The organism is Sphingorhabdus sp. Alg231-15, from assembly GCF_900149705.1.
In the GTDB taxonomy this organism is placed as follows: domain Bacteria; phylum Pseudomonadota; class Alphaproteobacteria; order Sphingomonadales; family Sphingomonadaceae; genus Parasphingorhabdus.
Genome location: NZ_LT703001.1, coordinates 2,299,593 through 2,353,315, shown reverse-complemented (window position 1 = coordinate 2,353,315; position 53,723 = coordinate 2,299,593). Strand labels below are relative to the sequence as shown.

Sequence of the window (53,723 nt, the reverse complement as noted above, 5' to 3'; positions counted from 1 at the left end):
GGTCTCGGTATCATGGCTGGCGCTATCACCATTGGGCATCAAGGCGATCATGGCGGCGGAGAAATCCTGTTCACCATGGTAGGTGTCGGAGTTTTGGCGCTAGGCCACGACCTGAACTACCGCGCAACGCATTGATTCATTAAACCTCAGGCGATTCATTAAACCTCAAGCGCCGGGCGCGGGGAGTTTTTATTGGACCTCAGGCGCCGGGCGGCGACATCCGTCGCCTTGGCTACGCGCCATAAGGCGCGGCGGCCGGTCGGCCTTGCCTTGCTGCGCTCGGACGATGGTCTCTAGGGTGTTTTGTAAGACTATGCTTTTGAAGTCGCGCTGAACCGACGCGAAGCGGAGGCAAGCGCGACTGCGCGCCCGAGCTTATGCGAGGAAAGCCAAGCGGGCGGACGCCCGCGCCCGGCGCTTGAGGTTGAAAAAAAGAAATCCCCGCGCACAATCTAAGTTCCAAATCAAGTGCAGCTCACACCCGCTCTTGCCCCCGAACCCAAAAATCCCTAAATCACAGCTATGGGAAAACATGATCATCACGAGCATCATGGCGAGTCTCTCGCCGACGCCGCGCGCCATAATCTGGAGGCGGCTGGCGAAAAATGGACCGAGACACGGGCAGCGATATTTGAAGCGCTTGCTGGTTTTTCGCGCCCAGCCTCAGCCTATGACATAGCCGAGCTGGTATCGGCTGCCCGCGGAAAACGCGTCGCTCCCAATAGCGTCTATCGGATTCTTGACCTTTTCGTGGCCAAAAACCTCGCCATGCGAGTGGAAAGCGCCAATGCCTATCTCGCCAACAGTCATCCGGGATGCGAGCATGACTGCATGTTTCTCGTCTGCGACACTTGCGGAGAAGCTACTCATATTGACGATGACGCCCTGTCGGCAAAAGTACGCGGTGTCGCACAGGAGCAGGGATTTAGCTCGATCCGTCCGGTGATCGAAGTGCGTGGCATTTGCCAGAAATGTAGCTAAAGGCGGTCTTTGACGACCGCAAATAGAGCCATCCACAAATTTATCGTCAGCAAATGTTCAGGGGCTTTCTGCTGAAAGTTCGACATTATCGGCCAAACTCGCTAACATTGGGTCGAAACAGGGAGTAAATATGCCAGGTCCAAAAACACCGCTTCTGGATATGATATCATTACCAGCGGATCTGAGGAAATTGAAACCCGAGCAGCTACGGCAATTCGCCGATGAACTGCGTGCTGAAGTCATTGACACAGTCTCGGTCACTGGCGGTCATCTGGGGGCCGGACTGGGTGTGGTCGAGCTAACCGCTGCCATCCATTATGTATTCAACACACCCGAAGATCGCCTGATCTGGGATGTCGGACATCAATGCTATCCACATAAAATCATCACCGGGCGCCGCGACCGCATCCGCACCTTGCGTCAAGGTGGCGGATTGTCCGGCTTCACCAAGCGCAGCGAAAGTGAATATGATCCGTTTGGCGCTGCGCATAGTTCGACCTCGATCAGCGCTGCTCTGGGTTTTGCAGTTGCCAATAAAATGACGGGCAAACCGGGCCGCGGCATTGCCGTGATTGGCGACGGCGCGATGAGCGCTGGCATGGCCTATGAAGCGATGAATAATGCGCAAGCGGCTGGCAACCGACTGGTGGTCATTCTCAACGATAATGACATGTCGATTGCGCCGCCTGTTGGGGGGCTCTCCGGTTATCTCGCGCGGCTGGTTTCCTCCAGCGAATATCTCGGCATCCGCAAATTTGCCAGCAAGCTAACCGCGAAACTGTCCCGCCGCCTGCATGGCGCAACAGAAAAAGCCGAAGAATATGCGCGCGGGATGGCGATGGGCGGCACGTTATTTGAAGAATTGGGCTTCTATTATGTCGGCCCAATTGATGGTCATGATATGGACCAGCTAATCCCCGTGCTGGAAAATGTGCGCGACAACGCAGAAGGACCGGTCCTGATCCATTGCGTTACGCAAAAAGGCAAAGGCTATGGTCCTGCCGAAGAAGCGGCAGACAAATATCACGGTGTTGCGAAATTTGATGTGGTCTCCGGCAAGCAGGACAAGGGCCCTGGTGGCGGACCGCCAGCCTATCAGAATGTCTTTGGCGAAACCCTGGCCAAGCTCGCAGATAAAGACCCACGCATCTGCGCCATTACTGCGGCGATGCCATCGGGCACTGGCGTGGACAAGTTTGCACAGGCTCATCCCGACCGCGCTTTTGACGTTGGCATTGCCGAACAGCATGGTGTGACTTTCGCAGCCGGTTTAGCCGCGCAAGGTATGCGGCCTTTTGCAGCTATCTATTCGACCTTCCTACAGCGCGCCTATGATCAGGTCGTGCATGACGTCGCAATCCAGAATCTGCCGGTTCGCTTTGCGATTGACCGCGCCGGCCTAGTTGGTGCGGATGGCAGCACCCACGCAGGCAGCTTTGACATTACCTATCTCGCGACCTTGCCCAATATGGTGGTGATGGCGGCATCGGATGAAGCCGAGCTCGCCCACATGACTTATACCGCTGTAGAATATGACGAGGGTCCGATTGCATTCCGTTATCCGCGCGGTAATGGCACTGGCGTCGAGATCCCGGAAAAGCTCGAAAAGCTTGAAATCGGCAAGGGCCGTATCGTACGCGAAGGCAGCAAGGTTGCCATCCTGTCCTTAGGCGCGCGCCTTGGCGAGGCTCTGAAAGCTGCCGATCGTCTTGACGCCAAGGGGCTCAGCACGACCGTGGCCGATCTGCGCTTTGCCAAACCGTTGGATGAAGACTTGATCCGCAAATTGCTGACCACCCATGAAGTTGCGGTAACTGTTGAAGAAGCCGCTGTTGGCGGCCTCGGCGCGCATGTCTTGACCCTGGCATCCGACACGGGCCTGACCGACGCGGGTCTCAAAATCCGCACCATGCGCTTGCCGGATGTGTTTCAGGATCAGGACAAGCCCGACGTTCAATATGCCGATGCCGGACTGGATGCCGATGGTATTGTCGATACAGTGCTAAAAGCACTGCGCCACAATAGCGCCAGCGTGGAACAGGAAACCGGCGCGCGGGCGTAATTTATTCAACCTCAAGCGCCGGGCGCGGGCATCCGCCCGCTTGGCTATCGCGCCATAAGGCGCCGCGGCCAGTCGCCCTTTCCTCGCTGCGCTCGGACGATGCTCACTAAAGTGCGTCGTAAGATGAAACTAGCAAGGTTGCGCTGATCCGACGCGAAGCGGCGGCAAGCGCGACCGCGCGCCCGAGCTTATGCGAGGAAAGCCAAGCGGGCGGATGCCCGCGCCCGGCGTCTGAGGTAGAAAAAGAATCCCCTCAAAACTTCAATTGAAACCGCACCGCAGCGCCGAAGTCATCGTTGAGCGCTTCAAAATGCCCTGGCTCTTGCCGCCAGAACAGGTTCGTATTTAAATAGCCGCCCCAAAGCGGTGTGGCATAGGCGAGCTCGCTCACCAGTTCTCTGCCTTGCGGGGCGAGATTGAGAGTCCTCTGGCCAAATTCGGTCTGCAGGGTTTCATAGCTGTAACCCACCGGAAGATTGAGGTTCAATCCACCTGATGAAACGCGGAGAGGTTGGGCAAAGCGGAAGGCAATCTGGTCGGACGTGGTGAACAGACCGGCCTTGCTCACATCAGCTGCAAAGCTCGAAGTCTTGAGCGTTCCACCGGTGACCAGGCTGGCGCTGTCAATTTGGGTCCAGCCCTGACGCCAGCTTGCACCAGCGCGCCAGCCATTGCCGATGTCATAAGCCGCGCGGCCATCAACAAACCAGCTTTGCGCACCTCGCGCGCCGATTGTATCAACAAATCGCGAGCCTAAAATTGTTCTGTCTTCGCCGAGCCAATTGGTCGCAATGCTGAGCGATGCGGCACCGATTTTGCGATCAATCGCCAAACCGAAGCCGCTAAACCGATAACGCTCGCGATCCGTTCCGGTCAGCTCATCCAATCGGTTTTCATCCGAATCCAGCCGAGCGCTTCCACTTTCCGCGCTTGCGGTCAGCCCGAATCCAGCAATTTCTCGGCGCAACACGAGAGCGCTTTTTGCCTGCCCGGTAAAGCCGCGCTCGCTGGTCGGTGTTGGTGCCACGAGAAAGGCAGGCGCATGGGCGCCCTGCATCTGTGCAACCAGACCGCTGGAACTGCGCCGGAATCCGAACGCTACTTTTGTGTTTGGCGACACCTGCGTCATCACGGACGCTGCCAGCATCCGCGCTTTACGGGCGTTACTGTCCGATAGCGTGAGATTATCGCGACCGACAATTCCGACAGGCGTGCTTGCAATATTCACGGCAATCTGAACACCAGCGCTGGATGCGGTCATATTGCGGCGATCACCGCGCAAAGCGCCAGTGAGCTTATATTCCGGTACAGCAACTTTCAAATCATGCGCCAGGTTCAACGCAAACGCCCGGTCAAAACCGTCCAATATCACCGCGCCGACATTCTGTCCCTGTAGCGCCGCGTCGCCCATGGCGGTTGATGTCTGACCACTGGAATCGGTGAGATCAACGGCAATCTTGCTGCCCGCCAATGCGGTCTGACCCTGGGGTTGAAAGGCAGCCGCAATATCGAGGACGCCGCGGCCATAAATTGCATCAGTCCCGGCAGCGCCGGCATCGCGCGCGCTGGTCAGCAACAGATCGACAATCTGCGCGCCGGTTAGATTGGGGAAAGCTTGCGCGAGCAAGGCAACGGCTCCGGAAACTTGCGGGGCAGAGAAGGATGTACCGCTCCACAGAAACGCGGTTCCGGCATTGTCGTCCGCCTGCACACGTTCGCCCAACGCGGTTAGGAAATTGGCGGACTGCGCACCGGCACGGTTGCTGAACGACGAGATATTCTCACTCGCGCCAACCGACCCTGCAATGATCACATGGCCGCTGCCACTATCGGCTATGCCAGCAGCAAATCCGTCTGGCGTCGCCGCGCCGTCATTGCCAGCGGAGACAACTACCACCACACCAGCGGCAGCCGCATTGGAAATGGCGTTGCGTACAGTGTTGGATATATCCGGACCGCCGAGCGAGATATTCACCACCCGCGCACCACTGGCCCTTGCCTGATTGAGCGCCGCGGCAATAGCACCACCGGCATGGCTGCACCCGTCATCATCAGGATCATCGGGGTCATCCATGGCACAGGTGCCGGGACTATCCGTGCGCAGGACCAGAATATCGCTGTCAAACGCAATTCCATGGACATCGACATCGTTTTTGCCCGCCGCCGCTACCGATGCGACAGCAGAACCATGACCGCCTTCATCGCCAATTCCGCGGCTGCCAGCAAAATCCTGGCTATCGGGATGGATACGACCGGTAAATTCCGCGCTGTTGGGATTAATCCCGCTGTCGATCACACCAATGATGATCCCGTCTCCCGTCGCGCCAGCATCATAGGCGTCAATCGCGCCATGCTGCGAAGGACCATCGGAGCGACGAAATTCCGCCGTATCAAAGGATGTCGGAGTTGGAGTTGGCGTTGGTGCAGGTGTGGGTGTCGGAGTAGGGGTCGGAGCGGCGGGCGGCGTCGGTGTTGAGGTCGTACGTGAGCCGCCGCCACCACAAGCTGAGAGCAGAACCAGCGGCAATAATGCTGTTCCCAAAAAATAGCCGCGACCCAACCGATATTTCGCCATGTTACGCACTTCCCCGATTACACGCCAATGTATAAGCACTCTGCCCTTACCGACAGCTTAACATCGATCAGTGCTTGCCCGAACGCGGCGGAGTGATTAGGCGCTTCGATCATGCCACCGGAATTTTCTCATGTCGATCACTGGATATTCGATCTGGATAATGTGCTTTATCCGGCCGAATGCGACCTCTTCTCCCTCATCGACATCAAGATGGGTGAATATATTGCCCGAGCTCTCGACTGCGATCCTGTCGAGGCGCGCAAAGTGCAGAAAAATTATTTCCATGATCATGGCACGACGCTGGCCGGACTGATGCATCATCATGGCACCGACCCACAGGACTTCCTCGACTATGTTCATGATATCGACATGAGCCGCCTGTCCCACGCTCCAAAATTGCACCGCGCCATTGCCGCCCTGCCCGGCGAGAAACTGGTCTTCACCAATGGCGACCGGCCTTATGCTGAGCGGGTGTTGGACAATCGTGGTCTTGGTGGCCTGTTTGACCAGATTCACGACGTTCTGGCTACCGACCTGGTACCGAAACCGGAAAGAGCCGCTTATGACAGCCTGATCAACAGCACCGGCGTTGATCCGAAACGCTCTTTATTTGTCGAAGATATGGCGCGCAATTTGCGTCCGGCGAAAGATTTGGGCATGACCACCATCTGGGTCAATACCGGTTCGGAATGGGGCGCGCGCGATCATGCTCCGGACTATATCGACCATGAAATTACAGACTTGGAAAGCTGGGTCACCGGCCTGCACTAGGACAAGGATAAAGCATTGCTATGACGACTGAACTGATGAACGCCATCGAAAATGCCTGGGAAAAGCGTGAATCGCTGAGCATTACCAGCCAGGGCCCCGAGCGCGATGCGGTCGATGCCGCGCTCGCCAGCCTCGACAATGGTACCGCCCGTGTAGCCGAGAAACAGGGCGATGCATGGGTCGTCAACCAATGGCTGAAAAAAGCGGTGTTGCTGTCCTTTCGCCTCAATGACAATCAGATCATCGAAGGCCCCGGCGGCGCAAACCACTGGGACAAGGTGCCCAGCAAATTTGCCGATTGGGGCGAGAATCGCTTCCGCGAAGCCGGATTTCGCGCCGTGCCAGGAGCGGTAGTCCGCCACGGTTCACATATCGGCCGAAACACTGTGCTGATGCCGAGCTTCGTCAACATTGGTGCCTTTGTCGATGAGGGCACGATGATCGACACATGGGCAACGGTGGGCAGCTGCGCGCAAATTGGCAAGAATGTCCATATCTCCGGCGGAGCTGGCATTGGCGGCGTGCTGGAACCTTTGCAAGCTGGCCCGGTGATCATCGAGGATGGCGCCTTTATCGGTGCGCGCAGCGAAGTGGCCGAAGGCGTGCATGTGGGTGAGGGCGCGGTGCTCTCCATGGGTGTTTATCTCGGTGCATCGACCAAGATAATTGACCGGGTAACAGGCAAGGTTCACATTGGTAAGGTGCCGCCTTATGCTGTGGTTGTACCTGGCGCGACACCGCCCAAGGCTAATATTGATGGCGTCCCCGGCCCATCGCTCTATTGCGCGGTCATCGTCAAGACGGTCGATGCCAAGACGCGTTCCAAGACCGGGATCAATGAACTCTTGAGGGACTGATGAACAAAGCGGTGAGCCAGATCAAAACCACATTGCGGGCAAATGACCATCCCTATCGCAATGGCGCTTGGACACCGGTATTTGAAGAGCTGGAAACCGACCAGCTTGAAATCATCGGGACAATCCCGGCAGATATAGACGGCATATATGTCCGCAACACCGAAAATCCGGTGCATGACAGCATTGGCCGCTATCATCCCTTTGACGGCGATGGCATGATCCACACCCTGCGGATCAGGGATGGCAAGGCCAGCTATCGCAACCGCTTTGTCCGCACCGAAGGTTTTGAGGCGGAGCAAGCCGAAGGCGGGCCGCTATGGGTTGGAATCATGGGCAGACCAAGCGATTCCAAACGACCGGGCTGGGGGGCGCATGGTAGCGTGAAAGATAGCAGCTCGACCGACGTCGTTGTTCATGCTGGAAAGATTCTCTCCACCTTCTATCAGTGCGGCGATGGCTATCAGCTCGACCCGGAAACACTCGAAACGCTGGGCACGGCAGACTGGGTTCCGGAAGATGGCGTCTCTGCTCACCCCAAAGTGGATGAGAATACCGGCGAGCTGCTATTCTTCAACTATAGTACCAAAGCGCCCTATCTCCATTATGGCGTGGTCGGGCCGGACGATCAGCTGAAGCATTTCATTCCTGTCGAGTTGCCGGGCGCGCGGCTGCCGCATGATATGGCATTCAGTGAAAATTATGCGATTTTCAACGACTGTCCGCTCTATTGGAAACCGGAGTTGATCGAGCAAAATCTCTATGTCCCTTCTTATCATCCCGACGAGCCGACCCGGTTCGGGGTGATCCCGCGCATGGGACAACCGGAAGATATAAAATGGTTCGAGGCCAAGCCAACTTATGTGCTGCACTGGGCCAATGCCTTTGAAGACGGCGACGAGCTGGTGCTCGACGGCTATTTCCAGAACCAGCCGGTGCCCAAGCCGTTAACTGATTTTCCGTCCGGCTATGAAAGCATGGGTGCGAGTATTGACCTGCATAGTTTTCAGCCCGAGCTGCACCGCTGGCGGTTCAATCTGAAAACCGGGGAGACACGGGAAGAGACGCTGTTTGACGACTATCCAGTCGAGTTCGGCATGTTCAATCAGCAAGTGGTAGGGCAGCCCTATCGCTATGTCTATAGCGTCACCGGTCATCCTGGCTGGTTCCTGTTCAACGGTGTGGTCAAACATGATCTGGAAACCGGTACGGCGGAACGCTACTATTTCGGCGATGACCGCTTTGGTTCGGAAGCGCCGTTTATTCCGCGCAAGAATGCGCAGTCTGAAGATGATGGCTATCTTATCAGCTTCATCACCGACATGGCGCAGGATCGCAGCGAGTGCATCATCGTCGATGCCAAAGACATCGCGGCTGGCCCGGTCTGTACGATCATCTTGCCACACCGCATCAGTAGCGGCACCCATGCAACATGGGCAGAGGCGGAACAGATCGCGAAAAAGTGATCAGCCTATTCGCCTTATTTCTTGTGGCCCCTGATGATAGCTCCATCAATCGCCAACAAGAGGTCTACTGGGAATGTAATCATTCGCTGTCAGATGCCAATGTAGGCCATTTCCGTGGGGCCATTTTTGCTATTGTTGAATTGGATGGTAAAATCCGATCAACCAACTTCCGTTTTATTGACCGCCCCACTCAGTTCCATTTCAAACCGGTGAAGGGTCTGCCGGCAGGCAATTATCAACTGAACTACATTTACGGCGGCAATATCAAACTCCCGTTTGCGCCAAATCAACCGCTTTGGCTGTTTCACTATGCCGACGAGAAACTGATCAAACAGGAGCTCAACTATAACAAAGATCATGTGAAGCGTAAGCAAACCCGAGCCGATGCCTATGTCGATGGCATCCGTGGCAACCAGGTACTGCATCTGGAAGAAAGCGAAAATTGGCTCGTAAAGGCTATCTTGCAGGATGGAACGGTTATCGCCGAGTTCGAAAGAAAAACTGTATCCTGGCAAAGCATTCGGGCCGATCAGAACAATCTGAAAAAATGGGTGCAAATGGCCGCTAGTGAACCCAAAAAATATTGTTGGTATTCCACGCCTGACACACGTTGGGAGCGCGAGCTAAGCGTGACTAACTGAGTTTCACTCAAACAGATCGCCGTCCACTTCCTTGCCAGCAGGCGGCTTCAACCCGAGATGTTGCCAGCCGCGATCATTGAGAGCGCGGCCTCTGGCAGTGCGCGCCACCAGACCCAGTTGGATCAGATAGGGCTCGATCACTTCCTCAATCGTATCGCGTGGTTCGCTCAAACCCGCCGCAAGCGTTTCGACACCGACCGGACCACCCTTGTAGATATCGGCAATCATGTGGAGATAACGGCGATCCATGGCGTCAAGGCCGATGCTGTCGACCTCCAGCCGAGTGAGTGAGGCGTCGGCGGTTTTCTGATCCACCTTGGCAGTACCAGATACATTGGCAAAATCCCGCACCCGGCGGAGCAGGCGGCCAGCGATACGCGGCGTTCCCCGCGCGCGGCGTGCAACCTCGGTAGCGCCATCAGGAGCGATATCGAGGTCGAGCAATTTGGCGGCGCGGTGGACGACTTTTTCCAGTTCCTCGGTGGTATAAAAGTTCAGCCGTACCGGAATACCAAACCGGTCGCGTAGCGGCGTGGTGAGCAAGCCTTGCCGCGTGGTTGCACCAATCAGGGTGAATTGCGGCAGGTCAATCCGCACGCTGCGTGCCGACGGGCCTTCGCCAATGATCAGGTCGAGCGCACGATCTTCCATCGCCGGGTAGAGCACTTCCTCGACCACTGGATTCAGCCGGTGAATCTCATCGATAAACAGGACATCGCCTTCTTCGAGATTGGTCAGCAGTGCCGCGAGGTCGCCAGACTTGGCAATGACCGGACCGGATGTGGCGCGAAAGCCCACGCCAAGCTCACGCGCGATAATCTGCGCCAATGTCGTCTTGCCAAGACCCGGCGGGCCAAAGAATAGCGTATGATCCAGCGCCTCACTGCGGCTTTTTGCCGCCTCGATAAAGACACGCAAGTTGGATCGCGCCGCCTCCTGCCCGATAAATTCATCAAGCGATTTCGGGCGCAGCGCAGCGTCGATATCTTCGACCTTGCGTTCGGGGGATGAGAGGCGATCAGGATCGGTCATTCGGCAGGAATCATTTCATCAAAAGGAACAGCTCTACTGCTCGACAGGTAATAAGGGTCTGCTCCTAGCAAATCGAAAATCCAGTCAATCCAACTTCTTTCAAACACCTCGCCCCAATAGGTCTCTTGAGTTTGCAAACTAACACTTTTCTTGATCGCCAAATATCCAACGTCGCGACCTATCGCGGTGCAGGATGAAAAATTATCGGGGCTTATCCAAATTTTCTTTTGCTTCAACTCGGTTGGGCCCTCCAGCACGCGGACGCGCACTCGATACGACTTGGCTGGCTTTTCTATCACTGTCACTTTGATTACCGTTGAGCCCGCCAGAATATCTGAAGGTTTTGTTTTGTAGATCATTGCTTGCGGCGAAGGGTTGGCAGCGCAGGCTTGTGCAGGAGTTGGGGTCAAACACGCAGCTAGAATGAAAGTGACTAGCCTCACTTCGCCGCCTTCTTCAACGCCAGCCGCACCAGCGCATCCAGTGTCACGCCATCCCCGGCTTCCGCATCAGCCGCCGCCACAGCCGCGCTCGCTTCAGCCGGCTTGAAGCCCAGATTTTGCAGCGCGCTCACCGCATCAGCACTGTTGCTTGAGGGCGCATGGACCGCACCGCCGGCCCCGCTAATCGGGTCGGTCGCAATGCCGCCGACCTTGTCTTTCAGCTCGTTTACAATCCGCAGTGCCAATTTCGGCCCCACGCCATTGGCCCGCGCAACCATCGCCTTATCTCCGGTTGCTACGGCGCGCGATATCTCTGCTGTTTCCAGCGCGGAAAGGATTGCCAAGGCGACCTTGCCGCCCACACCCTGCACCGAAATCAGCAGTCGGAACCAGTCGCGCTCCGATCCGCTGGCAAAGCCCATCAGGCGCATGTCGGTCTCGCTGACCTGCATTTCGGTGTAGATGGTCGCACCGTCGCCAACCCCGCCAATGGCGGTGATCGTACGCGAGGAGGCAAAGACCAGATAGCCGACGCCGTTTACGTCGAGCACGATATTATCCGTGCCGATTTCGTCGATAATGCCGGTGAGTTTTGCAATCATGAGAGTGTTTTAGCGTGGCAGGCGAATCTGTCGAGTTTTTGTTTTGTTCTTTTCCGTCTCAACGCCCGCGATGATGGGCATGAGTGATCGCCACCGCCAGCGCATCGGCGGCATCTTCGCCAGCCAGCTTCACGCCTGGCAGCAGGATTTTGATCATCGCCTGCACCTGATCCTTGTCCGCCTTGCCCACGCCGACCACCGATTTCTTGACCGCCCGTGCCGCATATTCGCCGACTTCGATGCCCGTGCGCGACGCGCCGAGCAGCACGACACCGCGCGCCTGCCCCAGCTTCAATGTGCTCTGCGGATTGCTATTGACGAACACTTCCTCAACCGCCGCCGCCTCCGGCTTATATTCCAGCATCAGGTCAGTCAGCTCAAGGTCGAGTTTCAGCAACCGGCTCGCCAGTTGCATTTTCGGATCCGTCTTTATCTGACCATTGGCGATATGCGACAGCCGGTTGCCGTCGGCGCTGATCACGCCCCAGCCGGTTGTACCAAGGCCGGGGTCGAGGCCTAAGATAATCATGGCTTCATGATCACTCGGCGTTCAGTTTTTCCATGATCTCATCGGACACGCTGTAGTTGCCGTGAACCGTCTGGACATCATCATCTTCTTCCAGCGCATCGATCAGGTTCAACAAGGTCTCCGCCTGTGCTTCATCTACTTCAACCTCGACAGAAGGCCTCCATGCGAGCTTGACGCTTTCCGCCTCACCGAGAGATTTTTCCAGCGCACCGGAAACTTCATGCAAATCTTCCATCGCAGTCCAGATTTCATGGCCATCTTCGGTGGATTGAATATCATCACCGCCAGCGTCCATCACCGCTTCCATGACCGTGTCTTCGTCGCCGGCACTCGCCGGATAGGCAATATAACCAACCCGTTCAAAACCATGACTGACAGAACCGGTTTCGCCAACATTACCGCCATTACGGGACATGATCGTGCGGACATTGGTAAAGGTACGGTTGGTGTTGTCGGTCAGTGTTTCGATAATCAGCGATACGCCGCCCGGACCAAAACCCTCATAGCGCACTTCGTTATAATCATCGCCTTCATTGGCCGAGGCTTTGTCGATTGCGCGCTGAATGCCATCCTTTGGCATGGACACTGCTTTGGCGTTGTTCACGGCCAGCCGCAGACGCGGGTTCATGTCGGGATCAGGCATACCCGATTTCGCCGCCACGGTTATCTCGCGGCTTAGTTTCGAAAACTGTGCCGAGCGTTTTTTGTCCTGCGCGCCCTTGCGGTGCTTGATGTTGTTAAATTTACTATGGCCTGCCATATGATTCGTCCGTACCTGAATTGTTGTTATTGAGGCTCTTTGCCGCATGTTCGAACCCAACTCAACCATTGGATGGGCCACCGGCCGTCTAACGGCGACAACCCGCGATCTTTTAACATTTTTGCGCGCGCCGAAACTCACGAATGACGGCTTGCAAATAGAAAGGAAAATGACGGGAAAGCCAAGTGACCTGATCTGGCTTTTCGCGCTCAACTGCATAATCGTAGCGGCAATCGCGATTGTCCTGTTCCCGGTCATGCTGGCCTTCGATGTCTCCATGTCAAACAGCATGTCCGATTTGTTCCAGCGACCGATCTGGCAGATTTTGCTGATCGTGGTGATCGCCGGGCCGATTGTCGAAGAACTTATGTTTAGGTCGTGGCTTAGTGGAACGCCGCGGCTCTTGGTTCCTGTTTCCGGCCTTATTCTTTGGATGGCACTGACATATAGCTACGAGCAATTGGGATGGCCTGGCCCCGCTTCCATAGGCACAACGGTTTTGTTGGCCGTTATTGCCGGTGCCGTTTTAATATGTGTGATCGCACTATGGAAACGGCCCGTACCTGGCTGGTATGTTCGAATTTTCCCGGCAGTCTTCTGGATCCAGGCCCTGCTCTTTGGCTCCGTGCATGTGTTTAACTATGCTGGTGACAATCCCGCCGCGCTATTGCCCTTTGTTTTGCCACAGACCGTCGGCGGCCTGATCTGGGGCTATGCCAGAATCCGCTATGGCTGGTGGGCCAATATTGCGATGCACATGGCTTATAATTTGCTGGCAACCAGCGGGCTGGTCTATGTCCTGCTGACCCGACCGGACATGCTTTAGTCGGTAACGACTGCAGTGCCTGAGGCGGAGACCATCAACATAGACCCCTTATCGCCGACAACCTCGTAATCGAGATCCACACCGACCACCGCATTGGCGCCAAGCTTGGCCGCTTCCGCCTGCATTTCCAGCAATGCCTCATCGCGCGCGCGCTTCAGGACATTTTCATATTTGCCGGAACGGCCGCCGACAATATCGGTGATGCTGGCAAAGAGGTCGCGAAACAGGTTCGCGCCGACGATTACTTCACCAATCACGATGCCGCGATAGTCGCGTATTGCCCGGCCTTCGATGCTGGGGGTTGTCGTGACGATCATGCTTGTTCTCCCGCTGTTAGAGGCAGGATGTTAGCCTATGGTTCAGGCGAGACCAAGGGCCGACTTATAGGTGTCGAGTATCGCTTCCATTTCCTGACGGTCATGGGTTTCCATTTTGCGCAGACGGACAATTTGGCGCATGATTTTAGCGTCATAGCCTTGTGATTTGGCTTCGGAATAGACATCACGAATATCGTCAGCGATGCCTTTTTTCTCTTCTTCCAGCCGCTCGATACGCTCAATAAACAGACGCAGCTGGTCTGCGGCAACATTGCCTTCGCTCATTCTCAAATTCCCCAGAAAATATGTTTTTGGATTCGTGCAGCCGCTTTAATCGGCTGCCGCATTCTTGGCTACGCTTTCCTTCATCCGTTGCAATTTTTCTGGCGTCGCTTCGGTCTGGTAACTTCTCTTCCATTCCGAAGACGGCATGCCGTGGATTGCCTGACGCGCTTCTTCCTTGGTCATATTGCCACCTGCATCGTTGGTAGCTTCAAGCACCCAGTCGGCGAGGCAATTGCGGCAGAAACCGGCAAGACCCATCAGATCGATATTTTCCGCATCATGGCGGTGCTGCAAATGCTTGACCAGGCGGCGAAAGGCTGTCGCTGCCGCTGCATCAGAAATTTGTTCTGTCATGTGAAATGCTTCCGTTGCTTTTTGTTTTTATCCTGTCATGATTTGGGGCTAACAGGCGTGAATTTAAAGCACCAGAACAGGAAATTTCGATGGCAGCGCATATGTTCTCCCGCGACCGCAAAGTAAAGGTGCTTGCCACCCTCGGTCCGGCCAGCGGCAGTCCGGCAATGATCGAAAAAATGTACAAGGCCGGCGTGGATGCGTTTCGCATGAATATGAGCCACGGCGAACACAAGGCCCATGCCAAGAATGTGGCATCAATCCGCGCGCTGGAGAAGAAAGCCGGCCGGCCGATAACGATTTTGGCCGACCTGCAGGGACCCAAATTGCGTATTGGCACGTTCGACAAGGCGCCGGTCGAGCTCAAAACTGGTGCAAAATTCACCCTCGACCTGAAAAAGACAAAGGGTGATGCCAAACGGGTCAATTTACCACACAGGGAAATTATCGAGACTCTGGAACCCGGTCACACCTTGCTCCTGGATGACGGTAAAATCCGACTTGAAGTGACCAAGGCTGATGGCAAAAGCGTCGAAACCGAGGTGATTGTCGGCGGACCAATATCCGATCGCAAGGGCGTCAATGTGCCTGAAGTGGTACTGCCGGTCAGTTCGTTGACCGACAAGGATCGCAAGGATCTGACCTTTGCGCTCGAACAGGATGTTGACTGGATCGCGCTGAGCTTTGTCCAGCGCCCCGAAGATGTTGCCGAAGCGCGGCGACTGATTGGCGGCAAGGCAGCCTTGCTGGCAAAGATTGAAAAACCGGCCGCCATAGACCGGCTCGACGAAATACTGGAGCTGTCAGATGCGGTGATGGTGGCGCGCGGCGATCTCGGCGTGGAATTGCTACCTGAGCAGGTGCCGCCCTTGCAGAAAAAGATCGTCGCGGCAGCGCGTGCACTGGGTCGTCCGGTTGTTGTCGCTACACAGATGCTCGAATCGATGATCAAATCGCCCACGCCCACGCGTGCAGAGGTATCAGACGTCGCCACCGCGATTTATGACGGCGCCGATGCGATCATGTTATCGGCGGAATCAGCCGTCGGTGACTGGCCAATAGAATCAGCAACCATGATGGACCGGATTGCAATGCAGGTGGAAAGCGATCCATCCTATGCTGAACGGGTCCATTTCACCGAAACTGTTCCGGATGAGACGACCGCCGATGCGCTGGCCGCTGCCAGCTATAATATCGCGCGAACCATCAAGACATCGGCGATTGTCTGTTTTACCAAATCGGGGTCGACGGCCCGGCGCATGGCCCGTGAGCGGCCATCAGTGCCGCTCCTAGTCCTTACACCAGATCGCCACACAGCAAGACGTGTCGGCCTGCTTTGGGGTGCACATGCGGTTGTCACCCGCGATGTCAGCGATTTTGAAGAAATGATCGCCAAGGCCAAACGGATGGCGCTCCGGCACAAGCTTGGCGAAACAGGATCGCGATTAATCGTCTGCGCCGGTGTTCCTTTCGGGACTCCGGGATCGACCAACTTGCTGCATGTTGTCCGCTTGAGCGGGGACGAGCTGAAGCGAAGCTAACCGTTCCACACGTTCCGTTTACTGATCTCTTTGCAGAAGGCCGTCGGCAATCTCGTAATAATCGCCTTTGTCTTCGGTAAAAATATGACCCCAGAGCGTGGTATCCGTTGGTCTGTCAAACAGACCCATTGCAACCGCGATTGTGTCTTGTGTACGGGCGTCCCAGAACAGGGTTGAACCGCAAGTGGCACAGAATCCTCTGCGAGCCTTTTCCGATGATCGATACCAGCGCACATTTTCTTCGCCGGTAACCGTGACTGCGCTCTCCAGTACATCTGTGCTGGCCAGGTAATGGCCCGTTTGCTTGCGGCATTGTGAGCAATGACAGGCGTCGGGTCTTGCCAGTTTACCGGTCACCGAAACTCTAACCGCGCCGCACAAACAAGAGCCACGATAAATCTTATCCTGCATGTTTCATCCTTTTTCTTGATGCCTGTGTAACCAGATACCGATTGTCGCCGAATTGCTGACGTCCCCCAACTTTAATGGTGCATCTCTCGCGCCAAAGAAAGAAATCAAAAAAATGCACAGAAGAAATATCCTGACCTCTATCGGTATTACCGCCATCGCGGCCGGCTTTGCACTGGCAGCACCCGCACAGGCCCAAGCGGAAAATGAACGGGAGGAAGGCTTTTATCTTTCCGCTACAGCCGGGGCCGACTTCCTGAACGACAGTGATTTTGTCGGCACACAAAATCCGGATGTCGGCGTACCAGGTGCTGCTGGCGCACCGGCCAATGTCAATGTCGGCTATGATACCGGCTTCGCGATCAGGGGCGCCGTGGGCTATAGACTCAAAAAAGGACTGATCAGTTTCCTGAAACCGCGGTTTGAGCTGGAAGTGGGTTACTCTGAATCAGATGTCAGCGGTGGCAACTTTAATGGTGGTAACCAGAATTTCAGTGGCGATTTGAGCAAACTCACCGTAACGGCGGCCGCCTATAATGACATTGTCTGGTCACCCAATCAGAAAATCATTCCCTATTTTGGAAGCGGCATTGGGATTGGTGTGGTCGATGCGAACATCAACTATTTCCCCAATAATGGCGTAGCGACCGCTCCCACATTCGGTGTGCGGGGCAACCCTACTGGACTGGTGACCTTCAACGCTATCGGCGCAACCGTAAAAGCGAGCGAGACGTTCGATATATTTGCGGAAGGCCGGTATACAAATGTCCGGCGCCGCAATTTTGACCGGCGGTTCATTGCTGGTGGTGCTGACGGATTTAACGCCCGCCTGCGGGATGACACTGAGTCCTTCGGTGTTGGCATTGGTGTGCGTGCCAAATTCTGAACGCCGATACCGGCAGGACAATCGACAAATAGGAAAGGCCGGGAGATCACTCCCGGCCTTTACTTCACTCTGACGTGATCAACCGGCTTACGCGCCTTCAATCTCGCTCAGATCAATTTTCAAACCAGGGCCCATGGTTGAGCTCAAGCCGATTTTCTTGACATATCTGCCCTTCGCACCGGTTGGCTTGGCCTTGACAACCGCGCCGACCAAGGCATCAAAATTCTTGCGCAGGTCTGCTTCCTTGAAGCTCGCTTTGCCGATGCCGTTGTGGATGATACCCGCTTTCTCAACGCGATACTCGATCTGGCCGCCCTTGGCGTCCTTGACCGCTTGCGCGACATTGGGGGTCACCGTGCCGAGTTTCGGGTTCGGCATTAGGCCTTTGGGGCCGAGAACCTTACCGAGACGGCCAACAACACCCATCATGTCCGGGGTTGCGATGACACGGTCGAAGTTGAGGTCGCCGCCTTGCATGGCTTCCATCAAATCTTCTGCGCCAACTACATCCGCGCCTGCTTCTTTCGCTTCGTCCGCTTTCGCGTCCTTGGCGAACACAGCAACGCGGCTGTCTTTGCCGGTGCCGGCAGGAAGAGAAATTACGCCGCGGACCATCTGGTCAGCATGACGTGGATCAACGCCGAGGTTGATAGCGATGTCGAACGTTTCATCAAATTTGGAGGAAGAAGCGAGTTCTTTCAGCGTCTTGATGGCTTCATCAATGCTGTACAGTTTCTCGCGGTCGACTTTCTCGTTGATCACTTTTGCTTTTTTGGAGAGTTTTGTCATGTTCTTATCCCTCCACCACTTCGATGCCCATCGAACGGGCGCTGCCGGCGATGATTTTCATAGCTTGGTCAATGTCATTAGCATTGAGATCAGCCATTTTTGCTTCGGCAATTTCTTTCAGCTGTGACGTTTTGATCGTACCAGCGACTTCCTTGCCAGGCTCCTGAGAACCTTTTTTCAGCTTGGTCAATTTCTTGATCATATAGCTGGCAGGTGGGGTCTTGGTTTCAAAGGTGAAGCTGCGATCCGCATAGACCGTAATCTTGGTCGGGATCGGTGCGCCTTTTTCCATCTTGTCTGTAGCCGCGTTAAACGCCTTACAGAATTCCATGATGTTAACGCCGCGCTGACCCAGTGCAGGGCCGATTGGCGGGGATGGATTTGCAATACCGGCAGGTACTTGCAAATTGATATAGCCATCAATTTTTTTAGCCATTTGGCTGTCCTTTCATTCTATTGGAACGAGACGAAATTGCCTTGTTCCGCAAATTAAGCGGTCAAACAGATGATCCGAAAATCATCCTCCCGCATTGGTGATCCAGCGGCTCAAAGCCGCTGGGGTCTATCCGGTGGCAAGCCACCAAATCTCTTATTTCGCGACTTCTACCTGTTCAAAGTCAAGCTCGACAGGAGTTGCGCGGCCAAATATCGATACCGATACCTTGACCCGGTTTTTCTCGAAATCCAGTTCTTCGACAATGCCGTTAAAGCTGGCAAACGGACCGTCCAGCACCTTGATCTGATCGCCAATTTCGTAGTTGACGGTGATCCGCTGTTTCGGCGCGTTGGCCGCTTCCTCTTTGGTGTTGAGGATGCGCGCTGCTTCGGCTTCGCTAATCGCTTGCGGCTTGGTCGTACCCAGGAAACCGGTAACTTTCGGCTGATCCTTGACCAAGTGATAAACGTCATCAGTCATCTGCAATTTGGCAAGCACATAGCCGGGGAAGAATTTCCGCTCCGACTGGACTTTCTTGCCGCGACGCACTTCAGTGACGGTTTCGGTCGGGACCTCGATCTCTTCGACCAGCCCTTCCAGACCTAGGCGCTTGGCATCCGCCTCAATGGCTTCTTTGACCTTATGCTCAAAGCCTGAATAAGCGTGAATAATATACCAGCGTGCCATCTATAATAACCTGTTCTAAATTGCGTTTCGGAGCGCTTATCCGCCCTTTGCCATCCCAAGCAGCCAACCGACCACCCCGTTGAAAACCGAATCGATGGCCAGGAAAAACAGTCCCAAGATCGTCGTCATGATCAGCACCATGATCGCGGTACGGACCGTATCGGGCCATGTCGGCCAGACAACCTTGCTGTTTTCGGCGCGGACTTGCCGCATAAATTCGCCGGGATTGACTTTCGCCATGGTTCGATTCCTAAAATTACTTTTCCCCAAACCCGGCATAAACTCCGGGTGTCAGTCTGTCGACTGGGATCGGATATATGCATGATTTCGGAAAGAACCAGCCCTTTAGCCGGTGATTCCCGATTCCGCAAGAAAAGAGTGGGATTTAGTCGCGCTGCTCGGCGGCGATCAAGGACCGTATCCAGGGCAAATGTTCGCGGCCCAGAAAAAGCTGATCAGCAATCAGATAGGAGGGGGCTTCAAAAATTCCCGATTCCTCCGCTTGGGCACGGATTACCGCCAGTTTTGCGCGGGCCGGCCCCCAATCCAGTCGGTCGATGCCGACAGAGTGCAGCAGCGATTCGACAACCGTTTCATCGGCTAAATCCATTTGTTCGGTCCAATAGGCAGCGAAGGCCGCACGCAGGAACGGCAATGGATCGCCATCCATCAAAGTCAATGCGGCCAATGCGGCATCGGACCCGGCAGGTGCTTCAGCAAAGCGCATGTCCCTGCCTTGCAAAGCTGCATAATGCAAATGAATGTCCCGCTGCGCCGCGGCACGGACGCGGCGATGACGTTCGCCAACCGTCTCATCGCTTTGTTCCTCTGGCACAAAAAAAGGCCGGGCTGAGAACGGACGCCAGTCGATAACAATGCCGGTTTCGCGTGCCAGCTCCAATGTCGGCTCAAGCGCTAGGTAAGAAGCGGCGGATTTGAAATCGATATAGAGGGTCAACATGGTGCTGCTCCCACAATACCAGCTTGAAGATCGTCAATCTCATAAGCAATGTCAGGTGCTGGTCCTTTCCGTCCCTTCAAATGCCAACGAATATAGGGCAAATGTTCGCGGCCAAACAGGATGACATTGTCGATCACATAAGTGGGCACGCCATATATACCGCCGGGATGAAGCTGGGGCTGAAGCTTGTCATGCTGTCTGCGGCCCTCCCCTCGCGCAAACTCGGCAAAACCGCGCGAATCGATTCCGGCCTGTTCCAGACAAGTCTCGACCACAGCCATATCTTCGATATCCAATTCCCGCCGCCAAAAGGACGGATAGACGGCCGCAAAATACTCCCCGAGCCGTTCACGGTCTGTCTGCATCACCCACAATATCGCGATATTGGGAATTGAGGAATCCCAGATCTTCTCCGTGCCCTTAAGCATATATCCCTGGCGTTCTACATATCGGCGGGCATCGCGATAGGCATATTTTACCCAACTCCATTGATTGGAACTACGGGTGCTTTCGACCACCTTGCCTTTGCTTTTGCGTGCTGATCCCAGATAACTCGGAATATCGAGCGTCAGCGGCCGCCAATCAAACCGCAACTCCAGTTCCGCCTCTAAAGCCAGAGTTGGCCCGATCGCAGCAAAGGCATAGGGGCTCTTGATGTCGACAAAGACAATTAGCGGCGCGTCACTCTCAAGCGCGTTCAAACCTGCGCCTCCTGCCCGGTGGGCGCGGAATGATCGCGGATGGAAGGCCAAATTTGCACTTCATGTTTCAGGAAGCGCCATTCATATGTTCCTGTTGCATTGGCGCGCTTCTCGAGTGTGCTGCGATAAAGACCGCGAAGCTGTATCGGTTTGCCTTTTCGACCGGCATGTCCATCGGCATCATAATAGGCTTCAGCATTGGCGCGGTTGCCATCAACGGTGATAAGCGGCGAGTAGAGACAGTGGCGCAATCCCTTGACCGGATCGCGCATCTTGGTGATCCATTTGGCAAATCCAATACGTGCTGCATCCGCGCCTTCATGGATGTTGCCACCAAAGTTCAGATAGCAATCGTCCCAAAAACAGGCGGCTATATCTTCCGCTGATCCGCGATCAACGGTAAAACAATAGGCTGCGTAGAGATTCTGGATCAGTTCATGGTCACTTGGCATGTCGGCCGGACTGTAACAGCTTCGATGGATGCATGCCATCGACATAACCCATGAACGGCAAATGGATATTATAGCCGAGCAGTTCCTGCACGCGCTTTGGCATTTTGGCCACTTTCTCCGGCGACACTGCCAGGGTTTGCTGTTCCAGCGGCCGGCACCAACCTCTGCAAAATTGCGGCGTGACGATCAGGCGAGGCGCATCGGAATCATTGCCGCCGCCCCGATGCCAGAGAGTGCCCTTGGCGATCATCAATGATCCGGCTGGCATGGTCGCTTTGATCGCTTGCATATGATTGCCCGTGCTTTTGGCATCCCCATCAATCCGCCCGGTTACAAAATCATTAGCGCTATTCGCGCCGTCAGGCTGTTCGTCACCCCATTTGTGACTGCCCGGAATGATCTCGGTGGCTCCATTGTCGTCCGTCATGTCGGTGATCGACCAGAATGTTGACATGGAGAGCGGCTCGCGTGGACGGGCAAGGCCGCAATGACTGTCATCAAAATGCCAGGGTTGCGGGGTTTCACCGGGATGCAGATTGATCGCGAGGCTGGCGTAAAGCAACACACTTGCGCCCAATTCTCGTTCGGCAAAAGCCAGTTGCAAGGGGTGTGATATCAAGTCGCCAAAAACAGGATCCTTGTCGAGCATGGCATAGATGCGGTTGGACTGTGATCCCTCGAAGTTATTGCGGCCACGAATATCGGCATCAATCCATGGTTTGAGTGCAGCCCGCTGTGTCTCCAACTCTTCAGGCGTCAGCACGTTTTCAAAGATCACATAGCCTTCGTCCTGAAACTGCTGCCACATGTCCTCGAAGCTGCGCCCGTTCAGATAGGGCGTCAGGTCGGCATCGTTCGTTTCAATGGTGCTCGCGACATTCATCATGGCCTCCTCAGCGAATCAATCTCACTGTAGCAGATAATCAGGTTTTGAATTGAATTCAATTCAAAATTGCCATAGAGCAGATGGCACTTGTTGAATGAGCAAGCCGCTAGAGGATCGAGAGCAGATGTCAGGACAAGCAAAAGCAATTGAAAAGCCGGATCGCAAAGTGATGCGCGCGGCAAAGATATTGGCAGCTGCCGAAGCCATCTTGCGCGAAGGCGAAGGTGATCTGGAAATGGGTCAGGTGGCGGAGAAGGCTGATGTCTCCGTCGGTCTCGCCTATCATTATTTCGGTTCTAAATCGGGCATGCTGGGGGCGATTATCGATGCTTTCTATGATCGCTATAATGCCGTTGTGAACCAGTATATTGATCCCGATATAAACTGGGGTGTGCGGGAAAAAGACCGGCTGATGGCAGCTGTAGAATTCCTCTACAATGATCCCATGGCCCCGGTCATCCTTGGCAAGATGGCCCATACCAACCAGGTTGCAGCTGTCGAGTCCGCGCGCCATGAAGAGATGATCGAAATGGCCACGCGGAATATCGGTTCCGGCATCAAGCGCGGCGATATCGGCCAGCATATCGATCCGGCTATTGCGGGAGCGGCAATCACGGGTGCCATGCGCGGCGGGATCATGCATGCCATGGGAATGAAGCCCCGGCCCGATCCCGCAATATTAACGCATCAGATTTGGGGTATGATTGCAGGCGCTCTGGATATTGAGCGATAGCCCTTAGTGACGCTCGATCAGGTCCCATTTGTTACCGAACGGGTCACGAAAGACGACTACCTTGCCATAGCTTTCGACTCGCGGCTCTTCGATGATATCGATGCCGGCACGCTCCATCAGGGCAAAATCCGTATCAAAATCATAGGTTTCCAGAAACAGGAATACCCGGTTGCCGGCTTGCTCGCCGATCACTTCTTCCTGTGCTTCATTGCTAGCTTTGGCGAGCAACAGCCGTGTTTCCGTGCTGCCCGGAGGGGCCACCAGAACCCAGCGTTTATCTTCCGAAAGCTGAGTATCTTCAATAAGATCAAAGCCCATTAGCCCGACATAAAAACCAATAGCCTGATCATAATCCGGTACAATCAATGAGATAGCGGAGATAAACTGCGTCATATTGCGAGACTGCCATATATTTAGAAAAAAGTGGCAGGGGCGCACGGGATCGAACCGTGGGCCTTCGGTTTTGGAGACCGACGCTCTACCATCTGAGCTACACCCCTACACATGCTGACCAGCTTTAGTCTGAATCAACCAATGGCCGCGCATTAGCGCTATGTGCGGCCGAGAGCAAGCGCCATTGTGATGGCACTGCAAAACCGCCATTTGCATTCTCAAAAGTCCCAAACATAGTTAATTTTTTTAGAATCCTGTTTACCGAGCGAAAGAAGAGGTGGTTTACCCGCCTATGAGAAAACCGGTTTGTCGGTGCACACCCAAGTATCGATGCGCGGTCGTCACTACCAAGGAGTTTCCTATGACATATTCACTGACCCAGAAAACGAACAAACCGCCTGCTGTAGCACCCTATGCCTTCATGGCTGAGGAAGATCGCTGTGCGCCGCGACACAAAGTTGCAATACCGGCGAAAATGCGGTTCTCCGGTTCGAGCAGCTTTGCTTCGGAAATTGCAAATATTTCGCTGGCTGGCTTTGCCTGTGATGCTTTGCTGCAAGCCCATCCCGGAACCCGTTGTTGGCTGACCCTTCCTGGCCTGGCTCCGTTAGAAGCAGAAGTCATTCATCGCAGTAACACTGGTCTCGGCTGCGCGTTTCGCGACATGCTGAATCCCGCCGTGCTCGACCGTTATATCGCAAGCTACCCACCGCGCGATTCTGTTCCAGCTTAACCCCTGGTTCCCCCGGCACGCCTGTGATGCTATATCCTTCCCCAAACTGGTCCGGAGAATGATATGGCAGATGCCTCCCCCACGAAAACAGGCACAGAAAAAGCAGGCGATAAACCCGAGCCGCTGAAAGTCCTGCGTATCTTCCGCAAAGAAGATGCGCAGGACTTTGGCGATGCAGGGCATATGTCCTATGTCGATGATGCGCCGGTCATCCTGGATGGCCTAACCAAAATGGGTGAAGCCGGTGTGGCCGATGGCTATAAAGGCACCTGCCTGTTCAGTGGCTTTGGCTTTTCGCTCCATCATTTCTGGTTCAAGCCCGGTTATCCGCTGCCGCTTCACAGCCATGACAGCGATTGTCTCTATTATATCATTGCCGGCGATATTCACATGGGCACAGAACATATGGGCCCGGGTGACGGGTTCTTCCTGCCGGCCGAAACGCCGTACACCTATACCATTGGTGAGAAAGGCGTCGAAATTCTGGAATTTCGAACTGCTGAGGATTTCAATATCCAGTTCAAGGGAAAGACTGAAGCCTATTGGGAAAAAATGCTCGAAAGGTTGCGTAACGAACGCCCCAATTGGGAAGAAGCCCTGCCGCCAAGTCGCGATTTTCGCAACGCTTAGCTATTCAGCAGCCTCTAGCTGCGGCGCGAATATTGCATCCAGCTCGCCATCGTCAGCTTTTATCAGCCTGTCCACCCATTGATGAAAAGCCTGCCCGCCGCCTTCATTGCGGCCAAACCAGACCTTGTCGAGCATCCCGGATTGCAAAGCTTCATGCTGCCTTTTTCCGGTCTTGTAATCCTCTTCTGCAACGACAGTTTCCAAAAACGCGAACTGGTCGTGTGCGCCCTGCCGGACTTCATCGTTTGTTGGTTCATGCTCCATCACGTAAAACTGCGTGGTGAAACTTTCACCGACCGTCTTGCCTGGAAAGAGCTGCGATATCATCGCCCCGCGACCACCGCCGCCATAAAAGCTCGCGATCGAGATGTGCGGGAATATTGTCCAAACGCCCTGTAACAAGGCGTCGATCGGCCAATCTTTCTCATCTGTCTCAGTGAGATCAATTTGTTCATCGCTGCCCGTCTTCTGAATGAATTTTGATGGAGAGGACAGGCGTTGATGCGGGCCCCAGGCGAAATAATTGGCCCGGTTGAAGAAATCAGCGCCGAATGTGTCTTTGTGGAGAACCGGCAAATGATAGAAATCGAGATAGCCGTCATAGGCGGTTTTCCAGTTGGGGCCAGGAAGCGTACGCTGTTCAAAAAGATGCCAGGTCTTGAATCCGAAATGCTCCAACAGCTCGTCATAACCGCATAGATAAGACGCAATATCGAGCGCGCTGTTCGGGTCTAGCGTGGCCCAGATCAGACCTGCTCGCTCCAGCGTTGGAAATTTCTTCAGACAGAATGCTGCCTTGTCGACCGTCCCAAAATCCTTGGGCGACGCCACGGCCAGCAAATCACCATTATTTTTAAACGTCCAGCCATGATATCCGCAGGTAAAGCGCGACGCCTTGCCACTGCCCTGCGCCACTGGATTGCCGCGATGGGTGCAGCTGTTAAGAAAGGCTTGGGCTGTGCCGTCTTTCTGACGGGTGACGAGAACCGGGATGCCAGCAATTTCCATGGCTTTATAGGAACCAGGTTCCGGCACCTCGCAGGAAGGCGCAACCATTAGCGGGAGCCGCTTGAAGATGCGTTCCTTTTCAAGTTCGAAACGACCTTCGTCGGTATAGTCTGATGCGGGCACCGCCACGACATCATCCACCAATTCCATCGTATCCGCCTCGCCATGCTTTACCAGCGAACGGGTCATTTCCAGTAATTTTTGCCGCGACATGTCTCTCTCCAAATTTTGCCGAGAATATCAAAATGCCGCCACATTCCCACTATTCTTTATGCGGAGACTCTTCTTCGACCACCGGGTCCGGGGCAATTTGTGGAGCCGGATCTGGCTCGTTGCGCGTCCATATCCAGGTGCCGCATATTACCGCGGCTGCCACGGGAATCAGGTTCCATGGGAGTTTCAGGAATATCAACGCGATCGCAATGCTCACCGCAAAGGCAGCAATTGCCGCACGCTTCCCCCGCTTGGTAATAGCCCGCCGGTCCCGCCAATTGCGAATATGTGCTCCGAAGATATGATGATCGAGCAACCAGGCCTCCAGCCGCGGACTGCTTCGCGCAAAGCAAAAGGCAGCCAGAATTACAAAAGGCACGGTCGGCAGCAGCGGCAGGATGATACCAATACTGCCCAGCGCCAACGCGGTAAAGCCGCCAGCCAGATAGAGATGTCGTGTCATGGCAACGGGTATCGTATATCGCGAGGCGCTCGGCAATCTATTTCCCGGAAGATGGGAATTCCGACGATATATTATGCCGCTGCTCCGGCAGGACGGGCAAAGCGCAAGAGCAGATATCCGAGCAAACCAGAAACCAGAGACCCGCTGATTACGCCAAGTTTTACGGTTTCAATTTGCGCCGGATCAACAAAGGCAAGGTTCCCGATGAACAGGCTCATCGTGAAGCCGATACCAGTAAGGCAGGCAAGACCATAAAGCTGCATCCACGAAACCCCCATTGGCCGCCGAACAATGCCGAGTTTGGCCGCGATGAACATGAAACCGAAAACACCAATCTGTTTTCCGATCACAAGACCCGCGGCAATGCCGAGCGCAAGCGGCGCGAAAAGATCGCTCAATTGCAGACTGGCCAACGAAACACCGGCATTGGCAAAGGCAAAAATCGGCAAAACCAGGAAGGCCGTCCAAGGGTGCAATATATGCTCCAGATGTTTCAGCGGAGACGTGCCGTCCTTGGCGTTAAGCGGAATCGAGAGCGCGGCGATAACTCCAGCCAACGTCGCATGGACTCCGGATTTCAACACACAGATCCAAAGAAATGTACCGACCAGTATATAAGGTGCGACGCGGACCACACCGAGCCGGTTCATGAGGACCAGAAAAACGATTCCCACCGCTGACAACATCAGCGAGAAGCTCGACACTTCGGCGGTATAGAAGAGCGCAATGATGATGATCGCACCGATATCATCGATGATCGCAATCGCGAGCAACAGGATTTTCAAGGACAGCGGTGCATGTTTACCAAGCAGGGCGAGCACACCCAGGGCAAAGGCAATATCGGTTGCTGCCGGGATCGCCCAGCCATTGATATTGGCATCAATATCCCAGTTGAAATAAAGAAAGACTGCAGCAGGTATTGCCATACCGCCAACAGCCGCAATCGCAGGCAGGCCTGCTTTGTCAAAGCTCGACAGTTCGCCTTCCAATATCTCTCTTTTTACCTCTAGACCAACGAGGAAAAAGAAAATCGCCATGAGCCCATCATTAATCCAAAGGGATAGGGGTTTGGCAATTTCCAGCGCTCCAAACTGCGCCACAACGGGAATGTTCAGGAATGCCACATAATAGGGGTTGAATGCGCTGTTTACCGCAATCATGGCAAGCAAGGCAGCAACGAACAACACAATACCCGCACTTGTTTCACGGGCAACAAATTCCGCCAGCGCCGTGCGCATTTTTCCGGCCATAGTTAAGCTTTCTTATCGTGCGTCATGCAGGGATTGGGCATGTCTATTCATGAAAATGGAACCCGAAAAAAATGGGGCAGCAGCGGAAAGAGGGAAAGCTGCTGCCCCAGGTCGGGGGGGGGTAATAAGGTTCTCGCCTAAGTTGTTTCGCGCTCGGGGCCACGCTGAAGGCGGGTAATATGATCCTTTAACTCCAACCTCAGTCTTTTCTTTTCACGGAGTTCATCTGTGTCTTGATTGGTGCCGGAAATTTGCTTGTCGAGCTTTTGATGTTTGCGGATCAGACTGTTCAGATATTTCTGCATGTCTTCCTTTCTTTTTCTGTCATCTTCGCTTCTGTTGAGCTTGATATTACGGAAAGTTGCTGATATTTCCAATCGAATGAAAATTGAATAATCAATAGATAACATCTATCATATGAAGAGGTCCCCCCTATGCCTACTTTACGTCAGTTCCAATATCTTGTTGCCGTTGCCGATCATCGGCATTTTGGCCGCGCAGCGCAGGCCGCTGGCGCTTCTCAGCCGACCTTGAGCCATCAGTTGCGTGCACTGGAAGCACGGCTGGGCGTGACGCTGGTCGAGCGGCGCACGCATGGAGCAGAATTGTCTCCCATAGGCCGCGAGATAGCCGAGCGCGCGCGCCGGGTTCTGGTGCAGGTCAAGGACATTCGGGACCTTGCCGAGCGAGCCAGCGAGAGTTTGGCCGGTACGTTACGCTTTGGTGTATCCCCCACTCTCGGCCCCTATCTGATGCCTCCAGTGATCGCCGCATTGCACCGTGCGCAGCCGGATCTGCGCTTTTATATGCGTGAGGGTATTCCCGACCTGCAGGCCATGGAACTGGTCAAAGGGTCTATCGACATGTTGCTGGGACCGTTGCCGATTGAAGGCGAAAACCTGACCATCGAACCCTTATTCCGAGAGCCTTTAATGTTGGTTGCGCCTCCGGATCATCCGCTGGCTACCCAGAACAAGATTTCGAAAGATGATCTTTATGGCGCGCCGGTTCTCAGTCTCGATCGCCGTCATCATCTGCATCGCGACGTCGCTGAACAATGCCGCTTACATGGCATGCACCTACTGCAGGATTATGAAGGCACCAGTCTGGACAGCGTTCGTCAGATGGTGGCATCCGGCCTTGGTCTGGGTATTTTGCCGGCACTTTATGTGCGTTCCGAACTGGCTCATGGCGGTGATATCGCCTTGCTTGCAGTGGATGGATGGGCAGCATCGCGCAGTATCGGTATCGCCTGGCGCAGCGGCGCGGGTTTTGCCGACGAATATATGTCCGTTGCCCAAAAAGTTGCTGATGAAGCCAAGATTCTGCTTAGCAATGTGGTGAACCAGGCGGGTTAATGGCGATAGACATTGAACTGTTGTTGAAAGCCTATGCTTCCGGCATTTTCCCGATGGCTGACGCGCGGGACGATCCGGAGACATTCTGGGTGGAACCGAAAACAAGGGCGGTTATGCCGCTTGACGGTTTTCGGATGTCGCGATCCTTGCGCAAAACTATCCGGTCAGACCGCTTTCACGTCACCGCTGATGCCGCCTTTGCCGAAGTTATTGCCATTTGCGCCGAATCCGCAAGTGATCGTCAGGAAACATGGATCAATGCGGACATTGAAAATGCCTTTTGTGCCCTCCACGAACAGGGCCGGGCCCATAGCGTGGAATGCTGGTCTGTCACGGACAATGGCACAACAAAGCTTGTCGGCGGACTTTATGGTCTGGTTATCGGCGGTGCTTTTTGTGGCGAGAGCATGTTTTCCAGAGCCCGTGACGCTTCCAAAGTTGCGCTGGCATGGTTAGTGGCGCGGCTGATTGTGGGCCGGTTCATGTTGCTGGATTGTCAATTCATGACCGATCATTTGGCATCGCTCGGCGCCGTCGAAATTAGCCAAGCCGAATATCTTGAGCAACTCCGGCTTGCACAGAATTATCCTTCGTCCGCATTTTCTGCGATCAAATCTCCAATGAGGTCGGACGGTTCCGGAGCCGATTCGGGCACCGGCAGTGGAGCAGCCTCCGGAACGGGAACAACAGGTGCCGGAACCGGTGCAACGGGACTTGCTTCTGCATCAGCCTCGCTCTCTGCGCCGTCATTTGCTACGCTGGATATGCTGTTAGCATCATTGGACGACGACGCACGCGGAGCGGTCGGATTGGCCGCATCTGAAGGCGGGCTTTCTTCACCCGGAAAGCTCATCGCACAACTTTTGACCCAGACATCATAGATCGGATGTTCGACCACGTTGAGCGAGGGTGATTCGCGAAATAACCAGCCGGAAAAAACCCTACGCCAATTGTCATCGCCCCCTCTGGTCGCCGGACGGTCGTTGACCAGAAGCTGAACAAACGCCCCTTGCTCCGGGGTCAACTCCCAAGGGGCAGTACGTTCGCAAGCGCGCAGGCGAACAATAGCACGGCCAATACGAACCGACTGACCCGGTTTCAATTCAAGGTCGCGGGTTAAACCATTGCGTTTGTTCAAAAAACCGAGAGTCGCCACCCGTTCTGCCATAGGCGTCCCGATCTGCTCAGTCACAGGCTGAACAAGTTCGTCATCGTCCGTGGCAGCCAGTTCTGCTTTTTCAGCAGGCTGTCCGGTATTTTCATCATCTGTGCCATCACTGCTAAACAGTCCGCAACCCGACAACAACAAAGCGCCTGCGATAGCCGGTAACAACCGGATCTTAGAGGAGAGGAGAGATCTGCGTAGCGCGATCATTCGGCCTCGGCCGGGTTCCATGGCTCATAGTCCCCGGTGGCTGCCGCCCGCACACCGCCCGCTTCCAAAGCACCAGCAGGACGATAGGCTTCTACGGTACCGGTTAGATTACCGGTTGGCTCTTTTTCCCAGATGCGCGGCTGCGGCAAATGGCTTTGCGGAATCTCGTCATAGCTTTTGTGCAGCCAACCATGCCATTCGGGAGGCACCAGGCTAGCATCGTTGGCGCCCGAGTAGATTACCCAGCGCTTGTCGCCATCCTTGGCAATATTCTTGGTCTGATAATATTTATTGCCGAAAACATCTTCGCCAACTGACTTGCCCTTGCGCGCGCTGAACAATGCAGTGCCGATGGTTGCACCGCTCCACCATGTAAAGATTTTGCCTAATATTCCCATGGGAGACCGCTTAGCGGCACGAGTGGGGGGTTCGCAATTAAAAAATGCGCTGAGATCATAGCGACAACACCATGCCTCGGTTCAATCTGGCCATTCCACTTTATCGCCCGGGACGATACCCAACTCGGCGGCCCGTCCGCCAGCCAGTTCCAGAACCGCAGCAACCGGTTCGCCGGACTCAACTGGGTCAAGAGAATATGGCGTGGTGTTCGCCGCGATAGACTCAATTGTGCGGTCGCTCCGGATGAAGATGATATCAAGGGGAATCACGGTATTTTTCATCCAGAAATTCGCCATACGTGTCTCGGTGAAAGGAAAAATCATACCTTTGTCAGGCGCCAATTCCTTGCGAAACATCAGACCGCGGGCCTGTTCTTGAGCGGTACCGGCGAGTTCAACTGTAAAGACATGTGACTGCCCGCCAGATGATATGGTCAGCGCAACCAGCCGGAGACCAGCTTTCGAAAGCGTACCGTCTTTCTGCTGCTCGGCCTGTGGTGATTTGTTGTCCCTATCGCCAGCCTGCACAGAACATCCTGTCGCTCCGGCTAAAACCAAAAGCAGGACCGGCACAATCGCCTGTTTGAAATATCCGATCATGGGCAAATAGCCGCTACTCGAAAGCTTGCGGACTGCTGATCTGCACCGCCATGTGGCCACGGTCACCGGCATCAATACGCGCCAGCAAGTGCTGACCGGGCATGATTTCGCCAATCCCGGCATTACGCAGCGTTTCCATATGGACAAAAATATCGCCATCTACGCCATCGACGATCAGAAAACCGTAACCTTTGGCGCGATTAAACCATTTTACTTCGGCTTCAACAAAGGCTGTCTCGTCATCCACAACATGAATGGCCTTGCGCTGCGCTTCAGGTGCCGGCCGATGGACCAGCTGCTCGCAATTGGATTCATCAATATCAAGAATTTTTGTCGCTTGCAGCCCTTTGGCAGCATCAACATATTCGCAAGTTACCAGCGCCATCTCGGGAAGATCCCGGCGGCCAAGCGGTTCCAAAACCGTCCAGTGCACCAATATGTCCTGACCCGGCTTCAGAGCTCCCTTATCATCTTGTTCTAGATCGGGGATAATGAACCCAAAACCGCGATGGGAGTCGAACCATTTCACATGTCCAGTGGTTTTCAAAATGGAGGCTGCTGCCAATTCCCCGTCGGTTCTATCATCGCCCGAACGTTCGCCAACTACGCGATCACTGGTCAAATCATCGCCGGCCGAACCATCTTCAGCCCTGGCGGGGTCCGCATATAAACTTGCCACAACACATCTCCGAAGCCACTATTCGAATCATAAATCCCGTAAGCCAAAAGACTCGAACGCGAATTTTATAGCATAATAATTGTAAACTGGCGATTCCTGTTGTTATCAAAATGATTTAGCACAAGTAATCGATTGGCTAAGACTCTATTTCGACCTCTTCTCCCGGCTTGGCAAAAACAAATCGCGAAGCGATATCAAAGTCGTGCCCGGCTCTCAGGAATGCCTGCAGCTGCTTGCGGCATTTATCCTGATCCGCTTGCTGATGCGCAAACGGGCCAATGGATTTCTTGCGCGCATAGGTGAGAGCTGCATCCCATTTTCTATCTTCACTAAGGTCAAGCGCCTGCCGATCATCACCTTCTGCAATTCCCGCCTGATATAGCGCTTGTGAGACACGGCGTTTGCCGTAGCCCCGGCTGATCAGACCGGCCGCCCGGTTTTTGGCGAAAAGCACATCATCAATATAACCAAGCTCAGCAAAGCGCTCGACCAAGGTTTCGACGTCGGCCGGCTGGTCACCGGACCAGTCACGTTCACGTAATTTACGGAAAAGATAGGATTTTAACTTGTGCCGCGTAGTTGCATATCGGCTGACATAGCGCAGGCCCAGCTCTTGCAAGCTATTTTGATCCAACGCTTTACCGCTATTTTTCAACGCTTCACCTCTCATAAAGAACCGCTGCCCTTTTTGTGCCACAGTAGAGCCGAAATTTAAACGCCACTGGACAGCAATAGGACTTGATTAGGGTTATTTCGGCTGAATATCATTCAAATTTTGGCTGAATATCTAGAAAAATGACGATTTGTAAGAAGGCTGGACCTTCTGGAAAATGGATTTTGTATGACTGAGCTGACACCAACCCCGACCGCCGATAGTCTTCCGCGCCGGTTTGCCGACTTTGAAACCGTGGGCGAAGCGCTTGATTACGCGGCACAGGGGCAAAGAGGCTTTAACTTTCATGACGCCCGTGCTTCGCTTGTGCGGGTTTATCCTTTTAAAGAGCTGCAAAGCGATGCCATGGCCGCCGCACGCCGCCTGATCGAATTCGGCGTTAAGCCGGGCGATCGAATCGCTCTCATTGCAGACACAGAACCGCAATTTTGTGCGTTGTTTTTCGGCGCAATTTACGCGGGCGCGTGGCCGGTACCGCTACCATTGCCAACATCTTTTGGCGGTAAGGAAAGTTATATCGATCAGATTGGTGTCCAGCTTGATAGCTGCGATCCGGCCATGTTGCTGTTTCCTGACGAAATTGAAGAACTCGCCGCGGCCGCAGGTCAATCGCGCGATATTCCCGTATCTGGTTGGGACAAATTTGCGGAACAAGATGTACCGGAGTGCGAGCTGCCGCAAGCCAAGAGTAGCGATATTGCCTATCTGCAATATTCCAGTGGATCGACCCGCTTCCCGCATGGCGTAGCCGTGTCGCACAAGGCGCTGCTGCATAATGTCGGATCACATTCGCATGGTATGAATGTCAGTGAAGAGGACCGCTGTGTATCCTGGTTGCCTTTTTATCACGATATGGGGCTCGTAGGCTGTTTCATCTCAATGGTGTGTAACCAGGTTTCGACCGATTATCTGAAAACATCCGATTTCGCTCGTCGGCCCTTGTCATGGTTGGACCTGATTTCACGCAATCCCGGGACATCTTGTAGTTTCTCGCCAACATTCGGCTATGAAATCTGTGCTCGCCGGATCGGTAGCCAGTCCAATGTCGCCGAACGTTTTGACCTGTCACGCTGGCGGCTAGCTGGTAATGGCGCAGACATGATCCGCCCCGACGTGATGCAGCGATTTACCGATGCGTTTGCGCCAGCCCAATTTGACGCGAAAGCCTTTTTGCCCAGCTATGGTTTGGCAGAGGCCACATTGGCCGTGACCATAATGCCGCCAGGCGAAGGCATGGAAGTCGAACTGGTTGAAGAAACCGAACTGGCGGGTGAAAAGCAGGCCGATGGTAGTCGCCCCAAACGTTATCGCGCGATTGTCAATTGCGGCAAACCGGTGCGTGATACGGTGCTCGAAATTCGCGAGGAAGATGGCAGCGTCTTGCCAGAAAAAGCCGTGGGTAAAGTATGGATGAAAAGTCCGTCTGTCATGGAATGCTATTACCGTGATCAGGAAGCCACCGATGCATGTCTGGTCGATGGTTGGCTCGACACGGGAGATATGGGCTATCTGTCAGAAGGCTATCTCTACATTGTGGGCCGCGCCAAAGATATGATCATCATCAATGGTAAAAACCACTGGCCGCAGGATATTGAATGGGCCGTGGAACAATTGCCTGGATTCAAGGCCGGCGACATTGCCGCTTTTGCAATCACCACGCCGGGTGGCGACGAGACGCCGGCCGTGCTGGTGCAGTGCCGTACGTCCGACGAGATTGAGCGATTGCGTCTGCGTGACGAGATACGCGAAAAGGTTCGTGCAATTACCGGGATGAATTGCGTCATCGAACTGGTGCCACCACGGACATTGCCGCGTACCAGCTCTGGCAAGCTCAGCCGAGCCAAGGCACGCAACCTTTATCTTTCCGGTGATATCCAGCCTTACGATGTTGCGGCATAAAATCAGCTACTAAAGGCGTTAATACCGATTAACCACAAATCGAAAAAATAGGTGCATGCTTACTTTTCGATAAGATTTTCCGCGTAAGGGCAAAGCGTGGAAGAAAAACTGTCATCATCATCGGGCTTGCCGCAAGAAATACCCGTAAGTGTTCTGCTGGGAATTGCCGACCCAGAAGGCATGGATTGGGGCCGTATCCGTGTGCTGCAATTTGAAGGCATGCACCAGAACGACTTCATCAAGATGATCGGATCCATAACCTGCGGCATATTGGCCATTCAGTTTTGCATTGGCCAGGTAAATTGGATGCTGCTTACCGCTTGGACACTCGCGCTATTAGGTCTGTACATTTATACCTACGTCAAATCCCGCAAGGATGCCGTATGGGAACGCAAGAGTATTTCCCGGCGGGAGAATATTAACGTCGTACTCACTTCTGCAGCCGGCGGGCTGTTATGGTCGGTGGCCATCATCCTGTTTGGTCCATCGGGCGATCTCAATACTATGGTCGGCATATGGGCGCTGCTCTTATGCCTGATGGTTGGGTCGGCCATGTTGATGTCGGCTGTACCGCTTGCCAGTATTATCTTCATCAGTATGTGCGGCCTATCGTCGGCTTTGGGCTGGTATTTGATCAACGGCTATCAGATGGCGATGGCCTCTGCTGCCATCGCGATGCTGCTGATTGCATCCTGCCTGATGAACGGACGGTCGTTCGTCAATCGCAAGATTGCCGAGGCCAATTTGAACGAGAAGAAAGAGGTGGTCAGCCTTCTGCTGCGCGAATTTGAAGATACGGGTGCTGACTGGCTCTGGCAGACAGATACATCGCGCCGCCTTACGCATGTTTCGCCGCGCTTTGCGCACGCTGTCGGTCGGACCGCAGATGATATTGAAGGGCGACCTTTCCTGCAATTAGTTGCCGGACAGGCCTGGGACTCGGGCAAATTCCCCCCTGCCCTGCATGAACTGGCGGAAAAGCTGAAACGGCGCGACAGTTTCAGCAACATGCTGGTTCCGGTCATGATAAATGATGTCACCCGCTGGTGGGAAATTTCAGCATCGCCCAAGCTCGATGAGAATGGAATTTTTCACGGCTTTCGCGGTGTGGGATCCGATGTTACCGAACAACGAGAATCCGCAGATAAAATCTCGCATATGGCACGCTTTGATACGCTGACAGGCTTACCCAACCGATTGCAACTGACCGAGACTTTGGGGAAAGCCCAGCAGAATTCCGACAAGTGGAACGGACGCTGCGGCTTCATGATGATCGATCTTGATCGCTTTAAGGCGGTCAATGATACATTGGGCCATCCGGTAGGCGACCGCCTGCTAGCGCGCGTCTCCGAACGGCTGCGTTCGATTATGACAGACAACGAGCTTTGCGGACGCCTGGGCGGAGACGAATTTGCGATTGTGATTAAGGACGCAAGCGATTCCCAATATATGGACATGCTTGGCAGAAAGATCATCGATACCTTGTCGCGCCCCTATGAGGTTGATCAGCACACTCTATATATCGGTGCCAGTGTTGGGACAGCAATCGGGCCGCGTGATGGTCGCACGGTTGAAATGCTGATGCGCAGTGCCGATTTAGCGCTCTACCGGTCAAAGGACCAGGGCGGCGGCGCGCATAACCAATATGAGCCAAAACTCCACGTCCACGCCGAAGAACGTCGGGTCATGGAAATCGCCCTGCGCAAGGCGCTTGATAATGATGAATTTTCGCTCAACTACCAGCCGGTCGTGAGCGCAGATACCGGCGGCGTTTTGGGCTTCGAGGCTCTACTACGCTGGACCAATCCGGAATTTGGCGTTGTTTCTCCTGCAAAGTTCGTTCCCCTTGCCGAGGATGCGCGGCTGATTGTACCGATTGGCGAATGGGTGATGCGTACAGCCTGTAAAGAGGCAATGAACTGGCCGTCAGCCATCAAGGTGGCGGTCAACGTGTCCGCTGATCAACTGACTGATCCCAACTTCCTCGATATGGTTGTATCTGCGCTACAAGAAAGCCAATTGCCAGCCAACCGCCTGGAAATTGAGGTGACTGAGAGCATCTTTATGCGCGAGGGCACCGGCGCAACTCAGGTGCTCGATCAGATTATCGGACTGGGTATCAACCTGTCGCTAGACGATTTCGGCACTGGCTATTCATCGCTCGGCTATCTGCGCAAAACCCGTTTCTCAACCATTAAAGTAGACCGCAGCTTCGTGCAGGGTGCCGCCAAGAAAGTACCCGAAAGCCTTGCGATTATCCGCGCTGTGGTTGCCATGGCAGATAGTCTGGGAATGTCGACTACCGCAGAAGGTGCGGAGACCGAAGAAGAGGTCAAGATGATCCAGAAGCTCGGCTGCAGCAAGATTCAGGGCTATTATTTTGGTCGGCCCATGGCACCGCATGACGCGCTGGATCTGTTCAAGGACTATAATCCAGACACCAGTTCAATCGGTGAACGCGCTGCATAGTTGACAGCGGGATCGCATGAACAGGTTCGAGACCGCAAGCAATGCGGTCTAGAGTTTAGACAGCTTCTTCTCTATTCCACGCCATATTTTCGCATAGGAAGCGGCTGCCGGACTACGTGGCGCGAATGCACCTACTGGTTTTTTCAAACGAGTCATCCGCTCAATATCGCTAGACATCGGAATAGTTGGCCATCTCGGATGTTTGGCAAGGCCCTGATTATGGATATTCCGACGGCGATCAACCATCGTGTAAACAGGTAGCAATGGCGCATGTTTCCGCCGACGTGAATCGAGAAACGCCTGCACGTCGGTCAGCGCACGCTCCGAAAGCGGTGAGGGGATAACCGGCACGATCACCAGATCGGCATTGCGCAAAATCTGCTCGCTCGTTTCTGTAAGGCCCGGTGGGCAGTCCAATATTATGCGATCATAGTCTTTCTTCAGCTGGCCAAGAATTTTGCCGAGATGCTTTTTCTTGTTCAATTCAAAAAAGAACCGATCAAGGCCGCGCAGCGAAACATCGGCTGCAAGCAGGTCGATATTCTCCATATCTGTTGCCTTGATCAGCTTGGTCGGCTTGATATCACCCGATATCATGGCGCGTGCCCGGTCTTTTTTGTGCCGATCACCATTGAGGATGAACGATGCTGCCCCTTGAGGATCAATATCCCAGACCAAGGTGCGCCGGGCCGATTTGGTAGCGCTATTCCACGCCAGATTGACGGCGGTGCAGCTTTTGCCAACCCCGCCCTTCATACTGTAAACTGCAATAACACACATAGGCGTGATCCGACGGGGTCTGAACTTCTTTCAAGCTGAGTATCGGGCCGTCAGATGATCTCTTGAACCCGATCCTGCGGCCGGCATAGCCGAACCCCTTTATCCGTCTCTACCAAAGGCCGCTCGATCAGGATCGGCTCGGCGGCCATGGCATCCAATATCTGGTCCGCAGTCGCCTTGTCATCTGTCAGCCCCATTTCTTCAGCGGGCGAACCGCGCGTTCTTAGGCCCTCTCGCGGGGCGATACCAGCATCGCGGTAAAGCTGTTCCAGCTTGGCACGGCTGGGCGGGTTTTTTAGATATTCGACAACCGTCACCTCCACGCCAGGCGCTTCTTCAAGCAAAGCCAGGGTCTTGCGGGACGTACCACATTTGGGATTGTGCCAGATGGTCGCTTTCATTGATCTCTCCGTGAGTAATTACTGTTGCCACAAAACATCATCATTCCTGATCTTCAAGGAAAATCGTTTCATGCCATATTTTTCATTGCTTGTGATAATCATTATCATTACCAAACCGCGATAATGAGAATCTATCTCAAAAACTGGCTATAGGAAAATCATCAATGCTGAAGAATAAAGTCATTTCCGCCTTTTTAGGCACCACCATGATGATTCCTGCCGCTGCGCACGCGGAAACAAGCGAATCCGAATCAATGGATGGCAGAGATGATATCGTGGTGACGGGTGACGTCCTTTATTCGAATCAGGTCAACGCTGTTAAAACGCCAACGCCGATTATCGATGTTCCGCAGAGCCTTTCTATCGTGACTGCCGACCAGATTAAGCAGCGGGGCTATACCAACATTGGCCAGATCGTCGACTATACACCGGGCGTCAACAATACGCAGGGCGAAGGCCATCGTGACGCAGTCGTTTTTCGTGGCGTTCGTTCGACTGCTGATTTCTATATCGATGGTGTTCGTGACGATGTGCAATATTATCGCGGCCTGTATAATCTGGAGCAGGTCGAAATCCTACGTGGTCCGAATGCGCTTCTATTTGGTCGCGGCGGCACCGGCGGCATATTAAATCGGGTTACCAAGAAAGGTACGATTGGCGAAACCTTTGGCGGCGGTCAGATTGCTATCGACACTTTTGGCGAATTCAGCATCCAGGGTGATATCAACATCGCAGCTGGTGAAAATGTTGGGGTTCGTGTCAATGCAGCCTACGAGAGCTTGAACAATCATCGCGATTTTTATGATGGCGATCGAATCGGTTTCAATCCAACCGTACGGTTCCAGATGGGACCTGATACGACGCTTGATCTTTCATATGAATATGCCGACCACGAACGCTTCATCGACCGCGGCATTCCAACAGGGGCCGATGGTCGTCCGGTTTCTGCCCTTAGAAACGTTATTTTCGGTGATCCCGAGCTTAACTTCACCGAGCTGGAAGCGCACTTGTTGCGTGCCAATTTGCAACATGCATTCTCGGAGAATTTCAAAGCCAATTTCAGCGCATTTTATGGCGACTATGACAAGGTCTACTCAAACTTTTACGCTTCATCCTATGATCAAGCCAGTACGCCTAACGTTGTCACCCTGGATGGTTATATCGACACCACCGAGCGTCAGAATCTGATCTTGTCGGGCAATCTGGTTGGAGAATTTGAAACAGGCAGCCTCGGTCACACGCTTATTTTTGGTGGCGAATATATCAATACGTCATCCGACCAGGATCGCTTCAACGCGTTTTGGGATACAACAATGGACGACAATGAAGTCTTCGCGATCCAGCGCCCTCTGAACTTGCGCGGTGGTTTAGGCGTAAACGCCGCTGGCATCGCCACAACCAACGACTTCACCGTCGATCTGAATGACTTCACTCAGGTCGATATTGATGTGTTCTCATTTTACATTCAGGACGAAATCAAGCTGACAGACTGGCTCAATGTTGTGCTTGGCGGTCGTTTTGACAGTTTTGACATCACCGTAAATAATGTGCCTGCCGGAGATATCCGGACCCGCAAGGATGAGGAATTTTCACCACGCGCCGGTCTAATTATCAAACCACAGGAAAATATATCTTTCTATGCAAGCTATAGCGAGAGCTTCCTGCCACGCAGCGGGGAACAGTTTGCGAATATCAATGGCACCAATAATGCCCTCGACCCCAATACTTTCACGAACCTTGAAGCAGGGATTAAATGGGACTTCGAACAGGGTTTCAGCTTTACGGCCGCCTTTTTCGAAATTGAGCAAAGCTCTCCACAACCCAATGATGCTGACCCATCAACTCTGGATATTATTGATTCGCAAATTCGAGGCTTCGAATTGCAGCTTAAAGGCCAGATAACAGACAATTGGTTTGTTTCGGCGGGCTATAGCTATCTTGATGGTGAACAGGTTGATCGCGACGGGCCAACCGGCCTTCGCCTACGAGAGCTTCCTGAAAATATGTTTTCAATCTGGAATTCCATTCAGGTATCTGATCGCATTGGTTTCGGGCTTGGACTGACTCATCAGGATGAGAGTTTTATCAATAACGGAAATACCGCCGTTCTGCCGGCCTATACCCGCATCGATGCGGCAGCACATTTCGACGTCACCGAAAATCTGCGTCTGCAGGTCAACATCGAAAATCTGACTGATACTGTTTATTTCCCAAGCTCGCACAGTACCCATCAGGCAACGGTAGGCGCGCCGCTAAATGCCCGTTTCTCGATCACGGGGCGGTTCTGACCTAGCGATGTCTTCGGGCGGGGACTGATTGACGGTTCAGATTGCCTGCCCAGATATGTCGCTGGAAAAATGGCATTATCCCCTCTTTTCGCAACCGGAATAAACCGCAAAGGAACCAAACAGACCGAACAGATAGCAGCTTTTACAGCAGCAAAGACGGAACTCATGCGCAGCGAATGGACTCTCGATAGTCGGTCAAATATGGGAAATCTGTCCTATGAAATCTACTTTCCGTCGGGCTATAATAGTGATATCGTTACATCTAGAAAACCAATTATCCGCCGTCTAACCGCGACATTCAGTTTTTGAACAACCGATCATGCTGGGCCCGCTGACACCCCCACCCCACCCCCGCTCAGCGGGTTCAGCATGAACCAGTGATGTGGGTGAAATTCAGCCTTGGTCGATCGACCAATCTGCCTATCTACTATTTTTTTGGGGTTAGCGCGGGGACTGCCTTCGCGGCATCTTCCGGATCGATACCCGGCGGCGGTGCTGCACTTAAAACATCATCTCCGCGAGCAACCCGAGCAGCGCGCTGAATGGCTTCTCGGATCCTTGGATAAGTGCCGCAGCGGCAGATGTTAGTCATTGCTTCGTCAATTTCATCATTTGATGGATTGGTGTTTTTCTTCAGTAATACCGCTGCCGCCATGATCATGCCGGACTGGCAAAAACCGCATTGAGGAACATTTTCCGCGGCCCATGCTTGTTGCACGGGATGGCTACGATCGCGGGACAACGCCTCTATGGTGGTAATGAAACGGCCTTCCAGTTCGCCTATTGTGACCAGACAGCTTCGGATGGCCTCCCCATCCACCTCTACCATGCACGCCCCGCAGTCTCCGGTCCCGCAACCATATTTGGTGCCGGTAAGATTAGACGCATCACGCAAAGCCCATAATAGCGGCGTTTGCTCATCCATGCGATACTCTACGGGTCGGTCGTTGACGGTGAATTTGGTCATGAAATCAATCGTTACAGCAGAACAACCGGTCCGACAATGCAGCTTCCAGACGCCACTCTATTGCAAATGGTAATCCCTCACTGATCCGTTAATGCAGATATGACGCAAGCCCTATTCGCGCCAGCTTTGATCTTCGCGATCGATCAGCCTGACCATCGCATCAAATTCCGGAACCCCCTGAATTGCAGGATCAATCGATGCTTGTGAAAGATTGGCCAGATGCTTCCTGATCACTTCTTCTCCGATCATCACAGGTTTGCCCATCGCAAGCGTCTGCATCTGGATCTCGCAGGCCCGCTGCAGCACCCAATGGTTGAGAAATGCTTCTTCCAGAGTTTTGCCCATGACCACCGGCCCGTGATTTTCGAGCAGCATCATCCGTTTCTTGCCAAGGCTGGCGAGGAAACGTGGGCCTTCGTCTGCATGCACCGTAACCCCTTCAAACTTGTGATAGGCAAGCCGCGGCACGATCGCAGCTGCATAGAAGTTCAGCGGCTGCAAACCGCCTTCCAGCGATGCCACCGCCATTGTCGCTGTCGTATGGGTGTGAATGATCGCGTGGACATCCGGCAGCTCGCGATGAAAAAGGCTGTGCTGTGTAAATCCAGCCTTGTTTACCGGGAAAGTGGATCCATCAAGTGTGTTGCCATCAATATCGATCTTCACGAGATTTGAAGCGGTCACCTCGCTAAAATGCAGGCCGTAGGGATTAATCAGAAATGCATCGTCCTCTCCCGGCACCTTTAGCGTGACATGATTGAAAATCAGCTCGTCCCAGCCGAGATGTGCGAATATCCGGTAGCAAGCGGCAAGCCGTTGGCGCGCCTTCCATTCTTCATCACTACAGCTTGATTGGATGTTGATTGCAGTGGCCATTTTGCCTCTCCTGATTCGCCTAAATTGCGCTTTGGGCCGGATATGGCACAGGTCCAGATCATAATCAAAATGCTCTGAACGGTAACCAATGCACGAAAACCTGCAAATTCGGCCAAGAACGGCAACGGAATTGAGTCGGAAATGCTTGAAATCGGTGGATTAGCCTGTTAGGCGCGCTCCAACTGCAGTTGAACGAATCATCTGCAAACCCTTTTTTATGGCTTAATGATATTTTCGGCCGGTTATGAATATACCCGGCCTGATGACGATTTTGAACGGAGTTACTCAGTCTTATGCAAATCATGGTTCGCGACAATAATGTTGATCAAGCCCTTCGGGCGCTCAAGAAAAAATTGCAGCGTGAAGGCGTTTATCGCGAAATGAAACTGCGCCGGCATTACGAAAAGCCTTCTGAAAAACGCGCTCGTGAAAAAGCTGCTGCGGTCCGCCGTGCCCGCAAGATGGAGCGCAAGCGGATGGAACGCGACGGTACCATTTAAGCCTGCACGCCACTATCAAGGCTTTCCAACACAGGTTTTCATCGAATAGGTAGTCCGATATGTCCGTAACCACTGTTCCCATCCGGCCGATCAAAAAGGGGTCTTTGACCAAATTATGGATCGGACTGGCGCTGGTTCTGCTGGTGGCAGGGGCATTGGCATGGGTCGGAACCGGTAAGGCTATTTGTGAAAATGGAACGAATGAGATGTTTCTTGCCTGCAATGCAGACAATGACGGCATCATACAGACCGAATCTGGTCTTCAATATAAAGTCCTCAAGCCAGGCGAAGGCGCTTCGCCAACCTTAACCGACACGGCGTTGGTCAAATATGAGGGCACCACCCGCGACGGTAATGTGTTTGACCAGAACGAACAGACCCCGATGCCCGTTGGCGGGGTTGTTCCCGGTTTTTCTGAGGCCCTGCAACTTATGCAAAAAGGCGGCGAGTATCGCATCTGGATACCTTCGGAGCTCGGTTATGGCGAACAGTCCCCTGGCCCCGATTTGCCTGCCAACTCGGTCCTGATTTTCGACGTCACCTTGCTCGACTTTATCTCCGAGGAACAAATGCGGGCCTTGCAGCAGCAGATGCAGCAGCAAGGCGGACTACCAGGCGGCCCTCCTCCCGGACAGTAATGCTCTGAACCGGCACCTGGCAGCCGCTTCGTCCAGAGACCCATCAATCTGTAAAACAAAGTCTAACCGTCCCAAGGCCTGAATGATGGGCATGGGCCCGGTTCATTTCGTCTGCAGGCCGGGATTTCTATAAAAGCGCCAGCGCTATCAATTCTTGCTTCAAGGTTTCTGCATCCTGGAAATGATGCCCTTTGATCCCAAGCGTTTCACTGGCCTCAACATTCTCCAACCGATCATCAATGAACAGGCATTGCTCGGCAACGACGTCAAAGCGGCTGAGTGCAAGTTTGTAGATGGCAGCATCCGGCTTCATCAATTTCTCGTCGCCGGAGACAACTATATCAGCGAAAAGATCAAAAACTGCTGCCGTCGGACGAAAGCTCTGCCATAGCTCCGAGCCGAAATTGGTGATCCCGAAAAGGGGAACATCTTTCGCCGCAAGCTGCTTCACCAATGACAATGATCCCGGCACTGGTCCGGGAATGCTTTCATTAAATCGCTCGGCATAGGCCCGTATGTGCGATTCATATTGCGGAAACTGCTTGATCCGTTCGGGTAACATATCGGCAAGCGATCTGCCTGCATCGTGCTGGAAATGCCATTCAGGTGTAACGACATTTTCCAGAAACCATTGCAGTTCCATCGGGTCGTCAATCAGCTTTTCGAACAGGCAGCGCAAGTCCCATTGATAGAGAACATTGCCTACATCAAAAATAACGGTGTCGATTTTTGGGATGGCAGTCACGCCTGCCATGAGAGGGATTTAGCCCTGGCGCGCTTTGAACCGGCGATTCGTTTTGTTGATCACATAGGTGCGGCCACGACGACGGATCACGCGGCAGTCCCGATGACGGTTTTTGAGCGACTTCAAAGAGTTGCGGATCTTCATTTTGGTACCACGCCTTAATTTCTGAATTTCTTGAAAACGGCTAATGCCGTATGCAGACGGTGCGATTAGGGTCGTGGTCGGCCAAAGTCAAGCATTGAGGGGCTTAATCTCTTTGAATCTCACCCAATTTGCGCTCCCAGGCCAGCGCATGGGTCACAATCTGGTCCAGATCGGCATATTGCGGCTCCCAAGGGAAGTGTTCCATGATCGCACGATTGTCAGAAATCAACGAATCGGGATCGCCAGCTCGGCGCGCGGACATGTCGCGTGAAGTCTTGCGATTGGTGACTCGGTCCACAGCATCCAGCACCTCCAATACTGAGAATCCCCGACCATAACCGCAATTGAGCAGGTGATTCTGACCAGGATCAGCGATCAGCGCTTCCAGAGCCAGAACATGGGCCGCTGCCAGATCGGAAACATGAATATAGTCGCGCACACCCGTACCATCGGGTGTGTCATAGTCCGTACCGAAGACCGCCACGCTGTCGCGCTTACCCAAGGCAGCCTCAACTGCAACCTTGATCAGATGGGTGGCGCCCGCTGTAGATTGTCCCGTCCGTGCACCAGGATCGGCGCCAGCCACGTTGAAATAGCGCAAAGCACAAAAATTCATATCATGTGCCGCCGACACGTCACGCAGCATGTGCTCAGTCATCAGCTTTGACATGCCATAGGGGTTTATCGGAACCTGCGGTGTATCTTCTTTCACCGGGCTTTCCTCTGGAATACCGTATGTCGCGGCTGTCGAGGAAAAGATGAAGTGCTTCACATCATTAGCGATAGCTGATTCAATTAAACTCCGGCTTTTGGCGCTGTTATTATCATAATATTTGAGCGGATTCTCAACCGATTCCGGTACTACAACCGAACCAGCAAAGTGCATTATCGCTCCGACATTCTGTTCGTTGACAATCCTCGCGATCAGCGAGCTATCCGCCACGTCGCCTTCGTAAAAAGGTACATCATCCGGAACCGCCCAGCGAAAACCGGTCACCAGGTTATCGATTACCGCAACAGGCCAGCCCGCATCTTTCAGCGCCAGCACAGCGTGGCTGCCAATATAACCGGCACCGCCTGTGACCAATATTGTGAACCGCTCCGGCATAATGTCTCCTTCAGGAAGCTGATAATTCAGGGGTATATCAGGGAAAGCTCGTTATCCGGTTAACCACAGAGCCATATTGATGCAATTATTTACGCCTGAAGTTCAGAATTTCAGCTATTATGGCGCACAGTTGGTCGGGAGTTAGAGAATCATGTCACTACAAAAGCTTTTTGGGGCCGCTGCATTGTCCCTCGCAATGACAGCCTGTGTCGCAACGACACCACCTGTAAATGTTACGCGTTTTCATAATGCGCAGGACATGCAAATAGCGCCCGGAACCATCGCTATTGTTTCAACCTCTGACGTTAGCGAAGGAAGAGTGCTGGAGCAGGGTACGTATGAAGCCGCCGTCCGCAGAGAATTGCAGCGAGTTGGGTTTTCAGACCCCGGCACGGATGCAGCCAATGGCGAATATGTTGCCCGAGTCTCGGTAGAGCAAAGCCGTTTGTCCGCCGGAGGTCGTCGCTCCCCGGTGTCAGTGGGCGTTGGTGGCAGCACGGGCAGCTATGGATCCGGTGTGGGACTCGGCATAGGCATCAACCTGAGCGGCAAGCCCAAGGATAAGATTGCAACGGAACTGGCCGTTCGGATCACACGTCGTGCCGACAATCAAACGGTTTGGGAAGGCCGCTCGTCGGTGGAAGCCAAAGAGGGATCCCCGGCTTCACAACCAGGGCTAGCCGCATCAAAATTGGCCGAAGCGTTATTCAGGGACTTCCCCGGAGAGTCAGGAACCACTATCAAAGTGCCATGAGCACCAAAGATATCCAGATCACCGCCGCTTTTGATAGCGGGAACATCAACATTCACGATATTTCCGGCACCAATGCGGAACTATCGATCAAAAAGGACAAGGACAGCGACTTTTTCCAGTGGTTCCATTTCCGGGTAACCTGTGAAATTGGTGATGTTCTACAACTGAATATCAACGGCCTGAAAGAATCCGCTTATCCGCAAGGTTGGCCCGGTTATAATGCGTGCGTCAGCGAAGACCGAGAATATTGGGGCCGGGCAGAAAGCCGATATGATGAAGATAAAGGTACGCTCTCGATAAGCTATACCGCAACCAGCAACATCATCTGGTTTGCGTATTTCGCACCCTATAGCATCGACCGCCACCATGATCTTGTTGCCGAAGTGGCTTCTGTCGAGGGCGTCACATGCCGAACTCTGGGCCATAGTCTGGAAGGACAGCCGATTGATTGTCTCACAATAGGCGAAGGCGAGAAACAGGTCTGGCTCTATGCCCGCCAGCATCCGGGGGAAAGCATGGCTGAATGGTGGATGGAAGGCGCGCTGGAAATGCTTACTGATCCCACTGATCCGCAAGCCCGCGCCTTATTGCAAAAATGCCAGTTTCATATCGTTCCCAATATGAACCCAGATGGTTCGTTTAGAGGGCATTTGCGAACCAATTATGCCGGTACGAATCTCAATCGCGAATGGCACGAGCCCAGTGTGGAAAAAAGCCCGGAAGTCTTGTGTGTTCGGGGCGCGATGGACGAAAGCGGTGTCGATTTTGCGATGGATGTTCATGGAGACGAAGCGATTCCCGCCGTGTTCATTGCCGGATTTGAAGGTATCCCGAGCTGGACCGAAGAACTGGGCCGCAAATATCACGCCTATCGCGACCGACTGGCCGCGCGCACGCCGGATTTCCAGACAGAGCTTGGCTATCCAACCGCTGCGAAAGGCAAGGCAAACCTGTCCATGTCTACCAATCAGGTGGCAGAACGATTTGGTGCGGTCGCGATGACACTAGAAATGCCGTTCAAGGACAATCGCGATTTACCGGATGAAGAGCAGGGCTGGTCACCGGAGCGCTGCAAATTGCTTGCGCGCGAATGCCTGGCGACATTGTCAGAGTTAATAGACGAGATTTAGATCGGAAAAGTGGCGGACACGGAGGGATTCGAACCCTCGAAGGACCGTGAGGCCCTTGCCTCCTTAGCAGGGAGGTGGTTTCAGCCGCTCACCCACGTGTCCGCATGACTGGCTTGGCCAAGGACAAGCGCTATAACGGCGCATCGCACGCCCTGCAATGGGTAAAGTGCGTTGCATCGTCGCGGATTATCGACACCAGACCAAAATGCGGCCTGAAGCAGGTCTGACAGCAGCAAATGGACCATAATTTGTACAATTGGCCCTCAAATCACTCAACAGATCGCAAAATCGACTCGGGTCGTCGTCCGTTCATTGCGTAGTCATCGCGAAACGCCAAGGTCGAACGCGGCTGGTATGGGAAGGAGTTTACCCATGACTAAGTCGTGCCCAAAGGAAATGTCTGTGAAAAAATATACCCGTGAGACTCTCGGCAGAAAGCTGCTTGGCCTATTCACTGTCGCGGCCTTGGCCTGCGCGCCAACCATGTCTCCCGCTTTTGCGCAGGTGCAGACGATTGACCCCAATGACGCGATTGATGCGGATCTAGATACACCGGATTATGACGGAAATTTTGATCCCGTGGAACAAGAGGTGCAAACCGCTGAGGATGCTCCGATTGACGGCGATCTTGATGGTGATCTGGTCCAGCCTGGTCAGACCGAAGGCGGCACCGTTTATGAAGATAACGTCGACGAAAATAGCTATGATCAAAATACTGTTGGTTCGGATGGCGAAGCAGTTGCAAATGTGAATGATGCGACAACTTTTCAGGACGATGATCTTATCGGCGCAGCAGAAGGCGTATTTGGCAAGGGTGCCAAGGGTCTAGCCGGGGTGATTGAAGATATTCTGAAGAAGCAGGGGCGTCCCAATGCCTATATTGCCGGGCGGGAAGCATCTGGTGCATTTGTGGTGGGCTTACGTTATGGGTCCGGCAAATTATTTCACAAGATTGAAGGCGAACGTCCGGTATATTGGACCGGCCCGTCCATCGGCTTTGACGTAGGCGGCAACGCAGCGAACAGCTTTGTGCTGGTTTATAATCTCTACGATACCGAAGACCTTTATCAGCGCTTTCCTGCTGGCGAAGGCGCGGCCTATTTCGTTGGTGGCTTTCACGTGAGCTATTTGCGCAGTGGTGACAAGGTGCTGATCCCGGTTCGGTTGGGCGCAGGCCTCCGGCTAGGCGCGAATGTTGGCTATATGAAGTTCAGCAAGAAGCAGAAATGGCTGCCCTTTTAGGCAAGGACTAAGTCGAAACGGCACGCAATTTCTCCATCCGCGAGAGATAGCGCGCCAAAATATCAATCTCCAGATTGACCTGATTTCCAGACTTGAGATCGGCGAAAGTCGTGACGCTAGCAGTATGCGGAATGATATTCAGACCAAAAATCGTACTGCCGTCCGGCTGATCTTCGATGCTGTTAACGGTCAGGGATATGCCATCAACCGTGATGGAACCCTTTGGAGCCAGATAGGGTGCTATGTCCTTGGGCGCATGGATGCGAACCGGATGCGAATCGCCCTCTGTTTCGATAGAAACAACATCGCCGACCGCATCGACATGACCAGTAACGATATGACCGCCCAGCTCGTCGCCGACTTTTAGCGCGCGTTCCAGGTTAAGCTTGCGCCCTTCGGACCACATAGATTGGGCCGTTTTGGATATGCTTTCGGCCGATATATCGACGGCGAACCAGTCGGTACCCTTGTCAACAACCGTCAGACAGGCACCGGAGCAGGCGATAGACGCACCAATATCGACGCCGCTCATGTCATAATGGCAGGATATCACCAATCGCAGGTCACCCCGCTCTTCGACTGTCGTTATTGTGCCGATATCCGAAACAATGCCTGTAAACATGGAAGACCTTTATGATGGTTGAGCGAAGAACTTAGGCGGCACGTTCATATATCTCAAGCACATCCTGTCCGAGATCGCGGCGATCCATCCGGTTCCATTGCCCATGTGCGGCGTCAAGACTGCCAAGGCCAATGTCTCCAATACCCGGCAAGCCGCCGCCGATGATGATTGGCGCGCGATACAATAGTAGCCGATCAACCAAATCAGCTTTGAGGAAAGACGCAGCGGTCGCAGCACCGCCTTCAACCAGCAGCCAGTTCATTTGATCCAGCCCCGCAATTGCCCCTGGCTCCATAATCTGGATCCAGTGATCGCCAACATCCGCCTTCCCTAGCACCACGGGTTGCGGCGAACGGTCTTCCAGATTGGTTAATCTGACATCCAGGCTAGGTGTATCCGCCGCAACTGTTCCAGCTCCAACCAATATAGCGTCACAGCGTGCCCGTTCGAGATGGGCATGCGCGCGTGCACGGTCGCCAGTGATCCATTTACTGGTACCATCTGCCATCGCGATACAGCCATCCAATGACAGGGCAAGTTTCAGTATGACATGCGGGCGGCTTTTTTCCATACGCGTGAAAAATCCTGCCATTGCCCAGTGCGCCTGCTGTTCTAATAGACCGACAGACACCGAAATACCGGCATCGCCCAAGCGATCAATGCCCTGACGCCGGGTTCGCTCGTCAATATCCAGCGTTGCAACAATCACGCGCGCAGGCGCTGCTTCCCTTACAAGATCGGCACAAGTGGGCCCGCGTTTGCTTTGATGCGCGCAAGGTTCCATTGTGACATATATATCGGCGCCTTTGGCGGCCTTCCCCGCTTGTGCCAAAGCCATAGCTTCTGCGTGCGGACGTCCGCCGGGCTGTGTCCAACCGCGACCAATAATCACATTGTTCTTGACGATGATGCAACCAACATTGGGATTGCCACCGGTTCGTCCGCGGCCACGTTCGGACAACGCTATGGCTATCGCCATAAAGCGCGCATCATGATTGGTCTTCAGCATGAGAGACCGGAGGGTCGATCCACTTCTACCTCACCCCTTGCCAGCCGATCTGCTTCGGCTTCGCGTTCGATCGATTCGACATCCATTCCCGACATCCGGCCGAGAGATTTCATCGCTTCACGCCGCTTGGTGTCGCGCTTATCTTTCAGGCACTGAACCGCCCATCGATCTTCCATGATCTCATCGTCGGTGCGATCGAGAGACCAGTTTTCAACATAGACAACTTCTTGCGGAACATAGACGTCCGTATTGACCTTCGGGTCGATGATAAACAGAAAGAAGATGAACCCGGAACAGGCAAAGGCCAGAAATGCCGGCATGGCCTGCTCCTTCGGACTCCGCCGCAAAAGGGTGATCAAATCCTTTAGACCACCGCCTACGGAAACATCTTTGAGCATTTTCATTATTGCTAAATAGGGAGCAAAAGCCGTGATGGCCAGCCCTGAAGCGTCAGAAAAACGGCTTCACGAGGCTGGCCCGGCTGTTCTGGAGCTCAGCCGTTAATTTCGAAACGGACTTTCAGGATGATCCAGCTTTCAAAAGGCGCGCCATCTTTGGTCGCCGGTTGAAACCGCCATTTGCGCAATGCGTGCCGCTGCGTCGCTGTCCAGAAGCCTTCATGCGGCGTGTCAATCAGCTCGATCTGCTTGGCCCGACCATTGGTTCCAACCAGGACGCGCACGGTAATCATGCCTTCCTCGCCCATTCTCAGCAAACCAGAGGGATAAGGCGGCTGGAACTGGTTGCTATAGCGCGTGTTTAGCTTGGCATCGGCAATAATCGGGTCAGCAATGGTCTCGACAGGCGTAATCGGTATCTCAATACGATCGCCGACACCGCTAAAGTCAATGCCATCATCACCGCTGGTCAAGCCGGTTGCAGGAGGATCGTTAAACACTGGCGGCTTGACGATCGGTGTAACCTGAGTGACAGGTTTTGGCGGTGGGTTGGTAGCGACAATCGGCTCTTCGATTTTGGTAACCGGTGGATCTGGCTCTTTCTCAATCTCAATCGGATAGGCCGTGATCACTCCTTCAAACGGAATTTCCGCCGTTATCGCTGGCAGCGCCATCGCGCCGGCAAAAAGCAAAGCATGAAAGCCGATCGTCAGGCCAATGCCCCTGTAATTAGGGGGTTTATGCGCATAAGTTGATGTGAAGCTCATAAGTCTGTCCTTTCATCCGTCTCCTCGGATGACAGTGCAGCTACCCCATTTGTTGGCGCTATATATCTGCACCGCCCTGTGTAATGTTATATTATTACATGGTTGAAATCAAGTACATGGCTAAACGAAGCTCTATCGTGTGAAAAAAATGCGCGTTTACGAAGTGCTGTTTTGCAGCCTTGCTAGGGCGGATTCCCGGCCAATTAGCGGCAGCAGCGCGCCCATATCCGGGCCGTGATCCAGCCCGGTCAAAGCCTGTCGCAACGGCATGAACAGCGGCTTGCCTTTACGGCCCGTGCTTTCTTTCAGCGCACTAGTCCAATCTTTCCAGATCATCTCTGACCAGGACAAGCCTTCGAGAGTCTCGAGGGCCTGATTCAGGAAATCCTGGTCTTCGGCTGACAAGTCGACAGCGATCACCGGACCCGTTACCACCTGCCACCAGCGTTCCACTTCACCCATGTCATGCAGGTTGGGTCGGATGACCTTCCAGGCGGCCGCCGACATAGTATCAGGCAGCCGGTCTTGTACATGTTCATAGTCCAGCAGGTGCACGATTTTCTGATTCAGCTGGGCCAATTCTTCGTCGTCAAAGCGGGCTGGCGCGCGTCCAAAGCGAGAAAAATCAAAAGTTTGCACCAACGTCATAACGTCGGCAATCGGCTCGACCGGATCGCTTGTTCCGATGCGCGCGAGCAGCGCAACAATGGATTGCGGTTCGATGCTGCGTTCGCGAAAACCGCTAACGCCCAGCGAGCCCAAGCGCTTGGAAAGCTTGCCCTCGGTTCCGACCAGCAAGGCTTCATGCGCAAATTCTGGCGTGTCAGCGCCAAAGGCATGAAACATCTGGATCTGAACAGCGGTATTGGCAACGTGATCCTCACCACGCACGACATGGGTGATACCCATATCCATATCGTCGATGGTCGACGGTAGCATGTAGAGCCAACTGCCGTCTTCGCGGCGGATGACCGGATCGGACAGCAAGGCCGGGTCAAAATGCTGATCACCGCGGATCAGATCGGTCCACTCAATCGGTGTGCCGTGATCCAGCTTGAATCGCCAATGCGCCTTGCGACCCTCTGCTTCAAAATCCGCAATATCTGCGTCCGTCAAATCGAGCGCACCCCGATCATAAGTCGGCGGTTTACCGCGACCGAGCTGAACTTTCCGTTTCAGATCCAGTTCCTGTGCGGTTTCATAGGCCGGGTATACGCGGCCAGCTGCCTTCAATTTCTCGAACTGCTCTTCATAACGGTTGAAACGCGCAGACTGCCGTTCCTCGCTATCGGGATGTATGCCCAGCCAGGCCAAGTCGGCACGAATGGCGGTGACATATTCCTCTTTGGAGCGCTCTTTATCGGTATCATCCAGCCGCAGCAGAAACTCACCGCCATTTTTCTTGGCGAACATCCAGTTGTGCAGCGCCGTGCGAATATTGCCGACATGAAGATGCCCAGTGGGCGAGGGTGCAAAGCGGGTTTTAATGGTCATATCGTCCTAAATGCATTGGTAATGGGGTAACGCCGGTCACGGCCAAAATTTCGGGTGCCCAGTTTTACGCCGGGCGGAGCTTGACGCCGTTTATACTCGGCAATGTAGAGCAATTTCTCGATCCGTATCACCGTTTCGCGATCAAACCCACGTTCGACGAGATCAGAAACCGATAACTCTTCCTCGACCAGGCCGTGGAGGAGTGGATCGAGAACTTCATAGTCGGGCAGGCTATCACTGTCCTTCTGATCTTCTCGCAGTTCTGCGCTTGGCGGTTTAGTGATGATGTTTTCGGGCATGACTGGCCCATCGGGCCCCATGCCGAGCGACGGCTTATTACGGTTGCGCCATTCCGACAGCTTGAAACAGGTCAGCTTATAGGCATCTTTAAGCACCGAATAGCCGCCCGCCATGTCGCCATAGATCGTTGCATAACCAACACTCATCTCACTTTTGTTGCCAGTAGTCAGCAGCATATGGCCAAATTTATTGCTCATCGCCATCAGAGTCACACCCCGGATACGCGACTGGATATTCTCCTCGGTAATATCGACCTCTTCATCGGCGAAACTGCCTTCGAGCATCGCGTCAAAGCCTTCAACCGCTGGTACAATGGAAATGGTGTCGAGTTTCGTACCCAGCATTTCTGCACAACCAGCCGCATCGTCGAGACTTTCCTGACCAGTGAAGCGCGACGGCATCATTACGCACCACACCCGGTCCGCGCCCAAGGCGTCAACC

63 protein-coding genes, 2 tRNA genes and 2 pseudogenes (2 of these 67 cut by a window edge) are annotated in these 53,723 nt (G+C 53.9%); 24 read left to right on the top strand and 43 right to left on the bottom strand.

Annotated features, from left to right (window positions below; translation table 11 throughout):
* From DG177_RS11625 to dxs, 3 genes are all read left to right on the top strand, one after another.
* Positions 1–135 carry the end of a MerC domain-containing protein gene (locus DG177_RS11625; protein WP_337658765.1) on the top strand. 273 nt of this gene lie to the left of the window's left edge, so only the last 135 of its 408 coding nucleotides appear in the window; the start codon falls outside the window, past its left edge; its stop codon occupies positions 133–135.
* A 387-nt stretch (positions 136–522) separates the two neighbouring features.
* The gene (locus tag DG177_RS11620; protein ID WP_108811626.1) at positions 523–981 is read left to right on the top strand and encodes a transcriptional repressor; all 459 of its coding nucleotides are present in this window, start codon (positions 523–525) and stop codon (positions 979–981) included.
* A gap of 130 nt (positions 982–1,111) precedes the next feature.
* Positions 1,112–3,043 carry a 1-deoxy-D-xylulose-5-phosphate synthase gene (dxs, locus tag DG177_RS11615; RefSeq protein ID WP_108811625.1) on the top strand — a complete coding sequence of 644 codons (1,932 nt, stop codon included), beginning with the start codon at positions 1,112–1,114 and terminating at the stop codon, positions 3,041–3,043.
* Between the two features lie 253 nt (positions 3,044–3,296).
* Here the strand turns inward: dxs and DG177_RS11610 are convergent, their stop codons facing one another.
* On the bottom strand, positions 3,297–5,618 hold the full coding sequence (locus DG177_RS11610) for a S8 family serine peptidase (protein ID WP_108811624.1): 2,322 nt from the start codon (positions 5,616–5,618) through the stop codon (positions 3,297–3,299).
* A gap of 111 nt (positions 5,619–5,729) precedes the next feature.
* Here DG177_RS11610 and DG177_RS11605 point away from each other — a divergent pair, with 111 nt between their 5' ends.
* From DG177_RS11605 to DG177_RS11590, 4 genes are read left to right on the top strand one after another with little or no spacing between them, the layout of a single operon-like run.
* Positions 5,730–6,389 carry a pyrimidine 5'-nucleotidase gene (locus tag DG177_RS11605; RefSeq protein WP_108811623.1) on the top strand — a complete coding sequence of 220 codons (660 nt, stop codon included), beginning with the start codon at positions 5,730–5,732 and terminating at the stop codon, positions 6,387–6,389.
* A gap of 20 nt (positions 6,390–6,409) precedes the next feature.
* A complete protein-coding gene (dapD, locus tag DG177_RS11600) occupies positions 6,410–7,246 on the top strand; it encodes a 2,3,4,5-tetrahydropyridine-2,6-dicarboxylate N-succinyltransferase (protein WP_108811622.1) in 837 nt (278 codons plus the stop codon).
* Positions 7,246–8,709: a carotenoid oxygenase family protein gene (locus DG177_RS11595; RefSeq protein ID WP_108811621.1), complete on the top strand. Its 1,464-nt coding sequence runs from the start codon at positions 7,246–7,248 to the stop codon at positions 8,707–8,709. Before dapD ends, DG177_RS11595 begins: the two co-directional genes overlap by 1 nt.
* A complete protein-coding gene (locus DG177_RS11590) occupies positions 8,706–9,350 on the top strand; it encodes a hypothetical protein (protein WP_337658764.1) in 645 nt (214 codons plus the stop codon). The genes DG177_RS11595 and DG177_RS11590 overlap by 4 nt, the downstream gene beginning before the upstream one ends.
* A gap of 3 nt (positions 9,351–9,353) precedes the next feature.
* Here DG177_RS11590 and ruvB read toward each other — a convergent pair whose 3' ends face one another.
* From ruvB to DG177_RS11565, 5 genes are all read right to left on the bottom strand, one after another.
* On the bottom strand, positions 9,354–10,382 hold the full coding sequence (ruvB, locus tag DG177_RS11585; RefSeq protein ID WP_108811619.1) for a Holliday junction branch migration DNA helicase RuvB: 1,029 nt from the start codon (positions 10,380–10,382) through the stop codon (positions 9,354–9,356).
* Positions 10,379–10,741 (bottom strand): hypothetical protein, encoded by a 363-nt coding sequence (locus DG177_RS11580; protein WP_108811618.1) that lies wholly within the window; start codon positions 10,739–10,741, stop codon positions 10,379–10,381. The genes ruvB and DG177_RS11580 overlap by 4 nt, the downstream gene beginning before the upstream one ends.
* A gap of 80 nt (positions 10,742–10,821) precedes the next feature.
* Positions 10,822–11,427: a Holliday junction branch migration protein RuvA gene (gene ruvA, locus DG177_RS11575; RefSeq protein ID WP_108811617.1), complete on the bottom strand. Its 606-nt coding sequence runs from the start codon at positions 11,425–11,427 to the stop codon at positions 10,822–10,824.
* A gap of 58 nt (positions 11,428–11,485) precedes the next feature.
* On the bottom strand, positions 11,486–11,956 hold the full coding sequence (gene ruvC / locus DG177_RS11570) for a crossover junction endodeoxyribonuclease RuvC (protein ID WP_108811616.1): 471 nt from the start codon (positions 11,954–11,956) through the stop codon (positions 11,486–11,488).
* A 10-nt stretch (positions 11,957–11,966) separates the two neighbouring features.
* Positions 11,967–12,716 carry a YebC/PmpR family DNA-binding transcriptional regulator gene (locus tag DG177_RS11565; protein ID WP_108811615.1) on the bottom strand — a complete coding sequence of 250 codons (750 nt, stop codon included), beginning with the start codon at positions 12,714–12,716 and terminating at the stop codon, positions 11,967–11,969.
* Between the two features lie 169 nt (positions 12,717–12,885).
* Between DG177_RS11565 and DG177_RS11560 the strand changes: the two genes are divergently transcribed.
* Positions 12,886–13,542, top strand: a complete 657-nt coding sequence (locus tag DG177_RS11560; protein WP_337658763.1) for a CPBP family glutamic-type intramembrane protease — start codon at positions 12,886–12,888, stop codon at positions 13,540–13,542.
* Here the strand turns inward: DG177_RS11560 and DG177_RS11555 are convergent.
* From DG177_RS11555 to DG177_RS11545, 3 genes are read right to left on the bottom strand one after another with little or no spacing between them, the layout of a single operon-like run.
* A complete protein-coding gene (locus DG177_RS11555) occupies positions 13,539–13,859 on the bottom strand; it encodes a heavy metal-binding domain-containing protein (RefSeq protein ID WP_108811613.1) in 321 nt (106 codons plus the stop codon). The genes DG177_RS11560 and DG177_RS11555 overlap by 4 nt on opposite strands.
* A 42-nt stretch (positions 13,860–13,901) precedes the next feature.
* Positions 13,902–14,144: a DUF2312 domain-containing protein gene (locus DG177_RS11550; protein ID WP_074203789.1), complete on the bottom strand. Its 243-nt coding sequence runs from the start codon at positions 14,142–14,144 to the stop codon at positions 13,902–13,904.
* A gap of 45 nt (positions 14,145–14,189) precedes the next feature.
* Positions 14,190–14,498 carry a DUF1244 domain-containing protein gene (locus DG177_RS11545; protein WP_108811612.1) on the bottom strand — a complete coding sequence of 103 codons (309 nt, stop codon included), beginning with the start codon at positions 14,496–14,498 and terminating at the stop codon, positions 14,190–14,192.
* Between the two features lie 89 nt (positions 14,499–14,587).
* Here DG177_RS11545 and pyk point away from each other — a divergent pair, with 89 nt between their 5' ends.
* Positions 14,588–16,039 (top strand): pyruvate kinase, encoded by a 1,452-nt coding sequence (gene pyk / locus DG177_RS11540; RefSeq protein WP_108811611.1) that lies wholly within the window; start codon positions 14,588–14,590, stop codon positions 16,037–16,039.
* 18 nt (positions 16,040–16,057) lie between these two features.
* Here pyk and DG177_RS11535 read toward each other — a convergent pair whose 3' ends face one another.
* Positions 16,058–16,450 carry a GFA family protein gene (locus DG177_RS11535; protein ID WP_337658762.1) on the bottom strand — a complete coding sequence of 131 codons (393 nt, stop codon included), beginning with the start codon at positions 16,448–16,450 and terminating at the stop codon, positions 16,058–16,060.
* Positions 16,451–16,562: 112 nt separating this feature from the next.
* Here DG177_RS11535 and DG177_RS11530 point away from each other — a divergent pair, with 112 nt between their 5' ends.
* Positions 16,563–17,333 carry a hypothetical protein gene (locus DG177_RS11530; RefSeq protein ID WP_337658761.1) on the top strand — a complete coding sequence of 257 codons (771 nt, stop codon included), beginning with the start codon at positions 16,563–16,565 and terminating at the stop codon, positions 17,331–17,333.
* A gap of 87 nt (positions 17,334–17,420) precedes the next feature.
* Here DG177_RS11530 and rplA read toward each other — a convergent pair whose 3' ends face one another.
* From rplA to DG177_RS11490, 8 genes are all read right to left on the bottom strand, one after another.
* Positions 17,421–18,122, bottom strand: coding sequence for a 50S ribosomal protein L1 (gene rplA / locus DG177_RS11525; protein WP_108811609.1), 702 nt, complete (start codon positions 18,120–18,122; stop codon positions 17,421–17,423).
* 4 nt (positions 18,123–18,126) lie between these two features.
* On the bottom strand, positions 18,127–18,558 hold the full coding sequence (rplK, locus tag DG177_RS11520) for a 50S ribosomal protein L11 (protein ID WP_108811608.1): 432 nt from the start codon (positions 18,556–18,558) through the stop codon (positions 18,127–18,129).
* A 153-nt stretch (positions 18,559–18,711) separates the two neighbouring features.
* A complete protein-coding gene (nusG, locus tag DG177_RS11515) occupies positions 18,712–19,245 on the bottom strand; it encodes a transcription termination/antitermination protein NusG (RefSeq protein ID WP_108811607.1) in 534 nt (177 codons plus the stop codon).
* 36 nt (positions 19,246–19,281) lie between these two features.
* Positions 19,282–19,485, bottom strand: coding sequence for a preprotein translocase subunit SecE (secE, locus tag DG177_RS11510; protein ID WP_108811606.1), 204 nt, complete (start codon positions 19,483–19,485; stop codon positions 19,282–19,284).
* Between the two features lie 145 nt (positions 19,486–19,630).
* Positions 19,631–20,206 (bottom strand): DsbA family protein, encoded by a 576-nt coding sequence (locus DG177_RS11505; protein WP_108811605.1) that lies wholly within the window; start codon positions 20,204–20,206, stop codon positions 19,631–19,633.
* On the bottom strand, positions 20,200–20,907 hold the full coding sequence (locus tag DG177_RS11500) for a DsbA family protein (RefSeq protein ID WP_108811604.1): 708 nt from the start codon (positions 20,905–20,907) through the stop codon (positions 20,200–20,202). Before DG177_RS11500 ends, DG177_RS11505 begins: the two co-directional genes overlap by 7 nt.
* Positions 20,904–21,359: a nuclear transport factor 2 family protein gene (locus DG177_RS11495; RefSeq protein WP_337658760.1), complete on the bottom strand. Its 456-nt coding sequence runs from the start codon at positions 21,357–21,359 to the stop codon at positions 20,904–20,906. The genes DG177_RS11500 and DG177_RS11495 overlap by 4 nt, the downstream gene beginning before the upstream one ends.
* Positions 21,349–22,245: a phytanoyl-CoA dioxygenase family protein gene (locus tag DG177_RS11490; protein WP_108811602.1), complete on the bottom strand. Its 897-nt coding sequence runs from the start codon at positions 22,243–22,245 to the stop codon at positions 21,349–21,351. The genes DG177_RS11495 and DG177_RS11490 overlap by 11 nt, the downstream gene beginning before the upstream one ends.
* Positions 22,246–22,339: 94 nt before the next feature.
* On the opposite strand from DG177_RS11490, the gene DG177_RS11485 reads away from it, so the two are divergent.
* Positions 22,340–22,978 carry a TetR family transcriptional regulator gene (locus DG177_RS11485; protein ID WP_108811601.1) on the top strand — a complete coding sequence of 213 codons (639 nt, stop codon included), beginning with the start codon at positions 22,340–22,342 and terminating at the stop codon, positions 22,976–22,978.
* 3 nt (positions 22,979–22,981) lie between these two features.
* On the opposite strand, the gene DG177_RS11480 is transcribed toward DG177_RS11485, so the two are convergent.
* Both DG177_RS11480 and DG177_RS11475 read right to left on the bottom strand, forming a co-directional pair.
* A complete protein-coding gene (locus DG177_RS11480) occupies positions 22,982–23,371 on the bottom strand; it encodes a VOC family protein (RefSeq protein ID WP_108811600.1) in 390 nt (129 codons plus the stop codon).
* Between the two features lie 31 nt (positions 23,372–23,402).
* Positions 23,403–23,478, bottom strand: a tRNA-Trp gene (locus DG177_RS11475).
* A gap of 254 nt (positions 23,479–23,732) precedes the next feature.
* Between DG177_RS11475 and DG177_RS11470 the strand changes: the two genes are divergently transcribed.
* Both DG177_RS11470 and DG177_RS11465 read left to right on the top strand, forming a co-directional pair.
* Entirely contained in the window at positions 23,733–24,104 is a 372-nt protein-coding gene (locus DG177_RS11470; protein WP_108811599.1) for a PilZ domain-containing protein, read from the top strand.
* A 63-nt stretch (positions 24,105–24,167) separates the two neighbouring features.
* A complete protein-coding gene (locus tag DG177_RS11465; RefSeq protein WP_108811598.1) occupies positions 24,168–24,734 on the top strand; it encodes a hypothetical protein in 567 nt (188 codons plus the stop codon).
* On the opposite strand, the gene DG177_RS11460 is transcribed toward DG177_RS11465, so the two are convergent.
* From DG177_RS11460 to DG177_RS11445, 4 genes and pseudogenes are all read right to left on the bottom strand, one after another.
* A complete protein-coding gene (locus tag DG177_RS11460; RefSeq protein WP_108811597.1) occupies positions 24,735–25,955 on the bottom strand; it encodes an SRPBCC family protein in 1,221 nt (406 codons plus the stop codon).
* A gap of 115 nt (positions 25,956–26,070) precedes the next feature.
* Positions 26,071–26,418 (bottom strand): annotated as a pseudogene (locus tag DG177_RS11455) (YbaN family protein); the annotation flags it as partial.
* A gap of 71 nt (positions 26,419–26,489) precedes the next feature.
* Positions 26,490–27,668, bottom strand: coding sequence for a Na+/H+ antiporter NhaA (gene nhaA / locus DG177_RS11450; protein WP_337658759.1), 1,179 nt, complete (start codon positions 27,666–27,668; stop codon positions 26,490–26,492).
* Positions 27,669–27,805: 137 nt separating this feature from the next.
* Positions 27,806–28,078, bottom strand: coding sequence for a hypothetical protein (locus tag DG177_RS11445; RefSeq protein WP_108811595.1), 273 nt, complete (start codon positions 28,076–28,078; stop codon positions 27,806–27,808).
* 24 nt (positions 28,079–28,102) lie between these two features.
* Between DG177_RS11445 and DG177_RS11440 the strand changes: the two genes are divergently transcribed.
* Together DG177_RS11440 and aat are read left to right on the top strand one after the other, a co-directional pair.
* Positions 28,103–29,026: a LysR substrate-binding domain-containing protein gene (locus tag DG177_RS11440; protein ID WP_108811594.1), complete on the top strand. Its 924-nt coding sequence runs from the start codon at positions 28,103–28,105 to the stop codon at positions 29,024–29,026.
* Positions 29,026–29,907: a leucyl/phenylalanyl-tRNA--protein transferase gene (aat, locus tag DG177_RS11435; protein WP_108811593.1), complete on the top strand. Its 882-nt coding sequence runs from the start codon at positions 29,026–29,028 to the stop codon at positions 29,905–29,907. The genes DG177_RS11440 and aat overlap by 1 nt, the downstream gene beginning before the upstream one ends.
* 35 nt (positions 29,908–29,942) lie before the next feature.
* On the opposite strand, the pseudogene DG177_RS17730 reads toward aat, so the two are convergent.
* The 5 genes and pseudogenes from DG177_RS17730 to DG177_RS11410 form a co-directional block, all read right to left on the bottom strand.
* Positions 29,943–30,194 (bottom strand): annotated as a pseudogene (locus DG177_RS17730) (DUF2155 domain-containing protein); the annotation flags it as partial.
* A 203-nt stretch (positions 30,195–30,397) separates the two neighbouring features.
* Positions 30,398–30,799 (bottom strand): NADH:ubiquinone oxidoreductase subunit NDUFA12, encoded by a 402-nt coding sequence (locus DG177_RS11425; RefSeq protein ID WP_108811592.1) that lies wholly within the window; start codon positions 30,797–30,799, stop codon positions 30,398–30,400.
* Between the two features lie 81 nt (positions 30,800–30,880).
* Entirely contained in the window at positions 30,881–31,399 is a 519-nt protein-coding gene (locus DG177_RS11420) for a DUF192 domain-containing protein (protein ID WP_108811591.1), read from the bottom strand.
* Between the two features lie 13 nt (positions 31,400–31,412).
* Entirely contained in the window at positions 31,413–32,078 is a 666-nt protein-coding gene (locus tag DG177_RS11415) for a cold-shock protein (protein WP_337658758.1), read from the bottom strand.
* 136 nt (positions 32,079–32,214) lie between these two features.
* A complete protein-coding gene (locus DG177_RS11410) occupies positions 32,215–32,748 on the bottom strand; it encodes a RecX family transcriptional regulator (protein WP_108811590.1) in 534 nt (177 codons plus the stop codon).
* A gap of 171 nt (positions 32,749–32,919) precedes the next feature.
* On the opposite strand from DG177_RS11410, the gene DG177_RS11405 reads away from it, so the two are divergent.
* Both DG177_RS11405 and DG177_RS11400 read left to right on the top strand, forming a co-directional pair.
* Positions 32,920–34,650 (top strand): fatty acyl-AMP ligase, encoded by a 1,731-nt coding sequence (locus DG177_RS11405; RefSeq protein ID WP_108811589.1) that lies wholly within the window; start codon positions 32,920–32,922, stop codon positions 34,648–34,650.
* Between the two features lie 96 nt (positions 34,651–34,746).
* A complete protein-coding gene (locus tag DG177_RS11400) occupies positions 34,747–37,119 on the top strand; it encodes a putative bifunctional diguanylate cyclase/phosphodiesterase (protein ID WP_337658757.1) in 2,373 nt (790 codons plus the stop codon).
* 48 nt (positions 37,120–37,167) lie between these two features.
* Here DG177_RS11400 and DG177_RS11395 read toward each other — a convergent pair whose 3' ends face one another.
* Both DG177_RS11395 and arsC read right to left on the bottom strand, forming a co-directional pair.
* The gene (locus DG177_RS11395) at positions 37,168–37,899 is read right to left on the bottom strand and encodes an AAA family ATPase (protein WP_108811588.1); all 732 of its coding nucleotides are present in this window, start codon (positions 37,897–37,899) and stop codon (positions 37,168–37,170) included.
* Between the two features lie 50 nt (positions 37,900–37,949).
* On the bottom strand, positions 37,950–38,300 hold the full coding sequence (gene arsC, locus DG177_RS11390; RefSeq protein WP_108811587.1) for an arsenate reductase (glutaredoxin): 351 nt from the start codon (positions 38,298–38,300) through the stop codon (positions 37,950–37,952).
* A 164-nt stretch (positions 38,301–38,464) separates the two neighbouring features.
* On the opposite strand from arsC, the gene DG177_RS11385 reads away from it, so the two are divergent.
* Together DG177_RS11385 and DG177_RS11380 are read left to right on the top strand one after the other, a co-directional pair.
* The gene (locus tag DG177_RS11385) at positions 38,465–40,588 is read left to right on the top strand and encodes a TonB-dependent receptor (protein WP_337658756.1); all 2,124 of its coding nucleotides are present in this window, start codon (positions 38,465–38,467) and stop codon (positions 40,586–40,588) included.
* A 69-nt stretch (positions 40,589–40,657) separates the two neighbouring features.
* Positions 40,658–40,897: a hypothetical protein gene (locus DG177_RS11380; protein ID WP_108811586.1), complete on the top strand. Its 240-nt coding sequence runs from the start codon at positions 40,658–40,660 to the stop codon at positions 40,895–40,897.
* A gap of 118 nt (positions 40,898–41,015) precedes the next feature.
* Here the strand turns inward: DG177_RS11380 and DG177_RS11375 are convergent, their stop codons facing one another.
* Together DG177_RS11375 and DG177_RS11370 are read right to left on the bottom strand one after the other, a co-directional pair.
* Positions 41,016–41,555 carry a 2Fe-2S iron-sulfur cluster-binding protein gene (locus DG177_RS11375; RefSeq protein WP_108811585.1) on the bottom strand — a complete coding sequence of 180 codons (540 nt, stop codon included), beginning with the start codon at positions 41,553–41,555 and terminating at the stop codon, positions 41,016–41,018.
* 111 nt (positions 41,556–41,666) lie between these two features.
* Positions 41,667–42,431 (bottom strand): class II aldolase/adducin family protein, encoded by a 765-nt coding sequence (locus DG177_RS11370; RefSeq protein WP_108811584.1) that lies wholly within the window; start codon positions 42,429–42,431, stop codon positions 41,667–41,669.
* A gap of 293 nt (positions 42,432–42,724) precedes the next feature.
* Here DG177_RS11370 and rpsU point away from each other — a divergent pair, with 293 nt between their 5' ends.
* Entirely contained in the window at positions 42,725–42,931 is a 207-nt protein-coding gene (gene rpsU, locus DG177_RS11365; protein ID WP_074204042.1) for a 30S ribosomal protein S21, read from the top strand.
* A 59-nt stretch (positions 42,932–42,990) separates the two neighbouring features.
* The gene (locus DG177_RS11360; protein WP_108811583.1) at positions 42,991–43,569 is read left to right on the top strand and encodes an FKBP-type peptidyl-prolyl cis-trans isomerase; all 579 of its coding nucleotides are present in this window, start codon (positions 42,991–42,993) and stop codon (positions 43,567–43,569) included.
* 127 nt (positions 43,570–43,696) lie between these two features.
* On the opposite strand, the gene DG177_RS11355 is transcribed toward DG177_RS11360, so the two are convergent.
* The 3 genes from DG177_RS11355 to galE form a co-directional block, all read right to left on the bottom strand.
* Positions 43,697–44,323 carry an HAD-IA family hydrolase gene (locus DG177_RS11355; RefSeq protein WP_108811582.1) on the bottom strand — a complete coding sequence of 209 codons (627 nt, stop codon included), beginning with the start codon at positions 44,321–44,323 and terminating at the stop codon, positions 43,697–43,699.
* Between the two features lie 9 nt (positions 44,324–44,332).
* Positions 44,333–44,458, bottom strand: a complete 126-nt coding sequence (ykgO, locus tag DG177_RS11350; RefSeq protein ID WP_007165381.1) for a type B 50S ribosomal protein L36 — start codon at positions 44,456–44,458, stop codon at positions 44,333–44,335.
* A gap of 103 nt (positions 44,459–44,561) precedes the next feature.
* Positions 44,562–45,566 (bottom strand): UDP-glucose 4-epimerase GalE, encoded by a 1,005-nt coding sequence (galE, locus tag DG177_RS11345; protein ID WP_108811581.1) that lies wholly within the window; start codon positions 45,564–45,566, stop codon positions 44,562–44,564.
* Positions 45,567–45,717: 151 nt separating this feature from the next.
* Between galE and DG177_RS11340 the strand changes: the two genes are divergently transcribed.
* Together DG177_RS11340 and DG177_RS11335 are read left to right on the top strand one after the other, a co-directional pair.
* Positions 45,718–46,320: a DUF4136 domain-containing protein gene (locus DG177_RS11340; RefSeq protein ID WP_108811580.1), complete on the top strand. Its 603-nt coding sequence runs from the start codon at positions 45,718–45,720 to the stop codon at positions 46,318–46,320.
* On the top strand, positions 46,317–47,450 hold the full coding sequence (locus tag DG177_RS11335; RefSeq protein ID WP_108811579.1) for a M14-type cytosolic carboxypeptidase: 1,134 nt from the start codon (positions 46,317–46,319) through the stop codon (positions 47,448–47,450). Before DG177_RS11340 ends, DG177_RS11335 begins: the two co-directional genes overlap by 4 nt.
* Positions 47,451–47,460: 10 nt before the next feature.
* Here the strand turns inward: DG177_RS11335 and DG177_RS11330 are convergent.
* Positions 47,461–47,552, bottom strand: a tRNA-Ser gene (locus DG177_RS11330).
* A 294-nt stretch (positions 47,553–47,846) separates the two neighbouring features.
* Here DG177_RS11330 and DG177_RS11325 point away from each other — a divergent pair.
* A complete protein-coding gene (locus tag DG177_RS11325; protein WP_108811578.1) occupies positions 47,847–48,692 on the top strand; it encodes a DUF1134 domain-containing protein in 846 nt (281 codons plus the stop codon).
* 7 nt (positions 48,693–48,699) lie between these two features.
* On the opposite strand, the gene DG177_RS11320 is transcribed toward DG177_RS11325, so the two are convergent.
* The 6 genes from DG177_RS11320 to DG177_RS11295 form a co-directional block, all read right to left on the bottom strand.
* Positions 48,700–49,314, bottom strand: coding sequence for a riboflavin synthase (locus tag DG177_RS11320; RefSeq protein WP_108811577.1), 615 nt, complete (start codon positions 49,312–49,314; stop codon positions 48,700–48,702).
* Between the two features lie 31 nt (positions 49,315–49,345).
* On the bottom strand, positions 49,346–50,323 hold the full coding sequence (gene ribD, locus DG177_RS11315; protein ID WP_337658751.1) for a bifunctional diaminohydroxyphosphoribosylaminopyrimidine deaminase/5-amino-6-(5-phosphoribosylamino)uracil reductase RibD: 978 nt from the start codon (positions 50,321–50,323) through the stop codon (positions 49,346–49,348).
* On the bottom strand, positions 50,317–50,727 hold the full coding sequence (locus DG177_RS11310; protein ID WP_108811576.1) for a hypothetical protein: 411 nt from the start codon (positions 50,725–50,727) through the stop codon (positions 50,317–50,319). Before DG177_RS11310 ends, ribD begins: the two co-directional genes overlap by 7 nt.
* 89 nt (positions 50,728–50,816) lie before the next feature.
* Positions 50,817–51,488 (bottom strand): TonB family protein, encoded by a 672-nt coding sequence (locus DG177_RS11305; protein WP_108811575.1) that lies wholly within the window; start codon positions 51,486–51,488, stop codon positions 50,817–50,819.
* A gap of 156 nt (positions 51,489–51,644) precedes the next feature.
* Positions 51,645–52,982 carry a glutamate--tRNA ligase gene (gene gltX / locus DG177_RS11300; RefSeq protein WP_108811574.1) on the bottom strand — a complete coding sequence of 446 codons (1,338 nt, stop codon included), beginning with the start codon at positions 52,980–52,982 and terminating at the stop codon, positions 51,645–51,647.
* Positions 52,979–53,723 carry the end of an NAD+ synthase gene (locus tag DG177_RS11295; protein WP_108811573.1) on the bottom strand. 911 nt of this gene lie beyond the right edge of the window, so 745 of the gene's 1,656 nt are visible here — the last part of the coding sequence; its start codon lies beyond the right edge, outside the window; the stop codon is at positions 52,979–52,981. The genes gltX and DG177_RS11295 overlap by 4 nt, the downstream gene beginning before the upstream one ends.

Excerpts from the sequence above, each read along its gene's own strand:
- DG177_RS11370 (WP_108811584.1), bottom strand. The coding sequence starts at position 42,431 with ATGGCCACTGCAATCAACATCCAATCAAGCTGTAGTGATGAAGAATGG.
- DG177_RS11310 (WP_108811576.1), bottom strand. The coding sequence starts at position 50,727 with ATGAAAATGCTCAAAGATGTTTCCGTAGGCGGTGGTCTAAAGGATTTG.
- DG177_RS11375 (WP_108811585.1), bottom strand. The coding sequence starts at position 41,555 with ATGACCAAATTCACCGTCAACGACCGACCCGTAGAGTATCGCATGGAT.
- DG177_RS11595 (WP_108811621.1), top strand. The coding sequence starts at position 7,246 with ATGAACAAAGCGGTGAGCCAGATCAAAACCACATTGCGGGCAAATGAC.
- DG177_RS11355 (WP_108811582.1), bottom strand. The coding sequence starts at position 44,323 with ATGGCAGGCGTGACTGCCATCCCAAAAATCGACACCGTTATTTTTGAT.
- DG177_RS11395 (WP_108811588.1), bottom strand. The coding sequence starts at position 37,899 with ATGTGTGTTATTGCAGTTTACAGTATGAAGGGCGGGGTTGGCAAAAGC.
- ruvC (WP_108811616.1), bottom strand. The coding sequence starts at position 11,956 with ATGATTATCTTAGGCCTCGACCCCGGCCTTGGTACAACCGGCTGGGGC.
- DG177_RS11565 (WP_108811615.1), bottom strand. The coding sequence starts at position 12,716 with ATGGCAGGCCATAGTAAATTTAACAACATCAAGCACCGCAAGGGCGCG.
- DG177_RS11490 (WP_108811602.1), bottom strand. The coding sequence starts at position 22,245 with ATGATGAATGTCGCGAGCACCATTGAAACGAACGATGCCGACCTGACG.
- DG177_RS11555 (WP_108811613.1), bottom strand. The coding sequence starts at position 13,859 with ATGATCGTCACGACAACCCCCAGCATCGAAGGCCGGGCAATACGCGAC.
- nusG (WP_108811607.1), bottom strand. The coding sequence starts at position 19,245 with ATGGCACGCTGGTATATTATTCACGCTTATTCAGGCTTTGAGCATAAG.
- ykgO (WP_007165381.1), bottom strand. The coding sequence starts at position 44,458 with ATGAAGATCCGCAACTCTTTGAAGTCGCTCAAAAACCGTCATCGGGAC.
- gltX (WP_108811574.1), bottom strand. The coding sequence starts at position 52,982 with ATGACCATTAAAACCCGCTTTGCACCCTCGCCCACTGGGCATCTTCAT.
- DG177_RS11605 (WP_108811623.1), top strand. The coding sequence starts at position 5,730 with ATGCCACCGGAATTTTCTCATGTCGATCACTGGATATTCGATCTGGAT.
- DG177_RS11465 (WP_108811598.1), top strand. The coding sequence starts at position 24,168 with ATGGCAGATGCCTCCCCCACGAAAACAGGCACAGAAAAAGCAGGCGAT.
- rpsU (WP_074204042.1), top strand. The coding sequence starts at position 42,725 with ATGCAAATCATGGTTCGCGACAATAATGTTGATCAAGCCCTTCGGGCG.
- secE (WP_108811606.1), bottom strand. The coding sequence starts at position 19,485 with ATGGCGAAAGTCAATCCCGGCGAATTTATGCGGCAAGTCCGCGCCGAA.
- dapD (WP_108811622.1), top strand. The coding sequence starts at position 6,410 with ATGACGACTGAACTGATGAACGCCATCGAAAATGCCTGGGAAAAGCGT.
- DG177_RS11470 (WP_108811599.1), top strand. The coding sequence starts at position 23,733 with ATGACATATTCACTGACCCAGAAAACGAACAAACCGCCTGCTGTAGCA.
- DG177_RS11485 (WP_108811601.1), top strand. The coding sequence starts at position 22,340 with ATGAGCAAGCCGCTAGAGGATCGAGAGCAGATGTCAGGACAAGCAAAA.
- DG177_RS11530 (WP_337658761.1), top strand. The coding sequence starts at position 16,563 with ATGCACAGAAGAAATATCCTGACCTCTATCGGTATTACCGCCATCGCG.
- nhaA (WP_337658759.1), bottom strand. The coding sequence starts at position 27,668 with ATGGCCGGAAAAATGCGCACGGCGCTGGCGGAATTTGTTGCCCGTGAA.
- DG177_RS11560 (WP_337658763.1), top strand. The coding sequence starts at position 12,886 with ATGACGGGAAAGCCAAGTGACCTGATCTGGCTTTTCGCGCTCAACTGC.
- ruvA (WP_108811617.1), bottom strand. The coding sequence starts at position 11,427 with ATGATTGCAAAACTCACCGGCATTATCGACGAAATCGGCACGGATAAT.
- ribD (WP_337658751.1), bottom strand. The coding sequence starts at position 50,323 with ATGCTGAAGACCAATCATGATGCGCGCTTTATGGCGATAGCCATAGCG.
- DG177_RS11325 (WP_108811578.1), top strand. The coding sequence starts at position 47,847 with ATGTCTGTGAAAAAATATACCCGTGAGACTCTCGGCAGAAAGCTGCTT.
- DG177_RS11620 (WP_108811626.1), top strand. The coding sequence starts at position 523 with ATGGGAAAACATGATCATCACGAGCATCATGGCGAGTCTCTCGCCGAC.
- galE (WP_108811581.1), bottom strand. The coding sequence starts at position 45,566 with ATGCCGGAGCGGTTCACAATATTGGTCACAGGCGGTGCCGGTTATATT.
- rplA (WP_108811609.1), bottom strand. The coding sequence starts at position 18,122 with ATGACAAAACTCTCCAAAAAAGCAAAAGTGATCAACGAGAAAGTCGAC.
- DG177_RS11610 (WP_108811624.1), bottom strand. The coding sequence starts at position 5,618 with ATGGCGAAATATCGGTTGGGTCGCGGCTATTTTTTGGGAACAGCATTA.
- DG177_RS11340 (WP_108811580.1), top strand. The coding sequence starts at position 45,718 with ATGTCACTACAAAAGCTTTTTGGGGCCGCTGCATTGTCCCTCGCAATG.
- DG177_RS11320 (WP_108811577.1), bottom strand. The coding sequence starts at position 49,314 with ATGTTTACAGGCATTGTTTCGGATATCGGCACAATAACGACAGTCGAA.
- DG177_RS11335 (WP_108811579.1), top strand. The coding sequence starts at position 46,317 with ATGAGCACCAAAGATATCCAGATCACCGCCGCTTTTGATAGCGGGAAC.
- DG177_RS11480 (WP_108811600.1), bottom strand. The coding sequence starts at position 23,371 with ATGACGCAGTTTATCTCCGCTATCTCATTGATTGTACCGGATTATGAT.
- DG177_RS11380 (WP_108811586.1), top strand. The coding sequence starts at position 40,658 with ATGGCATTATCCCCTCTTTTCGCAACCGGAATAAACCGCAAAGGAACC.
- DG177_RS11385 (WP_337658756.1), top strand. The coding sequence starts at position 38,465 with ATGCTGAAGAATAAAGTCATTTCCGCCTTTTTAGGCACCACCATGATG.
- DG177_RS11505 (WP_108811605.1), bottom strand. The coding sequence starts at position 20,206 with ATGTTGACCCTCTATATCGATTTCAAATCCGCCGCTTCTTACCTAGCG.
- DG177_RS11550 (WP_074203789.1), bottom strand. The coding sequence starts at position 14,144 with ATGAGCGAAGGCAATGTTGCCGCAGACCAGCTGCGTCTGTTTATTGAG.
- DG177_RS11425 (WP_108811592.1), bottom strand. The coding sequence starts at position 30,799 with ATGGGAATATTAGGCAAAATCTTTACATGGTGGAGCGGTGCAACCATC.
- DG177_RS11410 (WP_108811590.1), bottom strand. The coding sequence starts at position 32,748 with ATGAGAGGTGAAGCGTTGAAAAATAGCGGTAAAGCGTTGGATCAAAAT.
- DG177_RS11405 (WP_108811589.1), top strand. The coding sequence starts at position 32,920 with ATGACTGAGCTGACACCAACCCCGACCGCCGATAGTCTTCCGCGCCGG.
- DG177_RS11580 (WP_108811618.1), bottom strand. The coding sequence starts at position 10,741 with ATGATCTACAAAACAAAACCTTCAGATATTCTGGCGGGCTCAACGGTA.
- DG177_RS11495 (WP_337658760.1), bottom strand. The coding sequence starts at position 21,359 with ATGCCAAGTGACCATGAACTGATCCAGAATCTCTACGCAGCCTATTGT.
- DG177_RS11420 (WP_108811591.1), bottom strand. The coding sequence starts at position 31,399 with ATGATCGGATATTTCAAACAGGCGATTGTGCCGGTCCTGCTTTTGGTT.
- DG177_RS11460 (WP_108811597.1), bottom strand. The coding sequence starts at position 25,955 with ATGTCGCGGCAAAAATTACTGGAAATGACCCGTTCGCTGGTAAAGCAT.
- arsC (WP_108811587.1), bottom strand. The coding sequence starts at position 38,300 with ATGAAAGCGACCATCTGGCACAATCCCAAATGTGGTACGTCCCGCAAG.
- aat (WP_108811593.1), top strand. The coding sequence starts at position 29,026 with ATGGCGATAGACATTGAACTGTTGTTGAAAGCCTATGCTTCCGGCATT.
- dxs (WP_108811625.1), top strand. The coding sequence starts at position 1,112 with ATGCCAGGTCCAAAAACACCGCTTCTGGATATGATATCATTACCAGCG.
- DG177_RS11305 (WP_108811575.1), bottom strand. The coding sequence starts at position 51,488 with ATGAGCTTCACATCAACTTATGCGCATAAACCCCCTAATTACAGGGGC.
- DG177_RS11545 (WP_108811612.1), bottom strand. The coding sequence starts at position 14,498 with ATGACAGAACAAATTTCTGATGCAGCGGCAGCGACAGCCTTTCGCCGC.
- DG177_RS11440 (WP_108811594.1), top strand. The coding sequence starts at position 28,103 with ATGCCTACTTTACGTCAGTTCCAATATCTTGTTGCCGTTGCCGATCAT.
- ruvB (WP_108811619.1), bottom strand. The coding sequence starts at position 10,382 with ATGACCGATCCTGATCGCCTCTCATCCCCCGAACGCAAGGTCGAAGAT.
- DG177_RS11445 (WP_108811595.1), bottom strand. The coding sequence starts at position 28,078 with ATGTTATCTATTGATTATTCAATTTTCATTCGATTGGAAATATCAGCA.
- rplK (WP_108811608.1), bottom strand. The coding sequence starts at position 18,558 with ATGGCTAAAAAAATTGATGGCTATATCAATTTGCAAGTACCTGCCGGT.
- DG177_RS11535 (WP_337658762.1), bottom strand. The coding sequence starts at position 16,450 with ATGCAGGATAAGATTTATCGTGGCTCTTGTTTGTGCGGCGCGGTTAGA.
- DG177_RS11360 (WP_108811583.1), top strand. The coding sequence starts at position 42,991 with ATGTCCGTAACCACTGTTCCCATCCGGCCGATCAAAAAGGGGTCTTTG.
- pyk (WP_108811611.1), top strand. The coding sequence starts at position 14,588 with ATGGCAGCGCATATGTTCTCCCGCGACCGCAAAGTAAAGGTGCTTGCC.